Source organism: Pseudomonas sp. DCB_AW (genome assembly GCF_026240895.1).
GTDB classification, from domain to species: domain Bacteria; phylum Pseudomonadota; class Gammaproteobacteria; order Pseudomonadales; family Pseudomonadaceae; genus Aquipseudomonas; species Aquipseudomonas kermanshahensis.
Genome location: NZ_JAPFCE010000028.1, coordinates 1 through 57,421, shown reverse-complemented (window position 1 = coordinate 57,421; position 57,421 = coordinate 1). Strand labels below are relative to the sequence as shown.

General features: G+C 63.6%; 49 protein-coding genes, 2 pseudogenes and 1 riboswitch (1 of these 52 cut by a window edge). Of the genes and pseudogenes, 36 read left to right on the top strand and 15 right to left on the bottom strand.

Features of this window, described 5'->3' with window-relative positions; all coding sequences use genetic code 11:
- The 11 genes from OO306_RS16525 to OO306_RS16475 form a co-directional block, all read left to right on the top strand.
- Window positions 1-1,638 carry the 3' portion of a type VI secretion system Vgr family protein gene (locus tag OO306_RS16525; protein WP_265969366.1) on the top strand. It extends 522 nt beyond the left edge of the window, so 1,638 of the gene's 2,160 nt are visible here — the last part of the coding sequence; its start codon lies beyond the left edge, outside the window; its stop codon occupies window positions 1,636-1,638.
- Window positions 1,638-2,516 (top strand): DUF4123 domain-containing protein, encoded by an 879-nt coding sequence (locus OO306_RS16520; RefSeq protein ID WP_265969365.1) that lies wholly within the window; start codon window positions 1,638-1,640, stop codon window positions 2,514-2,516. The genes OO306_RS16525 and OO306_RS16520 overlap by 1 nt, the downstream gene beginning before the upstream one ends.
- A gap of 11 nt (window positions 2,517-2,527) precedes the next feature.
- Complete coding sequence (locus OO306_RS16515) at window positions 2,528-5,200, top strand: T6SS effector BTH_I2691 family protein (protein ID WP_265969364.1); 2,673 nt, start codon at window positions 2,528-2,530, stop codon at window positions 5,198-5,200.
- Window positions 5,200-6,336, top strand: coding sequence for a DUF6708 domain-containing protein (locus OO306_RS16510; RefSeq protein ID WP_265969363.1), 1,137 nt, complete (start codon window positions 5,200-5,202; stop codon window positions 6,334-6,336). The genes OO306_RS16515 and OO306_RS16510 overlap by 1 nt, the downstream gene beginning before the upstream one ends.
- A 224-nt stretch (window positions 6,337-6,560) precedes the next feature.
- Window positions 6,561-7,889, top strand: a complete 1,329-nt coding sequence (locus OO306_RS16505) for a hypothetical protein (protein WP_265969362.1) — start codon at window positions 6,561-6,563, stop codon at window positions 7,887-7,889.
- Between the two features lie 32 nt (window positions 7,890-7,921).
- Window positions 7,922-10,153, top strand: a complete 2,232-nt coding sequence (locus OO306_RS16500) for an Ig-like domain-containing protein (protein ID WP_265969361.1) — start codon at window positions 7,922-7,924, stop codon at window positions 10,151-10,153.
- Window positions 10,154-10,169: 16 nt separating this feature from the next.
- Entirely contained in the window at window positions 10,170-10,643 is a 474-nt protein-coding gene (locus tag OO306_RS16495; protein ID WP_027593362.1) for a curlin, read from the top strand.
- Window positions 10,644-10,659: 16 nt separating this feature from the next.
- Window positions 10,660-12,105, top strand: a complete 1,446-nt coding sequence (locus OO306_RS16490) for a curlin (RefSeq protein ID WP_238213878.1) — start codon at window positions 10,660-10,662, stop codon at window positions 12,103-12,105.
- 236 nt (window positions 12,106-12,341) lie between these two features.
- Complete coding sequence (gene alkB, locus OO306_RS16485; RefSeq protein WP_265969360.1) at window positions 12,342-12,986, top strand: DNA oxidative demethylase AlkB; 645 nt, start codon at window positions 12,342-12,344, stop codon at window positions 12,984-12,986.
- A 79-nt stretch (window positions 12,987-13,065) separates the two neighbouring features.
- A complete protein-coding gene (locus OO306_RS16480; protein ID WP_027593365.1) occupies window positions 13,066-13,353 on the top strand; it encodes a hypothetical protein in 288 nt (95 codons plus the stop codon).
- 85 nt (window positions 13,354-13,438) lie between these two features.
- Window positions 13,439-14,053 (top strand): Yip1 family protein, encoded by a 615-nt coding sequence (locus OO306_RS16475; RefSeq protein ID WP_027593366.1) that lies wholly within the window; start codon window positions 13,439-13,441, stop codon window positions 14,051-14,053.
- A gap of 20 nt (window positions 14,054-14,073) precedes the next feature.
- On the opposite strand, the gene OO306_RS16470 is transcribed toward OO306_RS16475, so the two are convergent.
- The 4 genes from OO306_RS16470 to OO306_RS16455 form a co-directional block, all read right to left on the bottom strand.
- Window positions 14,074-14,334 carry a DUF1652 domain-containing protein gene (locus tag OO306_RS16470; protein ID WP_027593367.1) on the bottom strand — a complete coding sequence of 87 codons (261 nt, stop codon included), beginning with the start codon at window positions 14,332-14,334 and terminating at the stop codon, window positions 14,074-14,076.
- Window positions 14,335-14,536: 202 nt separating this feature from the next.
- Complete coding sequence (locus tag OO306_RS16465; protein ID WP_265969359.1) at window positions 14,537-15,412, bottom strand: pirin family protein; 876 nt, start codon at window positions 15,410-15,412, stop codon at window positions 14,537-14,539.
- Between the two features lie 101 nt (window positions 15,413-15,513).
- Window positions 15,514-16,386: an alpha/beta fold hydrolase gene (locus tag OO306_RS16460; protein ID WP_265969358.1), complete on the bottom strand. Its 873-nt coding sequence runs from the start codon at window positions 16,384-16,386 to the stop codon at window positions 15,514-15,516.
- Between the two features lie 21 nt (window positions 16,387-16,407).
- Entirely contained in the window at window positions 16,408-17,037 is a 630-nt protein-coding gene (locus tag OO306_RS16455; protein ID WP_172960357.1) for a LysE family translocator, read from the bottom strand.
- A gap of 125 nt (window positions 17,038-17,162) precedes the next feature.
- Between OO306_RS16455 and OO306_RS16450 the strand changes: the two genes are divergently transcribed.
- Window positions 17,163-17,642 carry a GNAT family N-acetyltransferase gene (locus OO306_RS16450; RefSeq protein WP_099429240.1) on the top strand — a complete coding sequence of 160 codons (480 nt, stop codon included), beginning with the start codon at window positions 17,163-17,165 and terminating at the stop codon, window positions 17,640-17,642.
- Window positions 17,643-17,791: 149 nt separating this feature from the next.
- On the opposite strand, the gene OO306_RS16445 is transcribed toward OO306_RS16450, so the two are convergent.
- The 4 genes from OO306_RS16445 to OO306_RS16430 form a co-directional block, all read right to left on the bottom strand.
- Window positions 17,792-18,721 carry an aliphatic sulfonate ABC transporter substrate-binding protein gene (locus OO306_RS16445; protein WP_265969357.1) on the bottom strand — a complete coding sequence of 310 codons (930 nt, stop codon included), beginning with the start codon at window positions 18,719-18,721 and terminating at the stop codon, window positions 17,792-17,794.
- Window positions 18,722-18,724: 3 nt separating this feature from the next.
- Entirely contained in the window at window positions 18,725-19,768 is a 1,044-nt protein-coding gene (gene mgrA / locus OO306_RS16440) for an L-glyceraldehyde 3-phosphate reductase (RefSeq protein WP_265969356.1), read from the bottom strand.
- Window positions 19,765-21,099: an LLM class flavin-dependent oxidoreductase gene (locus OO306_RS16435; protein ID WP_265969355.1), complete on the bottom strand. Its 1,335-nt coding sequence runs from the start codon at window positions 21,097-21,099 to the stop codon at window positions 19,765-19,767. The genes mgrA and OO306_RS16435 overlap by 4 nt, the downstream gene beginning before the upstream one ends.
- Before the next feature lie 154 nt (window positions 21,100-21,253).
- Window positions 21,254-23,461: a TonB-dependent receptor gene (locus OO306_RS16430; RefSeq protein WP_265969353.1), complete on the bottom strand. Its 2,208-nt coding sequence runs from the start codon at window positions 23,459-23,461 to the stop codon at window positions 21,254-21,256.
- Between the two features lie 260 nt (window positions 23,462-23,721).
- On the opposite strand from OO306_RS16430, the gene OO306_RS16425 reads away from it, so the two are divergent.
- The 18 genes from OO306_RS16425 (at window position 23,722) to OO306_RS16340 (ending at window position 43,882) form a co-directional block, all read left to right on the top strand.
- Window positions 23,722-24,768: a LacI family DNA-binding transcriptional regulator gene (locus OO306_RS16425; RefSeq protein WP_265969352.1), complete on the top strand. Its 1,047-nt coding sequence runs from the start codon at window positions 23,722-23,724 to the stop codon at window positions 24,766-24,768.
- 97 nt (window positions 24,769-24,865) lie between these two features.
- Window positions 24,866-25,780: a LysR family transcriptional regulator gene (locus tag OO306_RS16420; protein WP_027593377.1), complete on the top strand. Its 915-nt coding sequence runs from the start codon at window positions 24,866-24,868 to the stop codon at window positions 25,778-25,780.
- 134 nt (window positions 25,781-25,914) lie between these two features.
- Window positions 25,915-27,051 (top strand): acyl-CoA dehydrogenase family protein, encoded by a 1,137-nt coding sequence (locus OO306_RS16415; RefSeq protein ID WP_265969351.1) that lies wholly within the window; start codon window positions 25,915-25,917, stop codon window positions 27,049-27,051.
- Window positions 27,048-27,992 carry a D-isomer specific 2-hydroxyacid dehydrogenase family protein gene (locus OO306_RS16410; protein ID WP_265969349.1) on the top strand — a complete coding sequence of 315 codons (945 nt, stop codon included), beginning with the start codon at window positions 27,048-27,050 and terminating at the stop codon, window positions 27,990-27,992. Before OO306_RS16415 ends, OO306_RS16410 begins: the two co-directional genes overlap by 4 nt.
- A 21-nt stretch (window positions 27,993-28,013) precedes the next feature.
- Window positions 28,014-28,808, top strand: coding sequence for a class II aldolase/adducin family protein (locus tag OO306_RS16405; RefSeq protein ID WP_027593380.1), 795 nt, complete (start codon window positions 28,014-28,016; stop codon window positions 28,806-28,808).
- 145 nt (window positions 28,809-28,953) lie between these two features.
- Complete coding sequence (locus tag OO306_RS16400; RefSeq protein WP_265969347.1) at window positions 28,954-30,579, top strand: ABC transporter substrate-binding protein; 1,626 nt, start codon at window positions 28,954-28,956, stop codon at window positions 30,577-30,579.
- Window positions 30,576-31,526: an ABC transporter permease gene (locus OO306_RS16395; protein ID WP_027593382.1), complete on the top strand. Its 951-nt coding sequence runs from the start codon at window positions 30,576-30,578 to the stop codon at window positions 31,524-31,526. Before OO306_RS16400 ends, OO306_RS16395 begins: the two co-directional genes overlap by 4 nt.
- A 2-nt stretch (window positions 31,527-31,528) precedes the next feature.
- Window positions 31,529-32,419 (top strand): ABC transporter permease, encoded by an 891-nt coding sequence (locus tag OO306_RS16390; protein ID WP_265969344.1) that lies wholly within the window; start codon window positions 31,529-31,531, stop codon window positions 32,417-32,419.
- Entirely contained in the window at window positions 32,416-34,032 is a 1,617-nt protein-coding gene (locus tag OO306_RS16385) for an ABC transporter ATP-binding protein (protein WP_265969343.1), read from the top strand. The genes OO306_RS16390 and OO306_RS16385 overlap by 4 nt, the downstream gene beginning before the upstream one ends.
- 281 nt (window positions 34,033-34,313) lie before the next feature.
- Window positions 34,314-35,648 (top strand): LLM class flavin-dependent oxidoreductase, encoded by a 1,335-nt coding sequence (locus OO306_RS16380; RefSeq protein WP_265969342.1) that lies wholly within the window; start codon window positions 34,314-34,316, stop codon window positions 35,646-35,648.
- 27 nt (window positions 35,649-35,675) lie between these two features.
- A complete protein-coding gene (locus tag OO306_RS16375) occupies window positions 35,676-36,776 on the top strand; it encodes an LLM class flavin-dependent oxidoreductase (RefSeq protein WP_265969340.1) in 1,101 nt (366 codons plus the stop codon).
- A 279-nt stretch (window positions 36,777-37,055) separates the two neighbouring features.
- A riboswitch (cobalamin riboswitch) is annotated at window positions 37,056-37,278 on the top strand.
- Window positions 37,279-37,371: 93 nt separating this feature from the next.
- Entirely contained in the window at window positions 37,372-37,557 is a 186-nt protein-coding gene (locus OO306_RS16370; RefSeq protein WP_027593390.1) for a CbtB-domain containing protein, read from the top strand.
- 9 nt (window positions 37,558-37,566) lie between these two features.
- Window positions 37,567-38,259: a CbtA family protein gene (locus tag OO306_RS16365; protein ID WP_027593391.1), complete on the top strand. Its 693-nt coding sequence runs from the start codon at window positions 37,567-37,569 to the stop codon at window positions 38,257-38,259.
- 17 nt (window positions 38,260-38,276) lie between these two features.
- Window positions 38,277-38,669: a cobalamin biosynthesis protein gene (locus OO306_RS16360; RefSeq protein ID WP_265969375.1), complete on the top strand. Its 393-nt coding sequence runs from the start codon at window positions 38,277-38,279 to the stop codon at window positions 38,667-38,669.
- Between the two features lie 32 nt (window positions 38,670-38,701).
- Window positions 38,702-39,454: a precorrin-4 C(11)-methyltransferase gene (cobM, locus tag OO306_RS16355; RefSeq protein ID WP_099429225.1), complete on the top strand. Its 753-nt coding sequence runs from the start codon at window positions 38,702-38,704 to the stop codon at window positions 39,452-39,454.
- Window positions 39,455-39,519: 65 nt separating this feature from the next.
- Entirely contained in the window at window positions 39,520-39,762 is a 243-nt protein-coding gene (locus OO306_RS16350; protein ID WP_027593394.1) for a DUF1272 domain-containing protein, read from the top strand.
- Window positions 39,763-39,983: 221 nt separating this feature from the next.
- Window positions 39,984-40,598, top strand: a complete 615-nt coding sequence (locus tag OO306_RS16345) for a response regulator transcription factor (protein WP_099454269.1) — start codon at window positions 39,984-39,986, stop codon at window positions 40,596-40,598.
- Between the two features lie 11 nt (window positions 40,599-40,609).
- Entirely contained in the window at window positions 40,610-43,882 is a 3,273-nt protein-coding gene (locus tag OO306_RS16340) for a transporter substrate-binding domain-containing protein (protein ID WP_265969335.1), read from the top strand.
- Here the strand turns inward: OO306_RS16340 and OO306_RS16335 are convergent.
- Window positions 43,857-45,176: a PAS domain-containing methyl-accepting chemotaxis protein gene (locus OO306_RS16335; RefSeq protein WP_099429223.1), complete on the bottom strand. Its 1,320-nt coding sequence runs from the start codon at window positions 45,174-45,176 to the stop codon at window positions 43,857-43,859. The two genes, OO306_RS16340 and OO306_RS16335, sit on opposite strands and share 26 nt — an antisense overlap.
- Before the next feature lie 115 nt (window positions 45,177-45,291).
- Window positions 45,292-46,311: a LacI family DNA-binding transcriptional regulator gene (locus OO306_RS16330; protein WP_027593398.1), complete on the bottom strand. Its 1,020-nt coding sequence runs from the start codon at window positions 46,309-46,311 to the stop codon at window positions 45,292-45,294.
- A 207-nt stretch (window positions 46,312-46,518) separates the two neighbouring features.
- Here OO306_RS16330 and OO306_RS16325 point away from each other — a divergent pair, with 207 nt between their 5' ends.
- From OO306_RS16325 to OO306_RS16315, 3 genes are all read left to right on the top strand, one after another.
- Window positions 46,519-47,058: a gluconokinase gene (locus OO306_RS16325; RefSeq protein WP_265969333.1), complete on the top strand. Its 540-nt coding sequence runs from the start codon at window positions 46,519-46,521 to the stop codon at window positions 47,056-47,058.
- Window positions 47,059-47,170: 112 nt separating this feature from the next.
- Window positions 47,171-48,523, top strand: a complete 1,353-nt coding sequence (locus OO306_RS16320; RefSeq protein ID WP_027593400.1) for a GntP family permease — start codon at window positions 47,171-47,173, stop codon at window positions 48,521-48,523.
- Window positions 48,524-48,615: 92 nt separating this feature from the next.
- Complete coding sequence (locus OO306_RS16315; protein ID WP_099429221.1) at window positions 48,616-48,906, top strand: hypothetical protein; 291 nt, start codon at window positions 48,616-48,618, stop codon at window positions 48,904-48,906.
- Between the two features lie 140 nt (window positions 48,907-49,046).
- Here OO306_RS16315 and OO306_RS16310 read toward each other — a convergent pair whose 3' ends face one another.
- From OO306_RS16310 to OO306_RS16295, 4 genes are all read right to left on the bottom strand, one after another.
- Complete coding sequence (locus tag OO306_RS16310; protein ID WP_099429220.1) at window positions 49,047-50,474, bottom strand: sigma-54 dependent transcriptional regulator; 1,428 nt, start codon at window positions 50,472-50,474, stop codon at window positions 49,047-49,049.
- On the bottom strand, window positions 50,443-51,936 hold the full coding sequence (locus OO306_RS16305) for a sensor histidine kinase (protein WP_238213730.1): 1,494 nt from the start codon (window positions 51,934-51,936) through the stop codon (window positions 50,443-50,445). The genes OO306_RS16310 and OO306_RS16305 overlap by 32 nt, the downstream gene beginning before the upstream one ends.
- Before the next feature lie 284 nt (window positions 51,937-52,220).
- The gene (locus tag OO306_RS16300) at window positions 52,221-53,681 is read right to left on the bottom strand and encodes a sensor histidine kinase (protein ID WP_027593404.1); all 1,461 of its coding nucleotides are present in this window, start codon (window positions 53,679-53,681) and stop codon (window positions 52,221-52,223) included.
- Between the two features lie 119 nt (window positions 53,682-53,800).
- On the bottom strand, window positions 53,801-54,394 hold the full coding sequence (locus OO306_RS16295; RefSeq protein ID WP_027593405.1) for a transglycosylase SLT domain-containing protein: 594 nt from the start codon (window positions 54,392-54,394) through the stop codon (window positions 53,801-53,803).
- A 185-nt stretch (window positions 54,395-54,579) separates the two neighbouring features.
- On the opposite strand from OO306_RS16295, the gene gspG reads away from it, so the two are divergent.
- Both gspG and OO306_RS16285 read left to right on the top strand, forming a co-directional pair.
- On the top strand, window positions 54,580-55,005 hold the full coding sequence (gene gspG / locus OO306_RS16290; RefSeq protein WP_027593406.1) for a type II secretion system major pseudopilin GspG: 426 nt from the start codon (window positions 54,580-54,582) through the stop codon (window positions 55,003-55,005).
- 11 nt (window positions 55,006-55,016) lie between these two features.
- Window positions 55,017-56,207: a type II secretion system F family protein gene (locus tag OO306_RS16285; RefSeq protein ID WP_099429219.1), complete on the top strand. Its 1,191-nt coding sequence runs from the start codon at window positions 55,017-55,019 to the stop codon at window positions 56,205-56,207.
- Here the strand turns inward: OO306_RS16285 and OO306_RS16280 are convergent.
- A pseudogene (locus OO306_RS16280) lies at window positions 56,201-57,301 on the bottom strand (NtaA/DmoA family FMN-dependent monooxygenase); the annotation flags it as partial. The gene OO306_RS16285 and the pseudogene OO306_RS16280 overlap by 7 nt on opposite strands.
- On the opposite strand from OO306_RS16280, the pseudogene OO306_RS28350 reads away from it, so the two are divergent.
- A pseudogene (locus tag OO306_RS28350) lies at window positions 57,295-57,421 on the top strand (ABC transporter permease); the annotation flags it as partial. The pseudogenes OO306_RS16280 and OO306_RS28350 overlap by 7 nt on opposite strands.

The following is a 57,421-nucleotide window of genomic DNA, read 5'->3' as shown; positions in this document are numbered from 1 at the left end:
AAACACCACATGCTGGTCATTACTGATCGGTTGCTTTCGCTGGGTCAGATCAGCCGGGGGGGCATCAAGACCGGTGATGACGATGACATCGACCCCAACTTAGTGCTGTACCACGCCAATAGCGGCGGCGCTCAGGCAAAGCCTTGCCTACGCCGCCTACGCTATAGCGAGCAGGTGCGCACTGCACGACAGGTGCAACGCGACTATACCTTCACCAAACCGGAATACCGCCAAGAACACCGCGCAGAAGCGAGTGGCGTGACGCACCAATCCACCGCGTACGAGCGCTTCGACTACCCCGGCCGCTACAAGCGTGATGCGGTCGGCGTGCCCTTCACCGCCACCCGGATCACCGCGCTGCGCCATGATGCCCGCATTGCCGAAGTGCAAGGCGATGACATGCGCCTGCAACCGGGGCTGAGCTTCACCCTGATCGGGCACCCGCGGCCAGACTTGAACGATCACTGGCGTGTGGTCAACGTGCACCACGAAGGTACCCAGTTCACCAGCCTGCAGGAAGAAGCCGCCAGCGCCAGGCAAGGCACGCGCTACACGCAAGACGCCGTGCTGGTGCCAGGCAAAACCGAGTGGCGCCCGGCGCCGTTGGCCAAGCCACGCATCGACGGCCCGCACATGGCCACCGTCGTCGGTCCAATTGGCGAGGAGATTTATTGCGACCAATGGGGCCGGGTCAAGGTCAGCTTCCCTTGGGACAGGGAGAGCGAAAACAATGAATTCAGCTCCTGCTGGGTGCGGGTGTCGCAAGGCTGGGCCGGTGGCAGCTGGGGCTCGATGGCCATCCCGCGTATTGGCCAGGACGTGATCATCCAGTACGTCAACGCCGACCCGGACCAGCCGATGATCACCGGCCGCACCTACTGCGGCAATCAGCTGCCCCCGTACGACCTGCCCGAGCACAAGACGCGCATGACCATCAAGAGCCAGACCCACAAGGGCGATGGCTTCAACGAACTGCGTTTCGAGGACGAACTGGGTCGCCAGGAGGTGTTCATCCATGCAGAAAGGGACCAGAACAACGTTGTAAAGCATAACGAAACGACGCAGGTCGGCAACGATCGCGCCGAACGGGTCGGACGTGACGAAACGGTTTCGATTGGCCAGGACCGCCGGGAAGACGTCGGCCGGGACGAGTCCGTCAGCATCGGCCAAAATCGGATTCACGACATCGGCAATGACAACAGCTTGAAGATTGGCCGGACGCACACGATCGTCACCGGCCAGGACCGCATCGAGACGGTTGGCAACCAGCGCCAGGACATTACCAAAGCCAACCACACGGTAGAAATTGGTGGCCACCTCGAACAGGTGGTGGGCGGTCATCACCTATTGCAGAGCGGCGAAGCCATCCGGCACACCACCAAGGTTTATGACATACAGGTCAGCGAGAGCCTCACGATCCGGAGCCCAGGCGGGCTGCTGCGAATCGATGGGGCCGGTGTCACGCTGGACGGTGTGGCAGTGGCCTTCAAAGGGCCGATCCACCAGCAGGCAAAGGGCAGCCAACGCACAACCTCGACCGCTGGCATTCCTGAACCCGGCGAGCCCGTTTGCCTAAGTTGTTTGCGGAAAGCGATCACAAACGGCCACACCATGATCCGTATGGCGGGAGCACACTGATGCCCAGCCCATTCGTCAGAGCACTGGTCAAGGTCCTGCGAGTATCCGACCGGTACCGCCTGAGCGCGGTTGTGGAAATGGCCGATCTCTCACCCAAGGCTCGGGAAAACCTGCTCGAGTATTACTCGCAGCGCTGCTGGCCACTGTTGCAGCAAGCCCAGTTCAGCAATTTGCGAGCAGTGGGCCCCTGGCTGTTCGGCTCGCGTCCCGGCTCCGATGTTTCAGCCCAGTACGACTTTAAATGGCAGCTCGAACAAGGTGCAGAGGGCGCGGTATGTGGTTGGATAATCAGCGCATTGCCACCTGCCGAACTCGCCCTGCACTTGAGCCAGGCCAACATCGTCACAGGCGCAGATGGCCATTCGTACCTTATGCGCTACCACACCGCCGCTGCACTGCAAGCGCTCGATAGCCACCGTCACTTGCCTGGGGTGAGCGAATGGTTGGCACCCATCCATCACTGGTGGGCACCTGAAGCACATCCGCACAAGACGCTGTGGTTGCAAATAGCGGGCGGCGACCAACCTCACGCTGCGTACGTCAAGCCGATCACACTGGACGAAGATTGCTGGGCAGCATTGGCCGGCGACCCACTGAGCTACCAACTTGCCGAGGTACTGAAGGACGGTCAGCACTGCCCAGCCTTGGCGGGTGCCTGCCACGGCACGCGCGTCGGCCTGATCCAGCATTACCTCGACCAGGCACGCGAGCAAGGCCTGGCCCGTGAGGAGGATCTCATCACCTATGTACTGATTATGGCTCGCGACGGTGATCAGCTCAACACCTCACCGGCCTGGCAGGAGGCAATCATCGCCACCCGCGAACAGCACACCGCCCTTATCGACAACGTGCAGCGACGCCTGCGCACAAAGGACTAAAACACACGCCCATGGATTCGCTTACTGACACGCTCGACCTGTGCAGACGTATCACATCTGGCTACCGCCCTGCGCTACGCAACAGCCCCGTCGCCGACTGCACCCGCCGCTTCGAACTGCTGCCCTTGCGCTATGCCGCCGTTGGCGGCAATCCGGCACAACGCGCCCGCTTGCCCAAGTTGCCGGGCTACCTCAGCCCCTTTCAGGAGGTGGCTGCGCTGACCCACTCCAGCTACGCCATCCGCCCGCTGCGCGAAGGCTTTCTTTACCTGCTGATCAAACGCCACAGCGCACCGGCGCACGAATGGCACAGCCAGTACCGCGTGGCGCCGAATGGCTCACTGTTGTACATCAGCGCCGACGCCCCATGGGAGCCTGCCCCTAGCGCAGGCAACCTGGAGGACATCATCCGCGACTTCGGCTGGACCATCACGCTCTACGACCTGGACGACATCCAGGAGCTGCGCCCGTTGTTCAGCCCCTCCCCGCTCACGCCGCGCATGCTCGACAACTACCGCCTGCTCGAAGACGAGTACCGCAGCAGCCTGCCCGCGATCGATATCGCAGGGTTCATTCAACCCTCTGACGCGCCGCCACAGCCCCACGTGCTCAAGCACGACCAACTGAACTGGGTAGCCGACTTCAAGGCCCAGGACGACGCAGACCTGCAGGCCCTGCTCGACCTGCAGCCGTTCAACAACGCTCAGATCGTATCCCCGCACGCTTCACGGCAAGCCCTGGCACCGCCCATGAATCAAACCAAGCCGCGCGGCGCCGCTATCGTGATCGAGGATGCCCTCGGCATTACCCAAGAGCTCAATGCCTGGCGCAACGCAGCCGTCGACGAGGTGAAGACCCACTGGCTTCAGCGCGTTGTGGAACCCGGCGTGGACAATGAGCGCAAACTGCTTGTTGCGCAGTCGTTTCTGGAGATCGAAAAGCTCTACCCGCAGATGATGGCCGAGCGCATCGTCAAGCGCGAGGTCATGGCCGAGGCCGTGCGCAAGCAGCCGGTGACGCCTGTGGACTTCTATGGGTTCACCAACCACGCTCGCCAGCAGGCCGATGCACATGACGCACGGATGAAACCTCATCTGGCGCAGTACGAACGCGAAGTCCGGGCCAAGGTTCAGGCCCGCCAGGATGCTGGCGAATTCAGCAAGAAGTTCGACCAGAAGTACGGCCATCTGGTCGACCGCCAAGCCATGCACGATCAGCTCGCAGGCTTCGAGCAAGCGATGCAACAAGCCCAGCAAGCTGCAGAAGACCGCGCCAAAGACCATACCCGATGGCTCCTCAGCGAACGCCTGCTGCAGGCCCTGGACCGTTACGACAATGCCGACCTGATCAATGGCTTGGCCTTTGCTGAGCAAACCGGCCAGTGCGTAATCGGCATGGAGCTCAGCGAGTGGGGCGCGACGGTACTGGACCACTGGTGGCGCAGCGATGTGGCGCATCGGAGCAATCTGGCAATGCGCGGCATCAGCTACAACCAGGATGACATCCGCGAAGCGCTTGCCGCGCTTCTGGAAGCGGCCAAGGCCGAGCCGGCCTCAGAGACATCCTTCACATTGCGTGAGTCGCTCGCCCGGCAGGCGCACATCGCGGCGAATGCCTTCGGGCGCATCAACACGCTATACGAGGAGCTACAAAGCAGAAACAGTACCGCCAGCATCGGCTTGTATGCCTGGTACGTCGCGCTGGGGCGCCAAGTGCTGCGTACCGGGGCACCCAGCAGTGTGGACCGCGCGCTGCACCATGGCCTGCGCCTGACATTGTTCGCCTCGGTACATGAAACGGCCGTCGACATACGCCTGGGCGAAGTGACTCGCAGTGGGCATCCCTTTAACCCACAGCGCAGTGGTGCCCGGGTTGCACGCTATCTGGACCAGGCCTGGGCCGAAGGCCTGATGCAGGCCAAAAACAGCGACTTCTACAAGGTGCGTGCTGCAGGCCTGGTGTGTTTGCTCGAAGGCATGCTGATGGCCTTCAAGGCGCGCGAACTGCCTGACAGTGATGCACGGGTGAAGACCGAACTCTTGGCTGCCGCGATGACTACAGCGGCGGCGGGCTTCGAGATTGGAGCCAGTTATGTGGACCAGGTGGTGACGCGGTATGGCGCGAATAGTGTGACCGGGAGAGGGGCGGCGGCGAGCTTGGGGAGGTTGAAGCTTTGGGGGGGTAGTTTGGCCAGTATCGGCGGGGGGATGCTGGCGTGGTGGGATTTTGTAGATGCGGTTGAGCATTTTAAGAGCAGTCTGGATGGACCTAGGGGACAGATCAGAAAAAAGTCCAGACTCTTGGCTGCTACTTACTTTGTACGAGCAGCGGCGACTGTCACACTTTCACTGGCGGAATTGGGAACGGCAATTGCAATAGCAAAACCACTCTTTGACCATTTATCCCTTAACGCCAAAACTAAGGTCTCAAGGATGCTAGCCAGATCCGCAGGAACGCTTGCCAACCACCTCGGAACGCAAGCCGCCCGCCTAATACTCGCCCGTTTAGTTCTGGGCACCTTTTGGATAGGCTTAGCCCTAACGATATTGATCTATATATTTGAAGATGACAGTTTGGAAAAGTGGTGCAAGCGCAGTAGTTTTCGCATGGGAAAAAGCGCAAATCGATATGACGAACAAGAAGAACTGAAAGCTTTATACTCTGCATTCAGCGAGGCCTCATAATGTATTTGATCGAATGGGGATTCTGGCGGATGGCAACCCAATCAGAATCGGCACGCAAATCGCTCGAACTAGAGATGACTCCGGCAGAGATCCACGCCAATAAAGACTTCTATCAGAGTGACTTAGAGGAAGAGTTACACTTCCAAACCGTCAGCGAAAGGCCTCAAGCAAGAGGCCCAGTTTTTGCTTTTAACGAAATATTTCTAGAAATGCGCTGTGGAGGATCTGAAGAAAAGCGCGGCCTCATTACGCTCGCAACTCTCGGCGGGATTGCTCCGGCCGCCCTTATCTCAATAATCATCACCATTGGTTTCATATGGTTAGACATAACCGACCATGAAACCCGCTCCCCAATTACGATACTCACCACCCTTATAATGTTATCCGCTTCTGTGACCATAATTTACTTATATTCGAAGTATGGCGTTCGTCTAACCAGACTGGAAATGTTGACCAGTCGCCATTTGCTTATTCGCTTCAATCGAAAAACCCAGCAAGTCCACCTCCATCGGCCAAGTTATTGCGGCGGCATCGTAACGTTCCCTTGGAAAACAACCGGAAGCACAGGCATCTACCCTGAGGACGACTCACTCAGCGTAGGCATGAGACTAGGCCTGGTCTGGCACCCCAGCCGTACCGGCCTGCCCCACATGGAAATGGCCCTACTCGGTAAGCAAGGCCAAGGCGGCAGCGAGCTCCGCGACGAATGGGAATTCATCCGCCGCTACATGGAAGAAGGCCCACACGCCGTCCCCCGCCCCCGGCTGAGTACCCAGTTACCCTCCCCAATCCAGGCGTTCAGCGCCCAATTCGAAGGCCTCGGCCGTTTCTTCCGCAAAAGCAGCTGGCTGTTCAAACTCGCCCTGCTCATGGTCTGGCCCGCTTTCGTCATTGTCGGCACCGCGCACTGGGTCAGCCTGCTGCTGTGCTGGCGACCACGCTGGCCGAAGGTGATCCGCGAGGCCGGCTTGCCCGGCAAACCAGTGCCTCCACCCACCACCTTGAGTGACTACCCACCCGACATCCAGGAACGCCTACTCGCCAATGCCGACCGTTGGCAGCTAAAACCCGGCAAGCGCCCTGAGAAAAAACCACGGAAACCGCGCACCTCCAAATTGCCAAAAACACCGACATAAAAGCGGGCTGCACAGGCAAGCGAGTGGGTCGCAACCACCGACCCAATTCCCCAATGCTGGGGGTACCGGGCCCATTGGCAAGCACCGTAAAAGAAACCCACGAAACGGCCGTATCCCCCGTTGTACAAAGCCTGCGAGTCATTTATTTCGGTTTGGCACGCCTATTGCCGATCTCCTCCCAGACGCCCCAAGTCCATGGGCCCGTTTGCAGGAGGAATTGACTCATGCTCCGACCGATACCCCACCCGCTGGCAGTGGCGATTTTCGCCGGCATGCTCCAGATCCCGGCACAGGCTGCATTGAACGCTGTCGACCCCGGCCCCTACAACCTTGCCAATGGCAACTTTGCAGGCTGGTACCAGGACAGTCATGGTCGCACCCTCGACCTGTGCTTGACCAAAGCGGTGAGTTCAAGGGTCGCCGGTGCTCCCGGCGCGCCGGCGTACATGTGCACACTGCTACCCACCCCCGGCGTGTTCGACGACACCCAACCCATCGCCTTCCCCACCAACTTCCCTGACGAAGCCTTCTGGTTCACCGCCGACGCCGCCATCGTCGACGCTGCACGGGGCATCGACTTGAGCTACGGCACGGCCATCGAGGCAGCATTTGCCGCCGAAGAGCCGGTCGAAGGCGACCAGGTCAGCTTCGCCCGGGTGCGTATTCGCGTCGATGTGCCGACCGCAGGCACCTACGTGGTCACCCACCCTTACGGGGTCGAAGTCTTTGACGTACCGGCCGGTGGGCGCCGGGCGATCAACATGACCCGCGACATCGGCATCGCTGGCGCTGGCGACTTCAGCGGCGCGCTCAAAGGCGATGTCGGGCCGTTCCTGCGCAGCGTCAATGGCCCCTACACCGAAGGCAGCGAGCGCTTCATCGGCGACCCGAACCTGGATGAGCGTGTGACCGGCAGCCCGTTCAACACCAACTTCGTGCGCATCGAAGGCCCGGGGGGCATCGACCTGCGGACCGAGCTGTTCTCGATCTCGGGCAAGCTCTCCAATGTCGCCCTGCCCACGCCGCTGATGCCGCAGCGCACCACCTACTCGCGGCGCACCGAGAATGGCGACTTGCACGCCCAGCAAGATGTCTTCGTCATGGCCCCGCCGCCACCGGCCGCCGTCACCCTGACCAGCCAGACGCCAAACCTGAACCTGACCGAAGCCAACGGCACCGGTGCCTGGTACGCCCAGTCGGTACTCAACCCGAATGTGCCCACCACGCTGGTACTGACCGCCGACAACAGCGTGGCCATCCCGACCAGCAGCCTGACCACGGCCAACCTGCCACTGACCGACCTGGTGACCATCACTCAGGCTGAATACCACCTGTCCACCGGGCAACTTACGTTGGTCGCCAGCACCAGTGACGAAACCAGCCCGCCCGCCCTCACCGCCCACACCGGCAACGGCACGTTGCTGGGCAACCTCAGTGGCAACGGCGCGGTGAAGACATTGAGCACATCCCTTTCGCCCATCCCACCGGCCAAGGTGCAAGTCACCAGCGCCAATGGCGGTAGCGACAGCGAAGACGTGGTGCTGGTGCCATGAACAGACAAAGGCTCAGCCCTCAAGGAGGCAGCATGAACACTTGGCCACGCCGTGCGCTGTTCGCCGCCGGTTTCTCCCTCACTGTCACCAGCGCTGCCTTCGCCGCGCTGTCCGATGTCGACCCCGGGCCCTACACCTTCGCCACCGGCGGTTACCCGATGTGGTACAAGGACGGCAACGATCTGTCGCTTGAACTGTGCCAGTCACGCGCCACCAGTTCGCGGGTTGTCGGCGCGCCGGGTGCACCATCCTACATGTGTACCTTGTTGCCGGAGCCGGGCATCTACGACGACGCCTTGCCCCTGGTGTTCCCCGACAACTGGCCACCCGAGATGTTCTGGTTCCTGGCCGAAGCCACCATCCCGGCAGTGGGCAACAGCGGTTATGAGCTGGACGCCTATGTCGCCGGCCTTGAGGCCGCCTTTGCCGCTGAAAACCCGGTGGATGGCGACCAGCAGAGCTTTGCCCGCATCCGCATCCGCGTCTCGGTACCCCGGGCCGGTGTCTACACCATTACTCACCCCTACGGTGTCGAGACGGTCAACGTCACCACCCCTGGCCGGCGCGCGATCAACATCACCCGTGACATCGGCATCGGTGCCCCCGGTAACTTCACCGGTGCGCTCAACGGCGCGCTGGGCCCATGGCTAAGAGGCGCTGGCGGGCCGTACCTGGAGGTCAACCCAGACACCGGCGCCACCGACACCTTCATTGGTGACCCGAACAGGCCCGAGACCGTGGTCGGCAGCCCGTTCAACACCAACTTCATCCGTATCGACGGCCCGCCCGGGCGCATCGAAACGTCGCTGTTCACGTTGTCTGGCAAGGTGCTCGACCAACGTGCGCAAACGCCAGTGACCCTGGAGCGCGCCACCTACTCGCGCAACGGCTCCGGCACCCGTGTGGAGGTGTTCGCCAAGGCCCCGCATGACGCTAGTCTGTGCATGCGCAATGGCCTGGCACTGATCGGCACGCCGCCTTCGCCTTGCCAGTTCAACCTGCTGACAGACAACAACGGGCTGTTCTTCAGCCAGCAGTTCGGCCAGGCCGTGCCGCCCGCCGTGGTGGTGGTGACTGCCAGCAACAGCACTGCAGGCACCCAGCCGACCGCACTGTCGAGCAAGCTGACTGACGTGGTCAAGGTCAGCACCGCACGCTACGACTGGGCCAACAAGCGCCTGTTCATCGAGGCCCGCTCCAGCGACGAAGTGGCCATCCCCGACATGCTCGCCCAAGGCTATGGCCGGATGTCCAAATCGGGCACGTTGCAGAGCCTGACCGTGAATGACCTGGCACAGCCGCCGGCCACTGTCACAGTCAAGTCGGCCCATGGCGGCAGCGATGTGGAACCGGTGATCGTGGTCGGCAATGCGCCGGTCGAGGCGGCCAACCAACCGCCGCTGGCCCAGGCCGATGTCGGCAGCACCAGTGTCGGCATCCCGCTGACTCTCAACCTGCTGCTGAACGACAGCGACCCGGACGGCAACGTACCGCTGGCCATCAGCGACCTGACCCAACCCGGTACCGGCCTTGGCGGCGTCGTGCTCAATGGCACCACCTCGGTCACCTACACCCCACCCGCCGGTGCCACGCAACCGCTGGTGGCCACCTTCAACTACCGGGCGGTGGATGCCAAAGGCCTGAAGTCGGAACCGGCCACGGTGACCATCAACGTTGCGCCCAACCAGGCGCCAACGGCCAACCCGGAAACGGTCGCCACCCTGGGCGTGCCGCTGACCATCAACGTGCTGGCCAACGACACCGACCCGGAAGGCAACCTGCCGTTGACCGTTGCCGCCGTCACACAACCCGCTGCCGGCCGAGGCACCGTCAGCACCGATGGCACGACGGTGACCTACACCCCACCGGCCACGGTGACGGCGGCCTTTACCACCACCTTCACCTACCAGGTGCGTGACTCGCTGGGGGCGCTGTCCAACGCCGGCACCGTCACGGTCAACGTGTCGCCACGCCCAGCCGCCGAGACCTTTGCGGTCACCGCAGCCACGGTCACGGCACGCTCCAACAACCGGTACAACTGGGACATCAGCGGCACCTCGTCGGTGACCACCGGCAACGTTGTGACCGTACGTGTCACCACCACCACCGGCGTGCAAACCCTGGGCACCACTACCGTACCGGTCACCGGGCGCTGGCGCCTGGCGGTCAGCAACAGCACCACGGTGATCCCGACCGCCGCGCCGACGGCGACCATCACCACCAGCCCAGGGACCACACGCACCGTCAACGTCGTCGTGCAGTAGAAGGCGGGAGAACGCCATGAAATGCCTGTATCCACTGTTGCTCTGCCTGGCCCTGGCGGGCCAGGCCAGCTGGGCCGAGGACCTGATGGACAACGCCGACCTTGCGGCCGGCAATGACCTCGGTGACCCGGTGATCATCCGCCTGTTACCGGTCGGCGCCGGCCAGGCAGCGGTGATCGAGCAGCAAGGCACGGGCAACCGCGCCGCCCTCGACCAGAACGGCCAGGCCCTGCTGGGCCGCATCGTCCAGGCCGGGGGCGCGCAAGAGGCGTACATCCTGCAAGAAGGTAGTGACCTGATGGCCAGCATCAGCCAGCAGGGATATGGCAACAGCGCGTCGATCCGCCAGAGCGGCAGCAGCAACAGCGCTGCCATCGACCAGATCGGCAACAACAACAGCGCCAACATCGTGCAGTCCGGCACGGGCCTCAACAGCTCCGTGACCCAAGCCGGCAATGGCCAGCATGTTCAGATCACCCAATACCGATAGACCTGGAGGCACCACCATGTTCAAGCTCGCTCCCCTCAGTGCCGCTATCGTCCTTGCCCTTGCAGGCCAGGTCATGGCTGCCGACAGCACCTCGACCCAGACCCAAGACGGCAAGGAAAACATTGCCGAAGTGACCCAGACCCTCGCGCCGTTCGCCTCGGCCACCCAGTCGCAGACCGGCAAGGGCCACAATCACCTGGCGGTGCAGGCCAACAGCACCAGCGATATCCAACAAAGCGCCACCGGCTCATACAACGCAGGCTACGCCGAGCAGTTGTTCGAAAATGGCAGCCAGATCACCCAGCAGGCCGGAGGTAGCTATAACGATGCCTTCGCCAGCCAGTCGCTGGGCGAGAACAACCAGTCGCTGCAGACCCAGCAAGGCACTGAAAACCGCTCGACCGTGTGGCAGGACAGCCAGCTGGGCAGCCAGGCCACCACCCAGCAGTCCGGCCAGCGCAACGAAGCCTTCGTCGAGCAGACCTTCGGCGGCAGCAATAACCAGAGCATGATCATCCAGGCAGGCGCCGACAACTACGCCGCCGCCGAGCACCTGACGCATAACGACGGCAACATCCAGATCTACCAGGACGGCAAGGAAAACTGGGCTTACGGCGACCAGCGCGACGGCGAGGGTGGCACCATCGGCCTCAGCCAGACCGGTACCGGCAACTCGGTGGAGGTCTGGCAAGACACGCAAGTCGGCAGCCAGGCCAACGTCACCCAGACCGGCCAGCTCAACGAAGGCTACATCGACCAAAGCTTCGGCGACGCTAACAAGGCCACCCTCACGCAAAAAGGCAAGGCCAACGCCAGCTGGTCGGACCAGTTCGAGAGCAACAACTCGACCACCACCATTTCGCAGACCGGTAACAACAACCTGCACTACACCTACCAGAACGGCGAAAACCTGAACTTGACCGTGACCACCCAAGGCAACGGCAACAAGATCACCGCCAGCAACTGGAAAGGCGACAAGATGGGCGGCCAGTTCGGCGTCAACCAGACGGCCGTGATCAACCAGTACGGTAACGGCAACGGCGTCAACCTGACGCAGAACGGCGACAACCACCTGGCCACGCTGAACCAGACCGGCAACAACAACGCGATGCAGACCAAGCAGGCCGACAGCAACAACGAACTGTTCTTCGAGCAGAACGGCACCGACAACATCCTGGTCGCCGACCAGCGCGGTACCGACAACTATGCCTTCGGCAGCAGCGAGGGCACCGGCAACGTCATCAACCTGGACCAGTCCGGCTATAGCAACCAGAGCTACACCAACCAGCTCTACGGCAGTGGCAACGAGGCCACCATCAAGCAGGCCGACAGCATCAACGTCGCCTACGTGACCCAGGGTGGCCAGGGCAACAAGGCGTTCGTCGACCAGAGCGGCATGGCGCAAACCGCCACCATCAGCCAGCTGGGCAGCGCGAACATGGCCACTGTGACCCAAAAATAACCTGCTCCCCCCTTGAACCGCGGTGCTCACTCTCCCTGGTGCCGCGGTTCCTTTTTTATTGTTTCCCTGCTACCTCACCGCCCTTTGTAGGAGCAGCCTTGTGCTGCGAAGAGGCCGGTGAAAACACAGTAAATTTGCGCTGCTATCACCGGCCTCTTCGCAGCACAAGGCTGCTCCTACACGGGGAGCGCATGAGCCGGGGTAGAATGGAACACCGTAAGCCTGGTGCTGCTTCCATGATCCAGTCCGACCTCGACCTGTTCGGCCCCCAGCCGCAACGCCTGGCGAGCCATACCGTGCTGCTGCCCGGCTTCGCCCTGGCCGAGCTCGAGGCCTTGCTAGACGCTTTGCGCACGGTGCTGCGCGCCGCGCCGTTCCGGCACATGCACACGCCCGGTGGCCTGCACATGGCTGTCGCACTGACCAATTGCGGGGCACTGGGCTGGGTCAGTGACGAGCACGGCTACCGCTACACCCTGACCGACCCGCAGAGTGGCCAACCCTGGCCTGCGCTACCGCCGGTGCTGCTCGGCTTGGCAAACCGCGCTGCGGCCGTCGCCGGTTTCGACGACTTCGTGCCCGACGCTTGCCTAGTCAACCACTACTTGCCAGGCACCCGTTTGAGCTTGCACCAGGACCGTAACGAGCAGGACTTCAGCCAGCCGATCGTGTCGATTTCACTGGGCTTGCCCGCAGTGTTCCTGCTGGGCGGGCTGCAGCGTTCGGACAAGACCCAGCGTGTGCCGTTGAGCCATGGCGATGTGCTGGTGTGGGGCGGTGAGGATCGCTTGCGCTTTCATGGCGTGCTGCCCATCAAACCCGGCGTGCATCCGCGCATGGGCGAACGGCGGATCAACCTGACCCTGCGCAAAGCGGGCTGATCAGGTAAAAACTTGAACATCCGGGCCTGAAAGGCTTCTAAAGAGGAGCCGCGTCAGCTTTCACAAGGAGCCCATGCCCATGAAAATGCCCGGCCGCGCACCCAATACCTTTGTGCAGCTGGATTACGTACGCGATACGTTGTTCGGCCCGGTCGCCCAGAGCGTGGAATGCCAATGCCAACTCGCCGCCCTCAACCTGCAGGGCCGCCCTGCCCTGCGCTTGCACATCTGCCCGCCGCTGCCCGACAAGGTCGATCGCGCCCACAGCGTGGCGTTCGTCTGGGATGGCCGCACCTACCGCGGGGTGGTGCGTGACCAGGGCAAATGTGGCGATGGCGGGCTGAACCTCCTGCTGGAGCTGCAATAAGGTGATCAACGGCGATCAAATGCGCTGAACCTGCCCGCAACGGCGCGTCTCCATAGAAAAGAGCCCACGCCTTCTGGAGACCGTCATGAACAGTCCACTGCTCAAGCTCTTCACCCGCCCGTCCGATGCCTGGATGGAGATACGCCGCGCCGAAGAGGACCATCCGCAGCAATACCTGCCTCGGCTGCTAGCCCTGGCGCTGATCCCTGCCATTTGCCTGTTTGTCGGCACCACCACGTTCGGCTGGAGCCTGGCCGCCGAAGAACGCGTGCGCCTGAGCATTGGCAGCGCGGCGCAGTTGGCAGGCCTGCTGTACGCAGCCACAGTGGTCGGGGTCATGATCATGGGCGTGATGATCCGCTGGATGTCACGCGGCTTCGATGCGCAACCCAGCCTGCAGCAATGCATCGGCTTTGCCGCTTACTGCGCCACGCCGTGGTTTTTCGCGGGGGTGGTCGGGTTGCTGCCGATTCGCTGGCTGGCGCTGACTGCGCTATTGGCTGCTTCGGCTTATGCCAGCGTGCTGCTGTTTGGCGGGCTGCAGACGTTTCTGCGGTTACGCAAGGAGCAGGCCATGCTGTTCGCCGCCTGTGTGTGGGGGGTTGGACTATTGGTGCTGGTGACCATCCTGGTGTCGATGATCCTGTTCTGGTTCAACGGCCTGATGCCGGAATATGTGCGCCCGGCCAGCCTCGGCTGACCGGGACACAAGGTGCAGGCTCAGGCAATCGCCCTTATTGGCGTGGTCGGCTTGTCACGCAGCGCATGCAGCTGCGAAACCAGGTTCACCACGTCGCGGCAACTGTTGAGGTCCTGCAGCGCAACGCCTGTCAGGGTAACGCCCGCTTCGAGGCGCTGCCCCTGGCCCAGGCGGATGGTCAGGTGGGCGCCATCCGCGCAACTGACCTCGCAGCGATCAGGCAGGCAGGCTTGCTCGATCATTTGCCGCATCTCTAGCATTGAAACGCCTATCAACGACATTGTACGACCCTCTCTGTACTGGATGGCCTGTTGTTTAGGTACGCCTTTGCCAGGCATGGTGCCAATTGATATTGCGCATGCTCAGGCGGCCGTCCATGCGCCGGAGCAATGATGGTGCGCGGGATCATCTAGCACCTTAGTGGAAGATCGCAGGCCAGCCAGGGCTGTTCGATCGGCTGCACAGAGTTGACGACGAGCGGTCTCAGCTGCCCTCGGCCTGCATCTGCCCGAACCGGCCGGCATGGAAGTCGTCGAACGACTCAGCGATTTCTGCCTGGCTGTTCATCACGAATGGGCCATAGCCAACGATCGGCTCATCGATCGGCTCACCGCTGAGCAGCAGCACACTGGCGCCTTCCAGCGCCTCGAGCACAATGTCCTCACCCCCACGCTCGAGCAATACCAGGCTGGTTGGCCCGGCTTCCCGTTCACCGTTGACCCGCACAGTCCCGCGCAGCACCACCAAGGCGGCGTTGCGCCCTGCGGCTACGGGCAGTTGCAAAGTCGCTTGAGCATTCAGGCGCAAATCCCAGACATCCATCGCGGTGAAAGTCCGCGCAGGGCCTTGGTGGCCTTGGAATTCACCCGCGATCACCCGCAGGCTGCCACGCTGGTCATCCAGCGCCACCACCGGGATATCCGTGGCAAGCAACGTCTGGTAACCCGCCGCGGCGCGCTTGTCACGTGCGGGCAGGTTGACCCACAGCTGGACCATTTCGAGTGTGCCACCCGTGCGGGCGAATGCCGGCGAATGGAATTCTTCATGGACAATGCCATTGGCCGCCGTCATCCATTGCACGTCGCCGGGGCCGATCAAGCCACCGGCCCCCGTGGAATCGCGGTGTTCGAGCTCGCCTTGGTAGACGATGGTCACCGTTTCGAAACCACGGTGCGGGTGCTGGCCGACGCCGCGTCGGTCACGTGTACGGGTGAAGTCGTGCGGGCCGGCGTAGTCCAGCAGCAAGAACGGGCTGATCTGGCGGGCCAGGTCGTCGTAGGTGAACAGGCTGCGCACCGGGAAGCCATCGCCTACCCAGTGGGCGTGGGGGCTGCGGTGAATACCCAGAATCTTTTTCATGAGAAGTCTCCTCTCTTGGCTGGGATCACCTTACCAATGATGCCAATAAGCCGGTAGGCAGCTTAAATAGCATGCATCGTCTCACCTATGGAACGACAACGTCACGGTTGCAGGAAGGCCAACACCTGCTCGGCGGCCATGGCCGGGTCCTCCTGCATGAAGCAGTGCCCACCGGCGACCTGCCGCGCGCTCACGTTGGGGTTCAGCGCCGCCAGGCGTTTGACCGAATGCGGCACGAAGGGATAGGTCTGTTCGCCATACAGCACCCGCGTCGGTGTGTGGATCGCGGCCAGGTTTGCCCACATGCGCTTGGGGAACGAACTGAAAATTTCCACCTCGCGGCTGGGCCGGCACTTGAGCACTACCGCCTCGCCACAATCGCCAATGGCATGCTCCACATAGGCCATCATTGCCGCATCGGTCCAGCCTTTGAAAATGCCGCGCCCCTGCAGCGAGGCCAGTGCCGCCTCACGATCAGGCCAATGGCTGCGGCGGTTGGCCGCCTTGCGCGCCAAGGCATGGCGCTGATGCAGGCCGACCAGCGCAGCCGCGCCCATCACACCGATCATACGGCGGCTGAACAGCACCGGGTCAAGTAGTATGGCCCGCTCGAACAGCGTGGGTGCGCTGGCCAGGATCAGCCCCGTGAGCACGCCACCAAAGCTGTGCCCGAGGGCAAAGCGTGGCACCTCGCCATACTCGCCACGCCCGCTTTCGAACGCCTCCACCGCCAATTCAGCGGTGCGGTTCCACCCGCGAAACACGCCGCCATGGTCGCTGTCGCCGTGGCCTTGCACATCGCACAGCCACAGGTCGAAATGCTCGCCCAGGCGCATCAGCAACGGCTGGTACGCCAGGCAGCAGAAGCCGTTGCCGTGCAGAAAATGCAGCAAAGGCTTGCCACTGGCGGGTGTGCGCCACCCGCGCAAGGTGAAGCCTTCGGGGCATAGGTGTGACCAGGGGATCAACTGCATCGGCTTGCTGTACTCATCGGTCTATGAAAACGCCGATTCTACAAACAGCAGCGGGTAGAGTGAAATCACCAGCAGCAAGGCCATCAGGACATTGAACAGCATCAGCCAGCGCGGGTTCTGCAACAGGTTGCGCAAAGCGCTGCCAAACATGACCCAAACCCCGACGCTGGGCAGGTTGACCAGGGCGAACAGCGCGGCGATGACAACCACGTTCATCACGTAGCCCTGGGCCGGTGTATAGGTAGTGATGGCCCCCACCGCCATCACCCAGGCCTTGGGGTTGACCCACTGGAACGCGGCGGCGCCCCAGAACCCCAGCGGCTTGCGGGCCTTGGCCGAATCCGTGCCGATTGGCCCCGAGGTCGCGATTTTCCACGCCAGGTACAGCAAGTAGGCCGCGCCGGTGTAACGCAGCACGGTGTACAACGGCGGCCAGGCCTTGAACACCTCGCCCAGGCCCAAACCGACGGCCAGCACCATGACCATGAAGCCAAGGCTGATGCCCATGGCGTGCGGGATCGAGCGACGCACGCCGAAGTTCACACCCGAGGCCAGCAGCATGGTGTTGTTCGGCCCCGGGGTGATGGAGGATACGAAGGCAAACAGCACGAACGCTGTAAGCAGGTCGGCAGAGGCAAGCATGGCAGGCATTCCACAATCATTATTGGTGCTGTCACACTAACGGAGTCGCCCTGCCTTGCGACCGGTACAGTTTTGCTAAATTAAATAGATACAAATACTGTACCGATCTCATCCCGTTCAAGGAAGCCCGCCCCATGAGCCTCACTATCCGCCCCGCGGTGCGTACCGACGCCGCGCAGATTCTTGCCTTCATCACTGAGCTTGCCGACTACGAACGTGCGCGCCACGAGGTGATCGCCTCGGTTGCCGATATCGAGCGCAGCCTGTTCGACGAGGGCAGTACAGTGCACAGCCTGATCTGCGAGCGGGATGGCCAGGCGATCGGTTTTGCCGTGTATTTCTACAGTTACTCGACGTGGCTGGGGCGTAACGGGATTTATTTGGAAGACTTGTACGTCACGCCCGAGCAGCGCGGCGATGGTGCCGGGCGCACATTGCTGCGGCACATTGCCCGCGAGGCTGTGGAGAACGGCTGCGGGCGCCTGGAATGGAGTGTGCTGGACTGGAACGAACCCGCGATCGGGTTCTACCAGTCGCTGGGGGCCGAAGCGCAGGCTGAGTGGGTTAAATATCGACTGGATGGCAAGAAGCTGTTGGCGTTTGCCCAGGGTTGACCCCAAATACCGCCGAAATCCCCCCTGTAGGAGCAGCCTCGTGCTGCGAAGAGGCCCGTCTCGCCACAATAATTCTATGGACCTTACCGGCCTCTTCGTAGCACAAGGCTGCTCCTACAGGTCAATGAAAGCCGAACGTTGCGTTTGGCTCAGTTCCGTCGCCACACCGCCCCGGCAATATCCACCCGCTTGGGCAGTACCTTGTTCTGGAAAAACAGCTCCGCCGTGCGCTGCTGCGCTGCCACGATCTCATCGCTCACCGGTATCACCGGCGACGCCGGCCGATGGCTGAAGCTGCGCCGCACCACCGCCTCCGGCAAGCCCATGAACTGTGCAAGCAACTGGATGCTCCCGGCTTCGTCACTGCGCGTGAGCGCCTCGGCCTGGCTGATCACATCGAGTAGCTGACCGACAAACGCCCCGTTGGCCTCGACGTACTCACGCGCCCCCAGCATGAAAGGCCCGATCAAGCCCAGCCCTTGGCCATCGGCCAACAGCCGCGCTTTGCCCTCCAGGTCGATGGCCGAATAGAACGGGTCCCAGATCGCCCAGGCGTCCACGCTGCCGCGCTCGAACGCCGCACGCGCATCGGCAGGTGCCAGGTACACCGGCTGCACATCGCGGATGCTCAACCCGGCCTTGGCCAGGCTGCGCAGCAACAGGTTGTGCGCACTCGAACCTTTCTGCAGGGCAACCCGCTTACCCTTGAGGTCGCCGATGGTGCCCACCGGGCTGTCTTTCGGTACCAGAATCACCTCAGCCTGCGGCTTGGGCGGTTCAGCGCCGATGTACAGCAGGTCGGCGCCGGCCGCCTGGGCGAAGATCGGCGGAATATCACCGGTCGAACCGATGTCGAGGCTGCCAATGTTCAAGGCTTCTAGCATTTGCGGGCCGGCCGGAAACTCGATCCACTCAACCTGGGTGTGAGTAAAGCGCTGCTCCAGAAGGCGATGCTGCTTGGCCAGGACCAGGCTGATCGAGCCCTTCTGGTAGCCAATGCGCAACGTCGCAGGGTCTGCCGCCTGGGCAGCACCGGCCAAGCTCAGCAGTAACAGGACGGCAAGGCGTAGCACACGCATGGGTCACTCCTTCCAGTCGGTCGAGGTTTTTTCCCAGAGGTTGATTCCGCCTTCCACGGCGTACTGGTCGATGGCCGCCAACTCCTCGGGGCTGAACACCAGGTTATCGAGTGCGGCCACGTTCTCGATGATTTGCTCGGGGCGGCTTGCACCAATCAGTGCCGAACTCACGCGCGGGTCGCGCAGGGTCCAGGCCAGGGCCAGTTGCGCCAGGCTCTGGCCTCGCCCCCGGGCGATTTCATTGAGGGCGCGGGCGCGGGCAATGTTGTCTGGCGACAGGTGCTGGGGCAGCAACGAGCCACCGCCGGCGCGGTTGACGCGGGCATCGGCGGGAATGCCGTTCAGGTACTTGTCGCTGAGCAGGCCTTGGGCCAGCGCCGTGAACACGATCACCCCGGCCCCGAGCGCATCAGTGGTGGCCAGCAGGTCACGCTCGATCCAACGGTTGAACAGGTTGTACGAAGGCTGGTGGATCAGCAGCGGCACCTTCACCTCGGCCAGCAGCGCCGCAATCTCAGCCGTCTTGCCCGCCGAATAGGACGAAATGCCGACATACAGCGCCTTGCCCTGACGCACGATGTCGGCCAGGGCAATGGCGGTTTCCTCCAGCGGCGTGTCGGCATCGAAACGGTGCGAATAGAAGATGTCGACGTAGTCCAGGCCCAGGCGCTGCAGGCTCTGGTCGAGGCTGCTGATCAGGTACTTGCGCGAACTGCCGCCCTGCCCGTATGGCCCTGGCCACATGTCCCAGCCCGCCTTGCTCGAGATAATCAGTTCGTCGCGGTAGCTGCGCAGGTCTTCACGCAGCAGCCGGCCGAAGTTGGTCTCGGCGCTGCCATAGGGCGGGCCGTAGTTGTTGGCCAGGTCGAAGTGGTTGATGCCCGCATCGAATGCGGTGCGCAGCAACGCGCGTTGGGTATCGATAGGCGTCGCATCACCAAAGTTGTGCCACAGGCCCAGGGACAGGGCCGGCAGCACCAGGCCACTGCGGCCGACACGGCGATAAGGCATGCGCGCGTAGCGCTCGGGGTGGGCGGCGTAGCTCATGGTTGACCTCGTTCGGTAAAGAAAGGATTGGCAGGGCGCTGCAGCCCCAAGTGTTCACGCAGGGTGCGGCCTTGGTACTGGCGGCGGAACAGCCCGCGGCGCTGCAGCTCGGGCACGACCAGGTTGGCGAAATCCTCCAGCCCCAGGGGCAGGTGCGGCACCAGCACATTGAAGCCATCGGCGGCACGGCCCTCGAACCAGGCCTGCAGTTCATCGGCGATGTGGGCCGGGGTGCCGACCAGGCTGTAGTGCCCTCGCCCGCCGGCGATGCGCCGGCCAAGCTGGGCGAGTGTCAATTGCTCGTTGCCGGCAAGTTCGGTGAGCAGTTGCTGGCGGCTGCGCTGACCATCTTCGGTGGGCGGCAGTTCGGGCAGCGGGCCGTCGAATGGGTAACCGGAAAGGTCGAAATTGCCGAGCATGCGCCCGAGCAAACCAACCCCGACGCGCGGGTCGACCAGTTCCTGAAACTGCTGGTACTTTTCTTCGGCTTCAGCCTGGCTATGCCCAACCACCACAAACACGCCAGGCATGATCTTCAGCGAATCCTCGCCCCGCCCGTAAGCGGCCAGCCGGCCCTTGAGGTCGGCGTAGAACGCCTGGGCGCGGGCCAGGCTCGGTTGCGCGGTAAACACCACCTCGGCACTGAACGCGGCCAGCTCGCGGCCGGTTTCCGAGGAGCCCGCCTGAACCAGCACCGGCCGCCCCTGGGGCGAGCGGGCGACGTTCAGCGGGCCTTTCACGCGAAAGTGCTCGCCTGCGTGATTCAGGGCACGCACCCCATCAGGACGGTGGAACAGCCCACCGGCCTTGTCGTGCACGAAGGCGTCGTCAGCCCAGCTGTCCCACAGGCCCTGTACCACCTGCTGAAACTCCCGGGCTCTGGCGTAACGCTCGGCATGGGGGATATGCACCTGGCGGCCGAAGTTGCCCGCTTCGGCGGCCGCGTCCGAGGTGACCAGGTTCCAGCCTGCGCGGCCGCCGGACAGGTGATCGAGCGAGGCGAACTTGCGTGCTACGTGGTACGGCTCGTTGTAGCTGGTGGTGGCGGTGGCGATCAGGCCGATGCGCTCGGTAACGGCACTTAACGCCGACAGCAGGGTAAGCGGTTCGAAATAGGTGGAGCGTGCGCTGTGGCTGGCCAGGGCGTCGGTGGGCGCGGCGACGCTGTCGGCAACGAACAACGCGTCGAAACAGGCCGCTTCGGCGATCTGCGCGGCGCGGCGGTAGCTGCTGAAGTCCATGGGGTCGGCCGGTACGTCCGGGTGGCGCCAGGCGGCCACGTGGTGCCCGGTGGCCATGAGGAAGGCGCCCAGGCTCAGTTGACGGCTCATGTCGATCTCCTTGATGGGGTTGTCGCTGCGCTTTTGTAGGAGCAGCCTTGTGCTGCGAAGAGGCCTGTAACGCCACAGCCTCTGTATAAGCCGTACCGGCCTCTTCGCAGCACAAGGCTGCTCCTACACAGGTCATGCGCAGGATTCGAGTGACTCAAAAATCCTTGCGCAACTGCACGCCGAAGTAGCGCCCGTCGTCGCGTGGTACGGAGCGGTAGATGTAATCGCCGCCGCTGGCCAGCATCTGCGCATACGACTTGTCACCCAGGTTTTTGCCCAGCAGTGCCACACGCCAGCCGTCGTTGTAGTCGGCCAGGGCAATGCTGGCGTTCCAGATGCCGTAGGCGCCCTGCACGGTGTCCGGGTTCTGGTCCAGGCTGAACTGCACCGAATCCTGCCAGCTGTAGTCGCTGGAAAGCTCGACATCCAGGCCGTTGTCCAGCGGGATCACGTAGTCGGCACGCACGTAGGTCTTCCAGTCCGGGGTAAACGGCAGGTGGCCACCGTCGATGTTGCAGTTGGCCGCGGCCCCTGCCGGGCAGTTGAAGTGGTCGACACGGGCCTTGGTGTAGGCCACGGCAGTAGTCAACTTCAGCTGCGACGTCGCCTGGAAACTGGCATCCAGCTCCACACCCTGGGTCTTGACCTTGCCGGCGTTGACCAAGCGCGTTACCACCTGATTGGCCACCGTGTCGAAGAAGTTGGCCTGGTAGTCGTCGTAGTCGGTGTGGAACACCGCCAGGTTGGCGGTCAGCCGGTTGTCCAGCGCCGTGCTCTTCAGGCCGACTTCATAAGCGTCGGAGGTTTCCGGCTTGAGGGCGCCGGTGTCGCGCGGCTGCATGTTGAAGAACACGTTGTAGGCCGGGCCTTTGTAGCCACGCGAATAGGTGACGTAGCCGGTGAGGTTGTCGTTGAAGTCGTATTGCAGGCCGGTGCGCCCGCTCCAACCGTCCTCGTCCACCGAGCCGGAACTGGCGGTCGAAGGCTGGATGCCGGTGACCGCGGTGGCCGAGCTGGAGACCCGGCGGTGGTCGTACTCCAGGTCGTCGTGTGTCCAGCGCAGGCCGAAGATGGCGCGCAAGTCGTCGGTGAAGTTGAAGGTGTTCTCACCGAACAGCGCGACGCTGTCGTTGGTCGTTGAGTAATCTGCCCGCCCCGTGTTGGCCACGCCGCCGTTGACCGACAGGCGCTGGTAGGTTTCGTTGGACGTGCCGTGCATGTAGAAGGCGCCGAGCACGTACTCGTTGAACTGCCCTTTGGGCGAGGTCAGGCGAAACTCCTGGCTGTATTGGTCGTAGTCCACCGTGCCCTTGTCATGGGACGCGGTCACGGGGAGCAACGCACGGCGGTCGCCGTCCTGGTACTGGGTGTTGTCCCAGCCGCGCCAGGCGCTGATCGAGGTCAGGGTGTAGTCACCCAGTTGCCAGTCGAGCTGGGCCGACAAGCCTTGGTTCTCGTCTTCGACGTGGGTCTTGAAGTCACTGTTGATATCGCGGTTGTGCGCGCTAGGGGTGACCGGGCGCAGTTGGTTGGCAAACGCTGTACTGGCGCTTGTGATCACACCGCTGGGGAGTGTGTCTTCACCTTTCATGTAGTCAGCGATCAAGGTCAGGCGCAGGTCTTCGTTGGGTTCGAATTCCAGCTTGCCGCGGGCACCTTTGCGCTGGTAACCATTGACGTCGTGGCCATTGGCAACGTTTTCGACATTGCCGTCGTAATCGCCCCACAAGGTGCTCAGCGAGCCCTTGAACTGTTCGCTGAGCCGCCCGCCGATGCCGAAGCGCAGGCGGTTTTCATCGCCACCGCCAAAGTGCGAGTAATCCACGTAGCCGCGGGTTGGCTCGGGGATGGCCTTGCTGACCACGTTCAGCACGCCGGCCGACGCGTTCTTGCCGAACAGCGTGCCCTGCGGGCCACGCAGCACTTCGATGCGCTCCAGGTCGAGCAGGTCGAGGGTAGATTGGCCCGGCCGCCCGAACACCACGCCATCGACCACGGTAGCCACGGTGGGCTCGACGCCTGGGGAGGTCGAAATGGTGCCGACGCCCCGGATGAACAGCGAGGTGTCCTTGTTCGAGGCGCCTGCCCGGTAGTTGAGTGTCGGCACCTGCTGGACAATGCTGGCCACGTTGTTGCGGTTGTCACGTTCGAGCTGCTCGCCATCTATCACCGAAACCGCCACCGGGACTTCCTGCAGGCTGGCTTCACGGCGTGTGGCCGTGACCGTCACCGCGCCGAGGGCCGTCGCTTGCGGCGCGCTCTCGGCAGGTTCGGCAGCCTGGGCGCCCTGGCCGAACGCGGCCAACAAAATGGCCGCTGCCAGCGGCCGGCGTTGTGTAGTAGGAAATGGAGTTGTCTGCATGCTGCTCACTGCCTTATGGGACCAGACCAGGCCCACGTTCACGGGCCGACACGGAGGGTGCTGTGGGTGTCTGGTCTCGCTCGTGCGAGTGGCAGGCGCTTGCCAACAGCAGCGCTTGTTAGCGCTAACATGAGCAAGTATCAGAGGGCGCTGCTTAGCACGTCAAATACTTAAAAGTCAGATTGATATGCAATAAAGCTATTTGCCAGGCGCCATTGCGTTAGCGCTACCATCGCGCCATTTCCCGATGAGGCGACCCTGTGAGCCAAGCCAAGGATTCCCCCCGAAAGCGCCGTGGTGCAGGCCGCGCCACCCTGGCCGACGTGGCGCGCGCGGCAGACGTATCGGCGATCAGCGTGTCGCGTTTCTTCAACCAGCCTGAGCAGGTTTCACCGCCTCTGCGTGAGCGCATAGAGGCCGCTGTGCAGGCGCTGGGCTACGTTCCCAACCTGGTCGCCGGGGGCCTCGCCTCGGCGCGCGGGCGTATTGTCGGCATGGTGATCCCAAACATCTCGGGGCCGATCTTTGCCCAAACCATCCAGGCCTTCAGCGACACCCTCAGCCGCCATGGCTATCAGTTGCTGCTGGCGTCCAGCTACTTCAGCGAAGAACAGGAAGAGAGTGCGGTGCGTGCGTTCCTCGGCTGGTCGCCGGCGGCGTTGGTGGTCACCAGCCATTTCCACAGCCCGGCGACTGAAAAGATGCTGGCCGAAGCTGACGTGCCCGTGGTCGAGATCTGGGATTACCGCCCCGAGCGGGCGCCGTTGCAGGTCGGTTTTCTGCATCACCAGGTCGGCGTGCAGGCGTGCCGCTACTTGCTGGCAAAAGGGCATCGACGCATCGCCTTCGTGCAGAACAGCGCAGCCGGCGACTTGAGCGCGTTGGAGCGGCGTGACGGGTACATCGAGGCCTTGGCCGAGGCCGGTCTTGAACCCTGGGTGTTCGTGCCCTCCGCCGATTGCGCGCCGTTCGAGGCAGGCAAACAGGCAATGGAGGCGCTGATCCGCCGCACGCCACGCCCCGAGGCGATCATCTTTGCCAATGACAACCTGGCTGCCGGCGCCGTGTTGGCTGGCCAACGTGCGGGGCTGCGGCTACCGGATGACGTGGCGATCGTCGGCTTTGGCGACTACCCCTTCGCCGACATGCTGCTGCCCAGCCTGACCACGTTGCGGCCGCCCTCGCGGGAGATTGGCGAGGTGGCGGCCTTGCGCGTCCTGCAACACCTGGGCGCCATCGCGCATGAGGGTGAGGTGCAACGGTTGAACCTGCTCGCCTGCGAACTGGTGGCCCGCGAAAGCGCCTGACGGCAAGGCACTGATGCATCGGGCGCTGTGACAATCCGCACAATGAGGATTATTCTTCCAAGGTATGTCCCACAGCCCCAATATGTGAGCGCCGAATATGAAAATCGATGACATGGACGCCTTCGTGGCGGTCATCCGTTGCCAGTCGACCAACCTCGCCGCCGAGGCCCTGCAACTGACCCAGCCGGCCATCACCCGTCGCGTGCAGAACTTCGAGGAAGACCTCGGCGCCACCCTGCTTGACCGCAACACCAAACCGCTGAAGCCAACGCCAATGGGCCTGCGGGTGTATGAGCAGTGCAAGGCGATCCTGCGGGAGATCGACTCACTGCGTGAATTGGTCGCCAATGACGGCGCCCCGTCAGGCACGTTGCGCCTGGGCGTGCCGCAAACCCTGGGGGACGTGGTGCTGCTCGACGCCCTGGCGCAGATTCGCGACACCTACCCGGTGTTGCGCACCCAAGTCACCAGTGGTTGGGGCAGCAGCCTGATCGCACGCATGGAAAACGGCGAACTCGACGCCGCTGCGGCGCTGTTCCCGCCTGGCAAAATCTTCCCTGAGGGCATCACCAGCCGCTCCATCGCGCGTATGCCACTGCGCGTGGTGGCCGCCAAGGGCAGCGCCAGCAAGCGCAGTTACAAGCTCAAGGATTGTTACACCCGCGGTTGGGTGCTCAACCCCGACGGCTGCGGTTTTCGTGCGGGGCTGCAGCGGGCCTTGAGCGAACAAGGGCTAAGCCTGTCGATCAACCTGGAAACCTTTGGCACCGACCTGCAACTGGGCCTGGTCGCCAACGGGCAAGGGCTGGGTTTGGTACCCGAGCCGCTGCTGCAAAGCAGCCGCCATCGGGATGCACTGGATGTGGTCAACGTGACGGATTTCAAACCGCAGGTGGACTTGTGGCTGTTCCATCCACGGTATCTGGGCAACCTGCAGGAGCCGGTGGAGCTGTTTGGTGAGATTGCCGGGAACAGGCTGCAGGCCGCGCCCACAGCAGGAGACCACACATAATAAAAAATTTGCATAGTAGGTATTTTTTAAATTCTACAAACAAATAATTAGCATAGAACCAAAAAGACTTTTACAGCGCTCATCCAGACGAATACGGTCTTAGAAACCCACCGTGTTCCAGGGATGAATACTCCATGAGTCACCCCCCATCCACCGCTGCTCTTGCCGAGCTGACCCAGGCCCTTGCCGCCAACGCCGAGCGCTATGACCGCAGCGGTCAGTTCCCCGCCGACAACTTCAGCTTGCTTCACCGCCACGGCCTGCTCAGCCTGACCGTGCCCCGCGCCTTGGGTGGCGGCGGGGCCGACCTGGCCACTGCGCGTCAGGTAGTTGCCGCCGTTGGCAAGGGCGACCCCTCCACGGCGCTGATCCTGGTCATGCAGTACCTGCAGCACTTTCGCCTGCAGGACGAAGCCCGCTGGCCCGAGCAGTTGCGCATGCAGGTTGCCCGTGACGCGGTGGCCAACGGTGCGCTGATCAACGCCTTTCGTGTCGAACCCGAACTGGGCACGCCGGCCCGTGGCGGCCTGCCGGCCACCGTGGCGCGGCGCACCGCTGAAGGCTGGCGGCTGTCTGGGCGCAAAATCTACTCCACCGGCAGCTACGGCCTGACCTGGTACCTGGTGTGGGCGCGCAGCGACGATAAAGACCCGCTGGTCGGTGGTTTTCTGGTGCACAAGGACACGCCCGGCATCAGCATCGTCGAAGACTGGGACCACCTGGGCATGCGCGCCACCTGCAGCCACGAGGTGCGCTTTGACGACGTGCTGATCCCGCTGGACCACGCCGTCAGTGTCAGCCCTGCCAGCGCGCCGCGGCCCGAACTCGATGGCACCAGCCTGCTGTGGATGTCAGTGCTGCTGCCGGCACTTTACGACGGCGTCGCCCAGGCCGCGCGTGACTGGCTGGTGCAGTTTCTCAACAACCGCGCACCCTCCAACCTGGGTGCATCGCTGGCGAGCTTGCCGCGCTTCCAGGATGTGGTCGGGCGCATCGATACCCTGCTGTTCGCCAACCGCAGCCTGCTGGACTCGGCGGTCGCCGGCCACATTGACCCGCGCCATGCCGGGCAGATCAAACACCTGGTCAGCCGCAACGCCATCCAGGCGGTCGAGCTGTCCATCGAGGCTGCCGGCAACCCTGGCCTGTCCCGCCGCAACCCGCTGGAGCGGCACTACCGTGACGTGCTGTGCAGCCGCATCCACACGCCCCAGGACGATGTGGTGCTGGCCCAGGTCGGGCGCAGCGCACTGGCGGAGGTGGCAGCATGAGCCACTCGATCATTGCCAGCCAGCTTGACCCCCAGGCCAACCAATACCTGCGCGAGCACCTGCCCGACCACGAAGTCATCGACCTCGCCCCCGGCCAGTTGCACGTGGATGTGCCTGCCGATGTGTTCATCGTGCGCCCGATCAATATTCGCGGTAACCGCGTAGATACCCCGCCGCCAGGCTGGCCCTGGTCGCTGCGCTGGGTGCAGGTGGTGTCGTCGGGCATCGACTTCTACCCCGACTGGGTATTCCAGGGGCCGCCGGTGACCAGCGGCAAGGGCGCCAACGCCGAGCAGGTCGCAGAGTTTGCCCTGGCCCTGGTGTTTGCCGCCGCCAAGCAACTGCCGGGGCTGTGGGTGAAGGACGCCGACTGGCGCCTGACGCCCTTGGCGCCGTTGCGCGGCCGCACGTTGGGCATCTTCGGTTTCGGCAGTATTGGCCAGAGCCTGGCGCGCAAGGCCACCGCGCTCGGCATGCGCGTGCTGGCGCTGAATCGCCCTGGGCAGCCGATTGCCGAGGTGCCCGGTGTCGAGCGCGTCGAGCGCCTGCAGCACCTGTTCGCAGGCAGCGATCACCTGGTCATCGCCGCACCGCTGACCCAGGCCACACGTGGCCTGATCGACCGCCAGGTGCTGGCCCAGGCCAAGCCCGGCCTGCACCTGATCAACATCGCCCGCGGCGCCCTACTGGACCAGCAGGCCTTGCTCGAAGCATTGAACAGCGGGCTGATCGGCCGCGCCAGCCTCGATGTCACCGACCCGGAACCGTTGCCGGCGGGCCACCCGCTGTACCACCACCCCCGCGTATTCCTGTCGCCGCACACGTCGGCGATTTCCGAGGACGGCTACCCCGCGCTGCTCGACGCCTTCCTCGACAACTTCGCCCGCTATCGCGAGCAGGCGCCGCTGCGCAACCTGGTCGATATCCAGCGTGGCTACTGACCCTCTCTTCTGGAGCACACCATGAGTTCATTGTCTGTCGTATCCCCACAAACAAACACCGTTCGCCAGCGGGTCAGTGCCGAGGAATGGGAGGTGCGGGTAAAACTGGCGGCCGCCTATCGCCTGGCGGCATTGTTCCGCTGGACCGACCACATCTACACGCACTTTTCGGCGCGGGTGCCCGGGCCAGACGAGCACTTCCTGATCAACGCCTTTGGCTTGCTGTTCGATGAAATCACCGCCTCTAACCTGGTCAAGGTGGATGTCGACGGCACGATCATCGACGACCCACTGGGGCTAGGCATCAACCAGGCCGGTTACGTCATCCACAGCGCCATCCACCGCGCGCGGCACGACCTCAAGGCGGTGCTGCACACCCACACCCGCGACGGCGCCGCCGTGTCGGCCCAGCGGGATGGCCTGCTACCGATCTCCCAGCACGCGCTGGCCTACTACAGCCGGGTGGTTTACCACGACTACGAAGGCGTCGCCCTGGACCTGGACGAGCAACAGCGCCTGGTTGCCAACCTGGGTGACAGCAACATCCTGATCCTGCGCAACCACGGCCTGCTGACCGGCGGGGTCAGCGTCGAGCATGCATTCCGCGAGCTGCATGGGCTGGAGCGGGCGTGCAACATCCAGGTGGCGGCGCAGGCCGGCGGCAATGACCAGCTGCTGCATGCGGCACCGGCGGCGATTGCCAAGGTGCACGAGCAGTCCAAACGGTTTTCCGACGGGCTTGGCGAAGGGATTCAGCGGCATTGGGATGCGCTGATCCGCCAATTGGACCGTGAGGGGCGTGACTACCAGGACTGACTGGCAGACCGCTGCTGCTTGGGCTGGCCTCTTCGCGGGCAAGCCCGCTCCCACATCCATCAGGTACACCACTGTACCTGTAGGAGCGGGCTTGCCCGCGAAGAGGCCAGCCCCGGCAACCCAATTACATCAGAAGGAACGCCCCATGCCGCCACTCCCCCGTGCCCGCCACTTGCTTAGCGCCTGCGCCCTGGTGCTGGCCCTCGCCGGCTGCTCCCCCGCCACCGAGGACACCAGCAAAACCCTCAACATCGCTTTCTGGGGCGACAACACCACCCTGGTCAGCGTCGACCCCTTCCAGGTCTACTGGCTCGAACACCGTGTGCTGCTGCGCAATGTCGCCGAGTCCCTCACCGACCAGGACCCGGACAGCGGCCGCATCATCCCGTGGCTGGCGAAAAGCTGGGAAGTCAGCGATGACGCCCTCACCTACACCTTCCACCTGCGCCAGGACGTCAGCTTCAGCAACGGCGAGCGCTTCGACGCCCACGCCGTGAAGACGGCCTTCGACACCAACAAAGCCTTCGCCACGCAGTTGCCCGCCACCTTCGGCGCGACCTACCTCGCGGGCTACGACCACGCCGACGTGGTCGACGACTTCACCGTGCGCCTGGTGCTTGCCCGCCCCAATGCCGGTTTCCTGCAGGCCACCTCGACCACCAACCTGGCCATCCTGGCGCCCGCGTCCTACGCGCTCAGCGCCCAAGAGCGTTCGCTGGGCAAGATCATCGGCACTGGCCCATTCATACTCGAGCACTACACCCCGGAAGTCGGCGCACGCCTGGTGAAACGCCCTGACTACGCCTGGGCCTCGGCCAACGTGAAAAACCCCGGCGCGGCCCACCTGGATGCCGTGGACATCAGCTACATCCCCGAAGAAAGCGTGCGCAACGGCCTGTTCCTGCAGGGCAAGGCCGACATCCTCTGGCCGCGCAACCCGTTCTCCGAAGTCGACCTGAAGCTGTTCCAGGCCAAAGGCGCGACCATCCAAAGCCGCTCGCTGCCAGGCCCGGCGCTGAACCTTTACCCCAACACCCGCAACGACCGGCTGCTGGGTGATCGCCAGGTACGCCTGGCCTTGCAGAAAGCCATCGACCGCACCAGCTACGCCCACACCGTCTACAACGCCGAGTTCCCGGTGGTGACCGGGGTTTATGACATCACCACCCCGTATTTCAAGGCCCAGGCCGACAAGCTCGCCTACGACCCACAAGGCGCAGAGCGCTTGCTCGACGCCGCCGGCTGGAGCAAGGGCGATGATGGCTATCGGCACAAGAATGGCAAGCGCCTGACCTTGCGCTACAACCTAACGCCGGCCGAAAGCGCTGGCGACGTGCTGATCCAGGACCAACTGCGCAAGGTGGGCATCGACCTCAAGCTCAATGTACTGACCCGCGCCGAATGGGTCGCAGGCAATGCGTCGGGTAACTATGACCTCACCTCCACCTACATGACCCGCGCCGACCCGATCATCCTCCAGACCATCCTCGACCCGCGCGCCGCCAACAGTGCCACCCTCGCCACCAATACCTACGAGCCCCAGACCCTGACCCAGGCCCAGGCGCTGTTCGACGATGGCATTACCGCCACCCACGACGCTCAGCGTGCCCAGGCCTACGGCCAACTGCAGGACCTGCTCATCGACCAGGCCTCGGCGTTCCCGTTGTACGAGCGTGTCTGGCAGGCCGCCACCGCGCCCAGGGTCAAGGACTTCCGCTGGACCGCCGAGGGCTTTGCGTTCCTCAGCGATATCCAGGTCGCCCAGCCATGAACCGCTACCTGATCGGGCGCATCGGCCAGGCGCTGCTGGTGCTGTGGGGGGCCTACACCATTACCTACTTCATCCTCTACCTGCTGCCAGGGGACACCTTGGCGATCATGCTCAGCGCCTCGGGCATGGAGGCCGACGGCCTGTCACCCGAAGACCTGGCCAAGGCGCGCGCCTACTACGGGCTGGACCAGGGGATTTTCGAGCAGTACTTCGACTTGCTGTGGCGCGCTCTGCAAGGCGACTTGGGGCGTTCGCTGTCGCTGAACAGGCCGGTGACTGAGCTACTTGCCGAGCGCCTGCCGCAGACCTTGTCACTGGCCGGCCTGGCCATCGTGCTGTCGTTGCTGGCGGGTATTGGCCTGGCCTACCTTACCGCGTACCTGCAATGGCGGCCGCTGAAGGTGGCGCTGTCGCGCGTGCCTTCACTGGGGTTCTCGGTGCCGGTGTTCTGGATGGGGCTGCTGCTGATCCAGGTCTTCGCCTTCGGCCTGGGCTGGTTCCCGGCCACCGGCAGCCAAGGCTTCGCCAGCCTGGTGCTGCCGGCCGTGACCCTGGCCATCCCCAGCGCCGCAGTCTATGCCCAGGTGCTGCAACGCGGTTTCCAAGGCGTGTGGCACGAGCCCTACATCGCCACGGCGTTCGCCAAGGGGCTGAGCCGTGCCCAGGTGCAGGCCCGGCACGCGTTGCGCAACGCGGCGCTGCCGATTCTTACCCTGGTGGGCCTGCAAGTGGGCAATACCGTGTCCGGCGCCGTGCTGGTCGAGACCATCTTCTCGCGCAACGGTGTCGGTCGGCTGGCCCAGGAAGCGGTGTTGCGCCAGGACATCCCGGTGGTGCTGGCGATCGTCGCGGTATCGGCAGCGGCCTTCGTGCTGGTCAACCTGATCGTCGACCTGCTCTACCCCTACCTTGACCCCCGCATCACGCATGCCACGAAGGTGACCTGACCATGACCACCGATACCCGCCCGTTCCGTGCCGCCGCACCCGCCACGCCCTGGAAGCGCCGCACCCGCGTGCAGCGCTTGGGCCAGGCAGTGGCACCGTTGATATCGCGCCCAGGTTTCGCCGTGGCGCTGCTGGTGGTGCTGTTTGCGCTGGCCGCCGCCGTGGTGCCGCAGTGGCTGACCCATTTCGACCCCTATGCCACCTCGCCTGCGGCCAAGCTGACCGCGCCCGGTGCCGCGCACTGGTTCGGTACCGACGAACTGGGCCGCGACTTGTATACACGCGTGGTGTACGGCGCCAGCCTGTCGGTGCAAGCGGCACTGCTGGCGGTGGGCATCGCCCTGGCCGGTGGCCTTGGTTTGGGTGTGTTGGCGGGGTTTGCCGGAGGGCGAGTCGACGCGGCGCTCATGCGTGTGATCGATGTGCTGCTGGCCCTGCCTGGCCTGCTGCTGGCCCTGGCGATTGTCACCGCCATCGGCTTCGGTACGGTGCCTGTGGCAATCGCCGTCGGCGTGGGCATCATTCCGGGCTTTGCCCGCACCACCCGCGCCGAGGTACTGCGGGTCAAGACCTTGCCCTATGTCGAAGCCGCGCGCCTGGGGGGCGCCAGTTGGTGCCGCACCTTGCTGCGGCACATCCTGCCCAACGCCTGGGGGCCGGTCGCGGTGCTTGCCACGTTGGACTTCGGCGCCGCGATCCTGGCCACTGCCGGCCTGAGCTTCCTCGGCTTTGGCGCGGCGCCCCCGGCAGCAGAATGGGGCACGCTGATCGCCAACGGCCGCCACTTTCTGATCACTGCCCCGTGGGTGTCGCTGCTACCGGGCCTGTTCGTGGTCGCCGTGGTGTTCAGCCTCAACCATCTCGCCCGTACCTTCGAGGAGCACCATCGATGAGCCAACACCCCCTGATCGCCGTGCGCGACCTCAGCGTCAGCTACAACGCTGGCGGCCATACCACCCAGGCAGTCAAACACCTGTCGTTCTCCATGGCCCAGGGCGAGACCGTGGCCATCGTCGGTGAGTCCGGTTCGGGCAAGTCGACCCTGGCCAACGCGCTGCTTGGCTTGCTGCCGGGCACTGCCCGAGTCGATGGCGGCCAGTTGTGGGTCGATGGCATCGACGTGGCGCACGCCAGCGAACGGCAGAAGCGCCACCTGCGCGGCCGTACCCTCGGCCTGGTGCCCCAGGACCCGATGGTCAGCCTCAACCCGACACTGCGCGTTGGCCAGCAGATCGGCGAAGCACTGGCCCTGGCCCACGGCCGCCGCTACCGCAGCCTCGACGCCGATGTGCTGGCGCTGCTGGGCCAGGTCGGCCTGGACCAGCCGGCCCTGCGCGCCCGCCAATACCCGCACGAACTGTCGGGCGGCATGCGCCAACGGGTACTGATCGCCATTGCCCTGGCCGGCAACCCGCGCCTGATCATCGCTGACGAACCCACCAGCGCGCTGGACGTGACGGTGCAACGCAAGATCCTCGATCACCTGCAACGGCTGGTGGCCGAACGGGGCATCTCGCTGCTGATCATCACCCATGACCTTGGCGTGGCCACCGACCGCGCCGACCGCTTGCTGGTGATGAAACAGGGTGAACTGGTCGAGCAAGGCCCGCCTCGCCTCGTCGTTCAGGCACCACAGCACTCCTATACGCGTGACTTGCTTGCGGCAGCGCCCGCCTTTAGCCATCGCCGGCGACCAGGGCCATTGACGCCAGGTACGCAACCGATCCTGAGCCTGGAGGGTATCGGCAAGACATTCGAGTTGCCGAAGACAAAGGGCCAGCACAACCGCTTCGTCGCCCTGCAGGGCCTCAGCCTGCAGGTGCACCCAGGCCAGACCTTGGCCATCGTCGGCGAGTCCGGCTCTGGCAAGAGCACCGCCCTGCGCATCGCGCTCGGCCTGGAGGCGCCCAGCCAAGGCCGCATTCTGTTCGACCAGGTAGACGTTACCGGCCATGGCTGGCGGGCGTTTCGGCCCTTGCGCCGGCGCATGCAGTTGGTCCAGCAAAACCCGTTCGCGGCCCTTGACCCCCGTTTCACGGTGTTCGACAGCATCGTCGAGCCCCTGGTGTCGTTCGGCCTGCTCAGAGGCCCAGCGCTGGAACAGGCGGCCCGTGAGCTGATCGAACGCGTGCACCTGCCCGTCAGCTACCTAGACCGCCTGCCCCGCGAGCTGTCCGGTGGCCAGCGCCAGCGCGTGGCCATTGCCCGGGCATTGGCCCTGCAACCCGATCTGCTGTTGCTCGACGAGCCGGTCAGTGCACTGGATGTCTCGGTGCAGGCGCAGATCCTGGCGCTGCTGGATGAATTGCAACGCGAATTGGGGATCGCCTATGTGCTGGTGTCCCATGACCTGGCAGTGGTGGCGAGCATGGCGGACCACGTACTGGTGCTGCGCCAAGGCCAGGTGGTGGAGCAAGGTACGGTAGACGCGGTGTTCGATCGGCCAACGAGTGACTATACCCGTGAACTGATCGCGGCCATCCCGGGGCACAAAGCTGCCGCATAAGTCATGACACAATATTATTTATTTGCATTTAAATAAGATCAGTAAATACCCTAAAAACATAATTAGCATAGAACCACAAAGCCTTTCACAACCTCACCCCATACCCGCTAAGGTCACTCCAGACCGACCCCATTCCTGGCGGAGGCCGTCCACCACGACCATGCCAGGAGCCTTGCACGCATGACCCTTCCCTATCACCCACCCTGCTTCACCGGCGCCCCCGCGCGCGGTGACGCATGGCGGTATCGCTTCCATTTGCAGCACAACCCACAGGTATTCCCATGAGCAAACGACAGATCCGCCTGGGCGCCATGATCCATGGCGTCGGCCACGGCTGGGGCGAATGGCGCCACCCTCAGGCGCTTGCCGATGCGAGCGTCAATTTTGGTTTCTACAAACAGCAGGCGAAGTTGGCCGAGGCGGCGAAGTTCGACTTCGCCTTCATCGCCGACAGCCTGCACATTCACGCCCGCTCCAGCCCTCACTACCTCAACCGTTTCGAGCCGCTGACCATCCTCTCGGCGTTGGCTGCAGTGACCGAGCACATCGGCCTGGTGGCCACGGTCACCGTCAGCTACACCGAGCCGTTCCAGGTGGCGCGCCAGTTCGCCTCGCTGGACCTGATCAGCGGCGGGCGCGCCGGCTGGAACGTGGTCACTTCGTGGCTTTCCGGTACAGCCGACAATTTCGGCAAGGCCGAACACCCGCCCCATGCTGTGCGCTACAGAATCGCTCGCGAGCACGTGGATGTGGTCAAGGGGTTGTGGGACTCGTGGGAAGACGACGCCTTCACCCGTGACAAACAAAGCGGGCAGTTCTTCGACCCGGCCAAGCTGCACACCTTGGGCCACCAGGGCGAGTTCTTCAAGGTCAAGGGCCCGCTGAACATCCAACGTTCACCGCAGGGCCAACCGCTGATCTTCCAGGCTGGCGTGTCAGAAGAAGGTCGCAATTTCGCGGCACAGAACGCCGACGCCCTCTTCGTCAGCCCCGAGTCGTTCGACGACGCCCATGCCTATTACCAAGACCTCAAGCAACGCGCCTCACGCCATGGTCGCAACCCCGACGCGCTGTTCATCCTGCCCGGCATCCGCCCTATCGTTGGCCGTGACGCCGAGGAAGTCGAGCAGCGCTACCAGCAGGCTGTGGACCTGGTGAGCATCGAGGACGCACTGGTCGCCCTTGGCCGCCCGTTCAACGACTACGACTTCAGCCAGCATGACCTGGACGCGCCCTTCCCCGACCTCGGCACTTTAGGCAACGACAGCCACAAGGGCACCTCGGACCAGCTCAAACAACTGGCCCGCGACGAAGGCCTGACCCTTCGCCAATTGGCGCTGCGCTTCTCGCGCCCCCGCCGCGACTTCGTCGGCACCCCGGCACAGGTGGCCGATGCCCTGCAGCACTGGTTCGAACAGGGCGCCGCCGACGGTTTCATCATCAACGCGCTGCTCCCCGACGGCCTGCAGTCCTTCACTGAGCAGGTGGTGCCGCTGCTGCAGGCCCGTGGCCTGGTGCGCAGTGCGTACACCGGCACCACCCTGCGTGACAACTTCGGCCTCAGCGTGCCGGAAAACCGCAACACCCAGCGCCGCACCCAGCCGGCCGTTGCCTGAGCCCACCCCAACAAGGAGTTCTGTTCCATGAGCCTCGAATTCATTGGCCTCATCGGCCCCCAGGAAGGTAGCGAATCACAGGCACCACGCGGCCCGCTGGTCGACCTTGACTTCATCAAGGCATTTTCCCAAGCCCAGGAGTACGGCGGCTTCGACAAGGCGCTGCTGGCGGTCAACACCAGCGCACCCGACTCGCTGATCCTGGCCAGCTACGTCGCTGCGTTGACCGAGCGCATCGGCTTGCTGGTCGCGCACCGCCCGGGCTTTCAGGCCCCGACCTTCGCCGCTCGCCAGTTCGCCACGCTTGACCAGTTGAGCCGTGGTCGCGCCTCGATCAACGTCATCACCGGCGGCGACAGCGGCGACCTGCAGCGCGACGGCGACTTCCTCGACAAGGACGCCCGCTATGCCCGTACCGACGAGTACCTGCAGGTGCTGCGCGACACCTGGACCCGCACCGAACCGTTCGACCATAACGGCACGCACTACCGCGTCGAAGACAACCTGACCCTGGTCAAGCCCGTGCAGCAGCTGCCCATCTACTTCTCCGGTGCTTCGGATGCAGCCGTCGAAGTGGCCGCCAAGCATGCCGATGTGTACATGATGTGGGGCGAACCGCTGGAGCAGGTGCGCGAGCGTATTGCCAAGGTGCGCAAGGCTGCAGCCCGTTATGGGCGTGAAAAGCACATCCGCTTCAGCCTGTCGCTGCGGCCGATCCTGGGGGCTACCGAAGAGCAAGCCTGGGCCCGTGCCGAGCGCATTCTGGCCGATGCCCAGACGCGCATCGGCATCCGCCAGGGCAACCGCCGCGAAAAGAACTTCGGCAAGAGCAACGCCGGCTCAGAGCGCCTGGTGCAGCTGGCCAGCCAGCGCAAGGTGCATGACACCCGGCTGTGGACCGAGATTGCCGCGTTGGGCGGCGGTGCGGGCAACTCGACGTCGCTGGTAGGGACGGCGGACCAAGTGGCTGAGGCGGCGCTGGCGTACTACGAGCTGGGGGTTAGCACCTTCCTGTTCCGCGGGTTCGATCAGTTGCGCGATGCGGTGGAGTATGGGCAGGAACTGATTCCGCGGATTCGTGGGTTGGTGGCGCAGCGGGAGGCTGGGCGTAGCGCGCGGACGGCTTAGTGCATGGCTGGATTTTTTTGGCGCCTATGAGACCGAGCGCCGCCCGCGCGGCGCTTCGCAGCACAAGGCTGCTCCCACATCTGTTTCGGGCCAATTATTCCTGTGACATGGCTTGGCGCCCGCTTCGATGTAGGAGCAGCCTTGTGCTGCGAAGCGCCGCGCAGGCGGCGCTCGACCTCCCAGGCACTGCAAAACCCGAAAATTGCTGGCCTACAACTTCTGAAATACTTTTCACGCGCACACCGCTGTGCAATTGACGGAAAACCTGCCTCGTGGTCTCCTAATGCCTCGCGTTCAGGTGCCCCTCAGGGGGTGAAACGGGAAACCGGTGCGTCGCAAGCCCTCGACCAGGGCCCGACCAAGCCGGTGCTGCCCCCGCAACGGTAAGCGAGCGAAGCGTCTAGACCACTGTGCCGCGTCATCTGGCATGGGAAGGGGCGCTTTTCAGGAGCCCTGCTCCTCCTCGTGAGCCCGGAGACCGGCCTGACGTTCATGAACACCCCGCGGTGGGCGGGCGCTGTCGCATTCCCCTGGGCGGATCACGTTCGGGGCTGCCGCGCTTGCCCGTTGCCCACAAAAAGCAGAGGAACGCGTCATGCCCGTCACCAGCGCCAAACACAGCATTGCCACCCCCGTCACCCTCAGTCAGCGTGTCGTCATCGCCGTCGGCGCCAGCCTGCTGGGCCTGTGCCTGGTGTACTTTGCCGGCTTCTCGCACATCGAAGCCGTGCACAACGCGGCGCACGATACCCGCCACAGCGCCGCCTTCCCCTGCCACTGAGTACGCCCCATGATCATGCGCATTGCCCGTACCGCGGGCTTCAGCGGGCTGCTCGCGGCCTTGCTGCTGACCCTGCTGCAAAGCTTCTGGGTTGCCCCGTTGATCCTTGAAGCAGAAACCTACGAATCCGCAGCCCCTGTTGCCGAGCATCACGAACACGGCGCCGAAGGGGCCGCGGCCCATGAACACAGCGCCGAAGCCTGGTCGCCTGAAGATGGCTGGCAACGCGTGCTATCCACCACCGGGGGCAACCTGGTGGTAGCGGTAGGCTTCGCGCTGATACTGGTCGCCCTGTACAGCCTGCGTGAACCGAAGCGCGCGGGCACCGGCGCCCTGTGGGGCCTGGCGGGGTTCGCCGTGTTCTGCCTGGCCCCTACCCTGGGCCTGCCGCCAGAGCTGCCAGGCACCGCTGCCGCTGACCTGGGGCAACGCCAGGCCTGGTGGATCGGCACCGCAAGCGCTACCGCACTGGGCCTGGCCCTGTTGGTATTTGCCCGCCACTGGCTGGTTAAAGCGCTAGGCGCCGTGCTGCTGGTACTGCCGCATGTCATCGGTGCACCGCAACCCGAGGTGCATCAAAGCCTCGCGCCTGAAGCCCTGGAAGCCCAGTTCAAGGTCGCCAGCTGGCTGACCAACGCCGCCTTCTGGCTGGCCCTGGGCCTGCTCAGCGCGTGGCTGTACCGCCGCTCCAGCCAGGCCTGATGGTTTTAGACGCTACCCTGCCGGCGCTGTACGCCGGCGTTGGCTGCCGCCGGGGTTGCCCGGCGGACACCCTCGAAAACCTGCTGCGCCAAGCCTTGGCTGACCATGGCTTGGCGCTTTCAGCACTGCGCGGTATCGCCAGCATCGCCCTCAAGGTCGACGAACCTGGCCTGCAGCAACTGGCCAAACGCCTTGGCCTGCCCTTGCTGCTGTACGATGCCGAGCAACTTCAGCCTTACGAACCCCTGCTCAGCCATCGCTCGGCCATCGCCCATGCGCACAGCGGTTGTTGGGGCGTCGCAGAAAGCGCGGCGCTGGCCATGGCCAGCCAGCACCTCGGCACGGCCCGGCTGCGGGTCACACGCCAAGTGCTCGGGCCGGCTACCCTCGCCCTGGCCTGCGGGCGATAATTGCAGCATCCCTTTCATCGCAAGGACTTTCCATGACGGTCTACTTCATCGGCGCCGGCCCCGGCGACCCGGAACTGATCACGGTCAAGGGCCAGCGCCTGATCCGCCAGTGCCCAGTGATCATCTATGCCGGCTCGCTGGTACCTGCGGCTGTGCTCGAAGGCCACCAGGCCGTGACCGTGATCAACAGCGCCGAGCTGCACTTGGAACAGATCATCAGTGCCATGCGCACGGCACACGCGCAAGGCCAGGACGTGGCCCGCGTGCACAGCGGTGACCCGAGCCTGTATGGCGCAATTGGCGAGCAGATCCGCCACCTGCGTGAGCTGGGCATCGATTACCAGATCATCCCAGGCGTCACCGCCACTGCCGCCAGTGCGGCCCTGCTGGGCTGCGAGCTGACCCTGCCACAGGTGTCGCAAACGGTGATTCTCACGCGCTTTGGCGACACTTCGCCGATGCCGCCCGGCGAGCAACTGGCCGACCTGGCGCGCCATGGCAGCACCTTGGCCATCCACCTGGGCGTAAAAAACTTGCCGCGTATTGTCAGCGAACTGTTGCCGCACTACGGCCCGCAATGCCCAGTTGCCGTGGTCCATCGCGCCACCTGGCCGGACCAGGACTGGGTGCGGGGCACCCTTGACGACATCGTCGAGCGCGTGGCGCTTAAGGATTTTCGCCGCACGGCGCTGATTCTTGTCGGCCATGTGCTGGGTGACACGCCTTTCGCCGAGTCGGCCTTGTACCGAGCCGGGCACGCGCACCTCTATCGCCCTGGCGACTGAGCATTGCCAGCGTTAGCGCAGGCGTAGCAGACTCAAGGTTCCCCCTGCCACCTGGAGCTACGCCAATGCTGGAATTACGACCCAATTGCGAGTGCTGCGACGCTGACCTGCCGGGTGATAGCCCAGACGCCTTGATCTGCTCCTTCGAATGCACCTTCTGCCGTGCCTGCGCCGACACCCGCCTGCACGGCCGCTGCCCCAACTGCTCCGGCCAGTTGCTGGCACGCCCGCCACGGGTCGGCCAAGCACTGGCCAACAACCCCGCCTCGACCCAGCGCGTGCGCAAACCTCACACCGCTTGCGCCTAACGGCCTTGTGCAAATAGGCATCGCCACGCCACGCGGGCGGTGCCTATCCCTGTTTTTGTAGGAATTTTCAACAACACCTACAGGGTTATTCAACAACTCTATACTCGGCATTACCAAACGTAGGGAATGGCCGTATCTTGCAGCGCTTCCGATAAACCCCCTTGCAGACGTATTCCTGAGTGTTCCAGGAAGCGGACCACAGCCCTACAGGAGTTTTCTTCATGACTACCGTCCTGATCGTCGACGACCACCCTATTGTCCGGCTCTCCCTGCGCCTGCTGCTCGAGCGGGAGCGCTTTCACGTCGTGGGTGAAGTTGCCAATGGCAGCGAAGTGGCTCAGGCAGCACGCGAATTGCGGCCGGACGTGGTGCTGCTGGACATCGGTTTGCCCGGCCTGGACGGCATGGAGGTCATCAAACGGCTTCAGTGCCTGGAGCCAGTGCCCAAGATCATGGTGCTGACCGGGCAGGCCACCGACCTGTACGTGAGGCGCTGCCTGGATGCCGGCATCGGCGCCTTCGTCACCAAGGACGAAGACCACGAGGCCCTGCTGTTCGCGCTCAAGGCCTTGGTAAAAGGCTATTCGACCTTCCCGCAGATGTCGGTCAACAGCAATTCGCTGGAGAGTGAGTCGATACGCCTGGGTAGCTTGTCCAACCGCGAAATGGAAGTGCTACGGCGCCTGGCACGCGGTGAAAACAACAAGAATATAGGCACCTGCATGAACCTCAGCGCCAAAACCATCAGCACCTACCGAGGCCGCATCATGGACAAGCTCAAGACCGAGTCTTTGGTAGAAATGGTCGATCTGGCCAAACGCAATAGCGTCAACTGAGCCCAGTCGCCATGAAGCGCCTGCTGGCGATCACCCTATTGGCCATCGGCATGGCCAGTTCGCCCGGGCTGTTCGCCGACAGCGAGCCAAGGCAACTGCTGGCGCGCTCGATCAGCGCCGCGCCGCCCTTGCAACTGAGCGACCAGGACCGCGAATGGCTGCAGCAGCGCGGCCAGCTGGTACTGGGCAGCTCACGGCCTGACTACCCGCCGTTCGAAATCAACATCAGCGAACGTGATTACGAAGGCCTGAGCGCCGACTATGCAGGCATCATCGCCGAGCAGTTGGGGATCCCGGTCGTAGTACGACGCTTCGACAACCGCCACGCAGCCATCGCCGCGCTGCGCGAGGGCCGCATCGACCTGCTCGGCAGCTCCAACGCTTTCGAGGCGGCGGATGCCCAATTGGGCCTCAGTTCGCCCTACGCCGACGACCTGCCGGTCATCGTCACCCGCGAAGGCCGCACCCTGAAAAACGCCCTCGACCTCGACGGCCTGCGCCTGGCCATGGTCGACCACTACCTGCCCGCCAGCGCCGTGCGCTCGCTGTACCCCAAAGCGCAATTGAGCCTGTACCGCTCGACCCTGGCTGGCCTTGCCGCGGTCGATCTGGGTGAGGCCGACGCCTACCTGGGCGATGCCATCAGCACCGACTTCTTTATTGGCAAGAGTTACCAAGGCACCTTGAAGATCGACCATTTCTGCCAGGTGGCCCCGGGTGCCTTTGCGTTTGCCATGGCTGACGACAACGCCCGTTTGCGCGGGTTGGTCAACAAGGCCTTGGCCAGAATCACCGAGAGCGAGCGCCTGACCATCCTGCGCCGCTGGACCAGCGGTAACACCAGCCTGCTGCTGGAGCGCCACCTGACCGCCTTGACCGCCGAAGAGGCCGCCTGGATCGCCCACAACCCGACCGTCAAGGTACTGGTCAACACCTCACTGGCACCGCTGACGTTCAACGATGCGCAGCACCGTACCAACGGCATCACCTTGGAGCTGCTCAAGCAGATTTCCCTGCGCACGGGCCTGCACTTCAAACCGATCGAGAGCCAGTCGGCGCAGGCGATGATCGAGCGCCTGGCGCGCGGCGACGCGCAGATGATCGGAGCGCTGGGCTACGGCACCGAGCGTGCCAAACAGCTGCGCTTCACCCGCCCTTACCTGGTCAGCCCCAGGGTATTGGTGACCCGCAACGACGCCACCTCATCGGCGCAGGCCAAAGCCCTCGATGGCCAGCGTGTCGCCCTGGTACGTGGTTCGCCACAGCGCGCAGAACTGCAGCGCCGCTTCCCTCGCGCCAAGGTGGTCGAAGTGGACAACCCCCTCGGCCTGATGGAGGCGGTGGCCAGTGGCGCCGCCGACGTGGCCCTGAGCAACTACATCAACGCCACCTACTACATCAACCATGTGTTCAAGGACCAATTGCGCATTGCCAGCGTGCTGGACGACAGCCCAGCCATCGCGGCATTTGCCGTGGCCCCGGACCAACCTCAGCTGCAGGCCATACTCGACAAAGCGCTGCTGAGCATCCCCCCCGAAGAACTGGACCAACTGATCAACCGCTGGCGCACCAGCACGCTGGTCAGTGACAGCCCATGGCGCGACTACCGCACGCTGGCGCTACAAGTGCTGGTGCTGTCCGCCCTGCTGTTGGCCGGGGTGGTGTTCTGGAATACCTACCTGCGCAAACTCATCCATCAGCGCACCGACGCCCAGCACGCCCTGCAAGCCCAGCTAGCCTTGAGCCGCGGCCTGCTCGAACAGCTGCGCCAGGCCAAGGACGATGCCGAACAGGCCAGCCAGACCAAAAGCACCTTCCTGGCCACCATGAGCCATGAAATCCGCACACCGATGAATGCAGTGATCGGCCTGCTCGAGCTGGCCCTGGAAGACAGCCGCGCCGGCCGCTGTGATACCCAGACCCTGCAGACAGCCCACGACTCGGCCATTGGCCTGCTGGAGTTGATCGGCGACATCCTCGACATCTCGCGCATCGAGTCCGGGCACATGACCCTGCAGCCGGTGCCGACCAACCTGGTCGACCTGGTGCGCAACACGCTGCGGGTATTCGAAGGCAATGCGCGGATCAAAGGCCTGCACCTCCACAGCGCGCTGCCTACCTCACCTGGCTGGGTCATGGCAGACCCTTTGCGGCTCAAGCAGGTACTGTCCAACCTGATCAGCAACGCCATCAAGTTCACCGAGCGCGGCGAAGTGCACGTCAGCCTTACCCTGTCGCCTACCGACGCAAAGAGCGACCTGCAGGTCGAACTCTGTGTACGCGACACCGGCATTGGGATCAGCCCTAAAGACCAGGCCCGGTTGTTCAATGCCTTCGCCCAGGCCGATGGCCCGCGGGCACGCCAGGGCGCCGGGCTGGGTCTGGTGATCAGCCGCACCCTGGCCGAATTGATGGGCGGCACGCTGAGCCTGCACAGCGTCGAAGGCGTGGGCAGCAAGGTGCAAGTCTGCCTGCAGTTGCCCGCCAGCCAAGCCCCCGCGCCTGCCGAACAGCGCGCCCCAGTGCTGGAAGCCAGCAGCGGGCCGCTGAACATTCTGGTGGTCGACGACTACCCCGCCAACCTGCTGTTACTGGAGCGGCAACTGCACACATTGGGGCATCGCGTAACCCTGGCTGAAAACGGCGAAGCCGCGCTGGCCCGATGGCAGGCAGCGCGCTTCGACCTGGTGATTACCGACTGCAGCATGCCAATCATGGACGGCCACGAACTGACCCGCCGCATACGCAAGCTGGAACACGAGGGCGAGTTGATGGCCTGCAGGATCCTCGGCGTCACCGCCAACGCGCAGGCCGAGGAACGTGCCCGCTGCCTGGCCAGTGGCATGGACGAATGCCTGTTCAAGCCGATTGGCCTGCAAACCCTGAAAAACCACCTGCCCCAGGCCAGCACGCACACACCGCCTGTGCAGGCCCAAGGCAGCGGTTTCAACCTGAGCGAGTTGCGCCACCTGACTCAGGACGACGAACAGCTCACCCGGCACCTGCTCGAGCAGCTGTCACAAAGCGCCAGTGAAGACTTGGCCGCTCTGTGTGCACTCGGGCCAGAGGCGGATAGCGACGCCGTGCGCGCCTTGGCCCACCGCATCAAGGGTGGGGCAAAAATGCTCAAGATGCGCACGCTGGTCAAGCACTGCGAAGCCATCGAACAGGCGCAGGCCCAAGGGCTGCCAACGGCTGAACTGCGCCAGCAACTGCAAGCCAGCATGCAGGCCCTGTTGCACGAACTCAGTGCTGCCCTCAGTGCAATTGCAACGTCGAGTTGATCTGGCTGATCGCATCGACCACGTGGCGTGACCCTTGCTGGATTTCCATGATCACCGTGCCGGCCTCGTTGGCCAGTGCCACGCCATGGCCGGTACGGGTCAGGCTCGACTGCATGCTCGCCACGGCCAATAGCGACAGGTCATGGTTTTGCCGCACCACATCGACGATCTCCAAGGTGGCTTTGCTGGTACGCGCCGCCAGGTTGCGCACTTCATCGGCGACCACGGCAAAACCGCGCCCATGTTCGCCAGCGCGCGCCGCCTCGATAGCCGCGTTCAATGCCAGCAGGTTGGTCTGGTCGGCGATGCCACGAATGGTCAACACGATCTGCCCGATCACGTCCGACTGCTTGCTGACTGCATCGATACTGCGTGCGGCGTCATTGAGCTCCTGGGAAATCTGTTCGATCACCTGCACCGCCTGCTGTACCACCTCGGTGCCCTTGCGGGCGCAGGCATCGGTTTGCATGGAGCTGGCGTGGGCGGCATCGGCGGCACTTTGCTGGGTGCAGACCTGGCTGGTGATGTCGCTGGCGAACTTCACCACCTTGTACAGCCGGCCCTTGCTGTCGAAGATCGGGTTGTAGGAGGCTTCGAGAAAGACCGTCTGGCCTTGCTTGTTGATGCGCTCGAAGCGGTGCGAATGGTATTCCCCGCGGTTGAGCGAGGCCCAGAATTCACGGTACGCCGACGACTCCCGCTCCTGGGGCAGGCAGAACAGCCCGTGGTGGCGCCCGACCACCTCTTCCAGGCGGTAGCCCATGGTGGTGAGAAAGTTCTGGTTGGCCTTGATCACCCGCCCGGCAGGGGTGAACTCGATCACCGCCATGGAGCGGCCGATGGCCTTGAGCAGGCTCTCGCTCTCGTGCTCCTGCATAACGCGCTGGCTGATGTCCGACGCCACCTTGATCACGCTGGTGACCTGGCGCTGCTCATCCAGCACCGGCATGTAGCTGGCTTCGAGCCAAACCTCCCGCCCTGCCTTGTCGACGCGCTCGAAGGTCCCGCTGATGGCCTTGCCCTGCCCCAATTCACGCCAAAGCTGCTGATACTCGGCCGTCTTGACGTAGGCCGGGTCGCAAAACAACCGATGGTGCTTGCCGCGTAGCTCTTCGACGCTGTAACCCATGGCCTGGCAGAAACGCTCGTTGGCGTCGAGAATGGTGCCGTCGGGCGCGAACTCGATCATCGCCATCGAACGGCTGATTGCCGCCAGTTTCGCTTGCGCGCTGGCCAGTGCCTGGTGACTACGCTGAATCTCGACCAAGTCGGACTTGCGATGGAAATCGAACATGACGCCGGGCTCCTTTATGCGCGGGGTGTCCTGAGCATAGATGGGCAACTGCGCCGTGCAAGCACATTGATATCACTTTGTAATTAACACCTTGATCGCCACTCCGACGGGCGGATCACGAGCTTTCGCGCACCATCAACTCGAAACCAAGGTCTTGCTGCTCGGTGGCCACCCGCTTGCCGTCAAGCAACGCCAGCAGGGCCTGCGCGGCGCCCCGACCAACGGCAGCCCTTGGGGTGCGAATCGAGGTCAGCCGCGGGACCATGTGCGCAGAAGCGGGCAAGTCGTTGAAGCCAACCATCGCCACTTCGCGGGGTACTTCCACGCCTTGGCGCAGTGCCTGCAGGACCGCACCCTGGGCCAGGTCGTCGTTGCAGAAGAAGATACCGTCGACATCCGGCGCCTGTTGCATCAGCTGGCTGAACAACGCACTGCCCAGCGCGATCGAGGAAGGCTCCGGTGCAAGGATTTCCAGCTCCGTCGACTGCAGCCCTGCCTCGGCGAGGGCCTGGCGGAAGCCTTCGGCACGCTGCATCACCCGTGGGTCGAGCTGCGCGGCAATGAACGCCAGCCGGCGCCGCCCACGCTCGATCAAGTGCCTGGCCGCAGCGCGCCCTGCCTGTTGCTGCGAGAAGCCCACCGACAACGCACCCGCCTCGCCGCCCAGCTCCATCATGTGCACGCAGGGCACGCCACTGGCCGCCAGCATCTGCCGCGCGGCGTCACTGCGCTCGAAACCGGTCAGCAGCATGCCGCAAGGCTGGTAGGCCAAGTAGTTGCGGATCAGGTTTTCTTCTTCGGCAATGTCGTAGTGATAGTTACCGATCAACACCTCAAGCCCTCGCGGGCGCATCACCTCGTGAATGGCTTCGAGGGTGTCGATGAACAACTGGTTGGACAACGACGGGATCAGTACCACCACCGACTGGCTGCGCGCCGAAGCCAGTGCGCGGGCTGCCGGGTTGGCGACATAGCCCAGGCTGGCCGCAGCAGCGGCAACCTTTTCCACCAGCGCCGGGGCTACCGTGCTGACGCCGCGCAAGGCGCGGGATGCGGTGATCGGGGAAACCCCAGAAAGCCTGGCGACTTCTGCCAGGGTAGGACGACCGGTGGTGCGAGAGCCTGTGCGGGACATGGATGTTGTAATTTTACTACTTGCCAAGGGAGGGGAACGGCCACTAAGGTAGCGCTGTCTCAGGACGCAGGCAATGTAATCTTTGGTAGCGGTTCCACGTGCACTGTGCCAAGCGTCCATACTGCGTAAGGACAAGACCAATAACACCGGGGAGGTGGCTGTTCGTCAGCGACGAGACAGCGCTATCTCACCCCGCAGGAGGTACTGATGAATTCTCCCCTGTCCGCCATTGTGGTGATGGGCGTGGCTGGCTGCGGCAAAAGCTGCGTCGGCGCTGCCATTGCCGCCAGAAGCGGCGGCCGCCTGATCGAAGGCGACGCTTTCCACCCTGCCGAAAACATCCGCAAGATGAGCGCTGGCATCCCCCTGGACGATAACGACCGAGCCGGCTGGCTGGTGCGCCTGGGCCAGGAATTGCAAGCCACGGTGCAGTCGGGCGAACGCCCGATCCTGACCTGCTCGGCACTCAAGCGCCGTTACCGCGAAACGTTGCGCGCGTCCATGCCGGGCCTGGCGTTCGTGTTCCTGGAGCTGACCCCTGCCGAAGCCGAAAAGCGGGTCTTGGCGCGCCCTGGGCATTTCATGCCGGCGAGCCTCATCGACAGCCAGTTCGCGGCCCTCGAATCGCCGAATGGCGAGCCACGGACCTTGTCACTGGACGCCACCCAGGCCATCGATGCCTTGGCTAATACGGTAGACACCTGGCTAAAGCCTTGCGGTGAGCGGGACCTGGCGCAAACCGCCTGAACCTGGCGGTTTATCCGGCTCACCCAAGACAGCGCTGTCTCGACCAATGAAAGCGCCTGAAAGTTCCATAACGTTACGCCCAAAACAACGATAAGACCGAGGCATTAAAACCATGTTCGGACTGGCTACTGATACCTTCCTGCTGCTCGACGCACTGGTCACCATCGTCGGGCTGATCCTGCTGATCACCCATTTCAAAGTGCACCCCTTCGTCGCCCTCACCCTCGCGGCCGGCTTCCTCGGCCTCACCTCCGGCATGCCGGTGGCCAAGGTGATGAAATCGTTCCAGGACGGTTTTGGCGGCGTGCTGGGCTTCGTCGGTATCGTCCTCGCGCTGGGCACCATGCTCGGCAAGCTGATGGCCGACTCCGGCGGCGCCGACCAGATCGCCCAGACCCTGATCCGCGCCTTCGGCAAGAAGAACGTGCACTGGGCCATGATGTTCGCCGCCTTCCTGGTTGGTATTCCGCTGTTCTTCGAGATCGGCTTCGTGTTGCTGATCCCGTTGGTGTTCATCGTCGCCCGGCGCTCCGGCGTTTCGCTGGTAAAAATCGGCATACCGCTGCTGGCCGGCCTGTCCGTGGTTCACGGCCTGGTGCCGCCGCACCCGGGGCCGTTGCTGGCGATCGGCATCTTCCATGCCGACATCGGCAAGACCATCTTCTACGGCCTGATCGTCGCGCTGCCCACCGCGATCATTGCCGGCCCGCTGTTCGGTAACTTCATTTCACGCTACATCCCGGGCAACCCGTCCCAGGAGCTGATGGACCAGATCGCCAAGGAGTCCGACCAGGGCAACCTGCCGAGCTTCACCATCACGTTGGTCACGGTACTGCTGCCAGTGGCGTTGATGCTGCTCAAGACCTTCGCCGACGTCGTCCTGCCGGCCGAGCACATCGTGCGCCAATGGATGGACCTGATCGGCCACCCCATCACCGCCCTGCTCGCTGCGTTGCTGCTGGCCTTCTACACCTTCGGCGCGGCGCGTGGCTTCAACCGCCAGCAGATCATGAAGATGCTCGACCAGAGCCTGGCGCCCACCGCCGCCATCGTGCTGATCGTCGGTGCCGGTGGCGGCTTCAAGCAGATGCTGGTGGATACCGGTGTCGGCAACGTGATCGGGCAGATGGCCGTGCAGGCCGAAATCTCGCCGATCATGCTGGCCTGGCTGGTGGCGGCGGTGATCCGCATCGCCACGGGTTCGGCGACGGTCGCGACCATCACGGGCGCGGGCATCGTGGCACCGGTGATCGACCTGGTGCCGGGGGTCAACCGTGAGCTGCTGGTGCTGGCCACTGGCGCCGGCTCGCTGATCCTGTCACACGTCAACGATGCCGGGTTCTGGCTGGTGAAACAGTACTTCAACATGACCGTGGCCGAGACCTTCAAGACCTGGAGCATGATGGAGACCATCCTTTCGGTGGTCGGCATCATCTTCATCATGTTGCTGTCGATGGTGGTGTGACCGTTGATCGGGGTGGGGGCACCAGGTGCGGGCTTGATGGCCCAATCGAAATAGAAGCCTTGCCCCCATCCCGATGCAAAGGAGCCTGCCCCATGATCCGCCCCTTCCTGCTTGCAGCCGTACTGGTTTCACCGCTGGCCCTGGCGGTCGGCACTGGGCCCACCTACCCCGACGACCCACACAACCCAGCGCCGACACCGGGTGTAGACAGCACGCTCAACCCGATTGAAAAGCCGATGCCACGCGACACCGACCCGCGGATCGAGGGCAATGACCCCGAGAGCCCGCCGGCCACCCAGAATGATGGGCGGGATTTGCCAGGGATGGATGGCAGTGGCTCGGAAGGTACTGGGCGCCAAGGCACGAGCACGGGCAACCCTTGAGCCCCTGTAGGAGCAGCCTTGTGCTGCGAAGAGGCCGGCAATTACACAGTGAATCTTCGCTGCTAGTACCGGCCTCTTCGCAGCACAAGGCTGCTCCTACACAGATCGTACCCATATCGCGCATGGCCGAAGCCGTGAGGTCACCACTGCCGCTTGTCTGGCCTGGTCAACCCGAGCTTTTCGATCCGGTAACGCAGCATATCCCGCGACAGCCCCAGCATCCGCGCCGACTTGGTCACATTCCAGTCAGTCCGGTCCAGGGTCTTGCACACCAGATCCCGCTCCATGTCCGGCAGGCTGGTACCTGGTTCTGGCTCATGCCGTGGCATCTCGAATACTGCAGGCGCCTGCTGCTGTATCAACGGCTCGTCGATCAGCGTCATGCACAGGTTCAACTGATGCGATTGCACCACCTCATTGGGTGCCAGCAATACCGTCTGCTCCAGCATGTTGCGCAGTTCGCGCACGTTGCCAGGCCAGCTGTAGCCCAGCATCAGGGCCTCTGCCTCGGCGGAAAAACGCAGGTTCGGCTTACCATAGCGCCGCCCGTGGTGCGCTAAAAAGTGCCTGGCCAACAGCAGAATATCCTGCCCCCGGGCATACAGCCGCGGTACCTTCAAGGCGATGATGCGTAGCCGGAAGAACAGGTCGCGGCGGAACTTGCCTTGCTGCACCATCTGTTCGAGGTTGCAGTTGGTAGCGCTGATCACCCGCAAGTCGACCTTGCGCTCCTTCACCGCGCCAATGCGGCGGATGCTGCGATCCTCCAGCAGTTTGAGCAGCTTGGCCTGCAGCACAAGGTCCATCTCGCCGATTTCATCGAGGAACAGCGTGCCACCATCTGCGGCCTCGACCAGGCCTACGCGACGCTCCTTGGCATCGGTGAACGCGCCTTTTTCATGGCCAAACAACTCCGCCTCCAGCAAGTTGGCCGGGATCGATGCGCAGTTGAATTCGATGAATGGGCCCTTGCTGCGCGAGCCATCAAAATGCAGGGCCCGGGCCACCAGTTCCTTGCCAGTACCGGTCTCGCCCTCGACCAACACGGGCGGCAGGTCGTCGCTGGCCATGCGCCGCTCGGCGTCCAGCACCTGGCGCAGGGTGTGCTTGAGGCTGTGCATCACCGGCGACTCGCCAATCAGTGCCTGCAGCCCGGACTTCTGCGCCTCGCGCTCCTGGTAGAACGACAAGGTGCGCTCCATCCGTTCAGCCGCCAGGGCCTTGTCCAGGGTCAGTTTAAGCTCGGCCAGCACCACCGGCTTGGTCAGGTAATGAAAGGCGCCCTCCTTCATCGCCTGTACCGCGTCTTCGACATTGCCATAGCCCGTCATCATGATGACCTTAAGCGCCGGCGCCTGCGCCACCAGCACGCGCAACAGGTCATGCCCACTCATGCCTGGCAACGAGTTGTCGGTCAGCACCGCATCGGGCTGGGCCTGCTTGATCTGCTCCAGCGCAAGCTCCGCGCTGTGGCAGACCGTCACCTCGTAACCCTTGAGGCTCAGGTAGGTGCGTATGTTGTCAGCAAGGATTTCATCATCCTCGACTACCAGGATGCTGTGTTCCATGGTCCCCTCCCGCTGCGATATTGAAAGTAAGGCTTACGCGGGTTCCTTCCTCTTCGCGGCTGCTCAGGCTGACCGAGCCGCCAAAACGCTCCATGATGCGTTGCACCAGGGCCAGGCCTACACCGAGGCCGCCCTGCTTGGTGGTGAAGAACGGCTTGAACACCATCCGTTCCTGCTGTTGGCTCATGCCCTTGCCGGTATCGCTGAGCAGCAGCACGGCGCGTTGGCCGTCCTGCACGCTCACTTCTGCGCGCAGCACACCGCCTGCCGGCATGGCTTCAAGGGCATTGGAAAACAAGCTGTTGAGGATTTGCGTCAGCTGCAGCGGTTGGCTGGCCACACACTGCACGTCGGGGCCCTCGTAGCAGAACTGCACGCCGTTGCGCGCCATCTGCTGGGCGAAGGCCAGGTGGGTGTCCTCGATGGACGCGACCAGGTCCACGGCCTCGGGCTCGTCACTGGTCGGGCGCAACGACACCAGCAAGTCGCGCACCCAACGTGACATGCGGTCGACCTGGCTGATGATGTCGGTGATGTTCTTTTGTGCGGTGGGGTTGGCGATCTCCTGGGCCAGTTCGGCGCTGGAGCGGATGTTGGCCAACGGGTTGCGCAGGCTGTGGGCCACCGCAGAGGACATTTCGCCCAGTGCCACGTAGGTTTCACTGGCTACCAGGCGGTCTTGCTGCTGGTTGAGCATCAGCGCCGCCCGGCGCACGATCCAGAACAGGCCAAAGTAAATCAACGCGCCACCCACCAGGGTCGAGGCCCAGATCAGTACATAACCGCGCTGGATACGCCGGATCAGGTCCTGCGGCTCCTTGTAGATTTCCACCATCGACAGCACCTGCTCGCCTTGGCTGTCGAACAGCGGGATGTAGTTCTCGATGAACAGGTACTTGGGTTCGCGCAGAAACTTCTGTTCTTCACGGTCGTCCTCGGCCTGGTGGTAGCTGGCAGACACCGCTTTGCGCGAACGGAACGCGCGCTCCAGGTCGCCATCCTCCTCGATCCGCTCGCCAATCAACTGAGGGTTGGTGGACCAGACAATGGTCCGGTCGCGGGCGTAGACGTTGGCCAACAGGGTATCGGGCAGGTGTTCGACGTGGTCGAGGAATTCGACACGGGTCGATTCGGCCAACGCCGGGGTGAACTGCAGGTGCTGCAGGTCCAGGCGCGGATCGAGCAGTTCGCCCATGGTGGTGCCCGGCGGCAGTTGCGAATGGCGGACCTCGGCTTGGGCCATGGCCTGGATGAATTGGGCGGTGAGCATGGCATCGCGCTCCACGCTGTCGCGCACCACGAAGCGCGTCGACACATAGCCCAAGCCACCGGCCACCGAGGCGATGATCAGCAGGCTGATGATCGAAAACCAACGCAACAGGTTGAACTCGCGCAATGGCGCCGCAAAACCACTGGTGGCCGCAGACGCTTTGTCGGGCACTTCGTTTTCCAGCATCTGCATTGAGGGGTTCCCGCGCTGGGCGTCCGTTCTGAAGCGCACCCTTGCCACGATTAGTAGCAATTTAATGGCACTTCACCCAGGTCGCCAAGGCGACCCGTTGTTGCCATGCTCACATTGCAAAAAATCAGCCAGTCGACGAACGAAAAGACATATTCATATTTTTCAGTCACTTGAAAGAACTTATTAAAATCCGGTCAAGCTTCAGTCCCCACTTTTGGGTAACAATTACCCAAAAAAATCTATTTGTTATAAATCATGTAGTTACGATATGAACATAAAGCCCACTAAGAAGATTTGGCCAACCTGAAATTCAGCGAAACGCGGGTGCCATGCCCTAGGCTGCTACTCAACCTCACCGCGCCACCAAAGCGCTCCATGATGCGTTTGACCAAAACCAGGCCAACGCCCAGCCCGCCCTGCTTGGTGGTGAAGAACGGCCTGAAGGCCATGCGCTGCTGTTGCTCGGTCATGCCCTTGCCGCTATCGGACAGGCGCAGCGTCAGGCCGCGCCGGTCGTGGCGCACCACCTCGACACGCAACTTCCCGCCCTGCTCCATCGACTCCAATGCGTTGGCAATCAAACTGCTGAAAATCTGCCGCAGTAACGCCGGGTGCCCCAACACCTGAACCGCCGGTAACGGTTGCAGGTCGAGGGTGACGCCACTGCGCGCCAGCGGCACGGCAAAGGTCTGCAGGCTTTCCTGCAGCGCCTGCGGCAGGTCCACCGCCACCGCTTCGTCATTGAGCGGGCGCAGTGACTGCAACAGCTGCCGGATCCACTGCGACATGCGGTCGACTTGGCTGATGATGTCGTTGATGTTCCTTTGCGCTGGGCCCTCGTCGAACGCCTGCGCAAGCTCAGCACTGGAGCGGATGCTCGCCAGCGGGTTGCGCAAGCTGTGCGCCACCGCCGAAGACACCTCGCCCAGGGCCACGTAGGTTTCATTGTTGATCAGCCGTTTTTGTTGCACCGCCAGCAGCTTGGCCGCGCGGCGCATGATGCCGTACAGGCCGATATAGACCAGCCCGGCGCCGACGGTGATCGCCAGCCAGATGAGGATCAGGCCATGTTCGATGCGCACGATCAGGTCATGCGGTTCCTTGTAGATCTCCACCATGGCCGTGACGTGCTCGCCATCGGCGTCGAACAACGGAATGTAGTTTTCGATGAACAGCTGCTCAGGCGGGGTCACGAACTTTTGCTCTTCGCGTGCCCGCTCGAAGTCGTGGTAGCTGGCCGAAACCCGCATCTTGTACTCGAAGGCGCGGTCCAGGTCGTCGTCGCCTTCGATCAACTTGCCGATCAGCGCCGGGTTGGTCGACCAGATCACCGTGCGGTCCGGCGCATAGATATTGGCCAGCAGCATGTCCGGCAGGTGGGCGATGTGGTCGAGAAACTCGCCCCTAGCCTTGCGCCGGGCATCGGGGTCGACATCCGGCAGCGCCGTGCGATCGGTACGCGGGTCCAGCAATTCGCCCATGGTGCGCACATTGGGGATCGACACATGGCGCACTTCAGCATCAGCGATAGAGGTGATGAACTGAGCGGACAGCAGCGCATCGCGCTCGACGCTTTCATCGATGATGAAACGGCTGGAGATCAGCCCCAGCCCGACCGCCACCGAGAGGATGATGGCCAGGCTGACCCAGGCATACCAGCGCAGCAGGTTGAACGGTTTGCGTGGGGCTGTCGCCTCGGTACCGGCAGGCACTCCAAGGGCGTCGGAACGAGGGGCGATGTCCATGGCGGACTCCACAGCTGGGCACCTTTGAAGGTTATAGCCCAGAGTTGGGGGAACCATGGTTCTAAATTGATGTCATCCGCCGAAGGGTGGCCGCCGCGCTGCTCGGCCACGTCGCGCGCCTACAGCGGCGAGTCGTCCGCCAGCCCTTGCAGCTTGCGGTAATCGCGCAGCACGTTGGGCACGTAGCGGCGGGTTTCGGCGTACGGTGGCACTGCGCCCCGGCGCAACACCGCGTCGGGGCCGGCGTTATAGGCGGCCACGGCCAGGGTGATGTCATTGTCAAACAAGGTCAGCATGCGTTTCAGGTAGCGTGCCCCACCCTGCACATTGTCCTCAGGGTCCAGGGCGTTCTCCACGCCCATCTCCCGCGCGGTATCGGGCATCAGTTGCATCAGCCCCACCGCGCCCGCCGGCGAGCGGGCCTTGGGGTTGTAGCCGGACTCTGCCTTGATCAGCGCATGCAGCAGTGCTTGCGGCACGTTGTGGGCCAACGCTGCAGCGGCCACCAGCTCGGCATAGGGCCGCCCGGTGATCATTTGCGCACCGGCAGCCCCCGCCTGGGCCAGCGGTTCGCTGATAACCCGCTGATACTGGCGCCCGGGCCGATGGACGTTGGTCAGTACGTAGCCGCCCTTGGCATCGATGGAGATGTACACATCGGCCTGGGCGGCACCCGCCGCCAGCCAGATCAAACCCAGGATAAGTCCACGCATGTCGGTCGCCTCTTCGTCGTGGCCCCCGATGTGGGGGAAATGCCCCGGAAAACCCGAGGTTGCAGACCACGACGCAAGCACTGTGCCGCTTCCTGCACCGCATGGCGCAAGGCCCCGAGGCAGACGTGCACGGCTGTTGCATGGTGCCTGCCACAGCATGTTCCTACGCAGCGGAGGGCATCACCATGCAGCGCAGATCCAACCCCCAACGTGGCTTCACCCTGCTCGAACTCCTCGTGGTGCTGGTTGTGCTCGGCCTGCTGGCCGGTATCGTCGCGCCCAAGTACTTCAGCCAGCTTGGCCGCTCGGAGGTCAAGGTGGCGCGGGCGCAGATCGAGGGTTTGAGCAAAGCCCTGGACCTCTATCGCCTGGAAGTCGGGCATTACCCCAACAGTGAACAAGGCTTGCAGGCACTGGTCATCGCCCCTAGCGGCGAGGCCCGCTGGACCGGCCCGTACCTGCAGAAGGCCGTGCCGCAAGACCCGTGGGGCCGCGCCTACATCTACCGGCAACCCGGTGAGAACGGCGGCGAGTACGATCTGCTGTCGATGGGCAAGGACGGCCAGCCCGGTGGCGACGGTGAGAACGCCGAAATCACCAGCTGGCAATAAGGAGCTCGGCCATGCGCTACAGCCTCAAGGCCCTGGGCAGACAGGGCGTGGTGCAATTGCAGATCGACGCCGAAGATGCCGACCAGGCGCGCCGCCAAGTCGAGGACCAAGGCTTGCGGGTGGTCAGCGTGAAGGGCCAGGGCAGTGCCTTGCGCGGCATGGCCTGGCGCCGCGAGGCGAGCTTTGACCTGGTGTTGTTCAGCCAGGAGCTGTCGACCCTGCTCAACGCTGGCTTGCCATTGATCGATGCCCTGGAAAGCCTGGCGGAAAAAGCCCCCGCTGCGGCCTCGCGCAAGGTGCTCGGCGAACTGGTACGCCAGCTGTACGAGGGGCACTCGCTGTCTCAGGCGCTGGGCCGCCAGCCCAGGATATTCCCGGCCCTGTACGTGGCGCTGGTGCAGTCCAGCGAGCGCACCGGCGCCCTCGGCGACGCCCTCGGCCGCTATATCGCCTACCGGCAACGCTTGGACCTGGTGCGGCAGAAACTGGTGGGGGCGTCGGTTTACCCACTGCTGTTGTTGCTGGTCGGTGGTGGCGTGGTGCTGTTTTTGCTCGGCTACGTGGTGCCGCGCTTCAGCCAGGTGTTCGAAGGCATGGGTACCGAGCTGCCGTGGCTGTCACGCCTGCTGATGCAGATCGGGTTGTTCTTGCATGCCCAGCAACTGCCGCTGGCGCTGGGCAGCGTGGCGGGCATCACCGCCCTGGTGCTGCTGCGCCGCCACCCGCGGGTACGGCGCTGGGCAGCGCGCCAGCTCAGGCGCATGCCAGCGCTGCACCAGCGGCTGATGATGTACGAACTGGCGCGCTTCTACCGCTCGCTGGGCATCCTCCTGCAAGGCGGTATTCCTATCCTCACGGCCATGGGCATGGCCCGCGGGCTGCTGGGTAGCGCCGCCGCGCAGGGCCTTGAACAGGCCAGCCAGCGCGTGGCCGAGGGGTTGCCGCTGTCCGACGCGCTGGAAGTTGGGCAACTGGTGACGCCGGTGTCGCTGCGGCTGCTGCGCGCCGGTGAGCAGTCGGGCAACCTTGGCGAGATGCTGGAGCGTTGCGCCGACTTTCACGACCAGGAGATTGGCCGCTGGGTGGAATGGTTCGTGAAGCTGTTCGAGCCGCTGCTGATGACGTTCATTGGCCTGTTGATCGGCTTTATCGTGATCCTGATGTACATGCCGATCTTCGAACTGGCCTCAAGCATTCACTGAAGGCTCAGGCCGAGGCTTTCGCGCAAAGTCGTGCCTTCATACGCGGTGCGGTAGACGCCACGTGCCTGCAGCAATGGCACCACTTCTTCGGTGAAACGGCGGAACTGGCCTGGATGGCCAATGTAGATATTGAAGCCATCCAGCGCCCGCGCCTCGAACCACTCGGTCATTTTTGCCCCCACCGTTTCGGCGGAGCCGACGAATGCCCCCGGGCGTAGCTGGCGGCCGAACTCCACCGCCTGGCGCAAGCTGAAGCCCTGCGCCCGCGCCTGGTCGGCAATGCGCTTGGCATTGGTGAAGAAGCTGCTGCGGGCATGCTCCAGGCTCTCTTGAGGGAACGGCGCATCGAGGTCGTACTGGGTGAAATCGTGCCACCCGAAATTGCGCCCGAACTCCTTGAGTGCCAGTTCGAAGCTGTGGTCCTGCTGGTGGTAATGGCGCTCGATCTCACGGGCGTGAGCATCGGTGTCGCCCACATAGATTTCTGCACCTGGCAGTACCAGCAACTGCTCCGGGTCTCGCCCCAGGCGCGCGGCACGTTCCTTGACGTCACGATAGAAGGCCTGGCCCTGCTCGATGCTGGCCGCGTGCGTGAAGATCACATCGGCGGTGGCGGCCCCCAAGTCGCGGCCCTGCTGCGAGTCGCCAGCTTGGAAGATTACCGGTTGGCCCTGGGGCGAACGCTGGATGTTCAAGGGCCCCACCACCGAGAAGTGTTCGCCCTTGTGGTTGAGCGCATGCAGCTTCGAAGGGTCGAGAAACTGGCCCGTGGCGCGATCGCGCGGGAAGGCGCCGTTCTCATAGGAATGCCACAAGCCCTGCACCACCTGCACGTGTTCCTCGGCGCGGGCGTAGCGGGTGTCGTAGTCGTAATGCTCGTCACGGCCATAGTTACCCGCGGTGCCGGCATCGCCGCTGGTCACCACGTTCCAGCCGGCGCGGCCTTTGCTGATCAGGTCCAGCGAAGCAAGGCGACGGGCGACGTTATAGGGCTCGTTGTAGGAGGTGGTCAGGGTACCGACCAGCCCGATATGCCGGGTGGTGACGGCCAGGGCCGAGAGCAGGGTCAGCGGCTCCAGGCGGTTGAGGTAATGCCGAAGACAGCTATAAAACCGCTGTAGCTGCGCTCGACAATGCACGAATAGAAACCAGCAAAAAAATTCGCACTCTTGTAACAGTGGTAAGCCCCAATACACCTCAATTGGCAGTCTATC

Excerpts from the sequence above, each read along its gene's own strand:
- OO306_RS16520 (WP_265969365.1), top strand. The coding sequence starts at position 1,638 with ATGCCCAGCCCATTCGTCAGAGCACTGGTCAAGGTCCTGCGAGTATCC.
- OO306_RS16515 (WP_265969364.1), top strand. The coding sequence starts at position 2,528 with ATGGATTCGCTTACTGACACGCTCGACCTGTGCAGACGTATCACATCT.
- OO306_RS16510 (WP_265969363.1), top strand. The coding sequence starts at position 5,200 with ATGTATTTGATCGAATGGGGATTCTGGCGGATGGCAACCCAATCAGAA.
- OO306_RS16505 (WP_265969362.1), top strand. The coding sequence starts at position 6,561 with ATGCTCCGACCGATACCCCACCCGCTGGCAGTGGCGATTTTCGCCGGC.
- OO306_RS16500 (WP_265969361.1), top strand. The coding sequence starts at position 7,922 with ATGAACACTTGGCCACGCCGTGCGCTGTTCGCCGCCGGTTTCTCCCTC.
- OO306_RS16495 (WP_027593362.1), top strand. The coding sequence starts at position 10,170 with ATGAAATGCCTGTATCCACTGTTGCTCTGCCTGGCCCTGGCGGGCCAG.
- OO306_RS16490 (WP_238213878.1), top strand. The coding sequence starts at position 10,660 with ATGTTCAAGCTCGCTCCCCTCAGTGCCGCTATCGTCCTTGCCCTTGCA.
- alkB (WP_265969360.1), top strand. The coding sequence starts at position 12,342 with ATGATCCAGTCCGACCTCGACCTGTTCGGCCCCCAGCCGCAACGCCTG.
- OO306_RS16480 (WP_027593365.1), top strand. The coding sequence starts at position 13,066 with ATGAAAATGCCCGGCCGCGCACCCAATACCTTTGTGCAGCTGGATTAC.
- OO306_RS16475 (WP_027593366.1), top strand. The coding sequence starts at position 13,439 with ATGAACAGTCCACTGCTCAAGCTCTTCACCCGCCCGTCCGATGCCTGG.
- OO306_RS16470 (WP_027593367.1), bottom strand. The coding sequence starts at position 14,334 with ATGTCGTTGATAGGCGTTTCAATGCTAGAGATGCGGCAAATGATCGAG.
- OO306_RS16465 (WP_265969359.1), bottom strand. The coding sequence starts at position 15,412 with ATGAAAAAGATTCTGGGTATTCACCGCAGCCCCCACGCCCACTGGGTA.
- OO306_RS16460 (WP_265969358.1), bottom strand. The coding sequence starts at position 16,386 with ATGCAGTTGATCCCCTGGTCACACCTATGCCCCGAAGGCTTCACCTTG.
- OO306_RS16455 (WP_172960357.1), bottom strand. The coding sequence starts at position 17,037 with ATGCCTGCCATGCTTGCCTCTGCCGACCTGCTTACAGCGTTCGTGCTG.
- OO306_RS16450 (WP_099429240.1), top strand. The coding sequence starts at position 17,163 with ATGAGCCTCACTATCCGCCCCGCGGTGCGTACCGACGCCGCGCAGATT.
- OO306_RS16445 (WP_265969357.1), bottom strand. The coding sequence starts at position 18,721 with ATGCGTGTGCTACGCCTTGCCGTCCTGTTACTGCTGAGCTTGGCCGGT.
- mgrA (WP_265969356.1), bottom strand. The coding sequence starts at position 19,768 with ATGAGCTACGCCGCCCACCCCGAGCGCTACGCGCGCATGCCTTATCGC.
- OO306_RS16435 (WP_265969355.1), bottom strand. The coding sequence starts at position 21,099 with ATGAGCCGTCAACTGAGCCTGGGCGCCTTCCTCATGGCCACCGGGCAC.
- OO306_RS16430 (WP_265969353.1), bottom strand. The coding sequence starts at position 23,461 with ATGCAGACAACTCCATTTCCTACTACACAACGCCGGCCGCTGGCAGCG.
- OO306_RS16420 (WP_027593377.1), top strand. The coding sequence starts at position 24,866 with ATGAAAATCGATGACATGGACGCCTTCGTGGCGGTCATCCGTTGCCAG.
- OO306_RS16415 (WP_265969351.1), top strand. The coding sequence starts at position 25,915 with ATGAGTCACCCCCCATCCACCGCTGCTCTTGCCGAGCTGACCCAGGCC.
- OO306_RS16410 (WP_265969349.1), top strand. The coding sequence starts at position 27,048 with ATGAGCCACTCGATCATTGCCAGCCAGCTTGACCCCCAGGCCAACCAA.
- OO306_RS16405 (WP_027593380.1), top strand. The coding sequence starts at position 28,014 with ATGAGTTCATTGTCTGTCGTATCCCCACAAACAAACACCGTTCGCCAG.
- OO306_RS16400 (WP_265969347.1), top strand. The coding sequence starts at position 28,954 with ATGCCGCCACTCCCCCGTGCCCGCCACTTGCTTAGCGCCTGCGCCCTG.
- OO306_RS16395 (WP_027593382.1), top strand. The coding sequence starts at position 30,576 with ATGAACCGCTACCTGATCGGGCGCATCGGCCAGGCGCTGCTGGTGCTG.
- OO306_RS16390 (WP_265969344.1), top strand. The coding sequence starts at position 31,529 with ATGACCACCGATACCCGCCCGTTCCGTGCCGCCGCACCCGCCACGCCC.
- OO306_RS16385 (WP_265969343.1), top strand. The coding sequence starts at position 32,416 with ATGAGCCAACACCCCCTGATCGCCGTGCGCGACCTCAGCGTCAGCTAC.
- OO306_RS16380 (WP_265969342.1), top strand. The coding sequence starts at position 34,314 with ATGAGCAAACGACAGATCCGCCTGGGCGCCATGATCCATGGCGTCGGC.
- OO306_RS16375 (WP_265969340.1), top strand. The coding sequence starts at position 35,676 with ATGAGCCTCGAATTCATTGGCCTCATCGGCCCCCAGGAAGGTAGCGAA.
- OO306_RS16370 (WP_027593390.1), top strand. The coding sequence starts at position 37,372 with ATGCCCGTCACCAGCGCCAAACACAGCATTGCCACCCCCGTCACCCTC.
- OO306_RS16365 (WP_027593391.1), top strand. The coding sequence starts at position 37,567 with ATGATCATGCGCATTGCCCGTACCGCGGGCTTCAGCGGGCTGCTCGCG.
- cobM (WP_099429225.1), top strand. The coding sequence starts at position 38,702 with ATGACGGTCTACTTCATCGGCGCCGGCCCCGGCGACCCGGAACTGATC.
- OO306_RS16350 (WP_027593394.1), top strand. The coding sequence starts at position 39,520 with ATGCTGGAATTACGACCCAATTGCGAGTGCTGCGACGCTGACCTGCCG.
- OO306_RS16345 (WP_099454269.1), top strand. The coding sequence starts at position 39,984 with ATGACTACCGTCCTGATCGTCGACGACCACCCTATTGTCCGGCTCTCC.
- OO306_RS16340 (WP_265969335.1), top strand. The coding sequence starts at position 40,610 with ATGAAGCGCCTGCTGGCGATCACCCTATTGGCCATCGGCATGGCCAGT.
- OO306_RS16335 (WP_099429223.1), bottom strand. The coding sequence starts at position 45,176 with ATGTTCGATTTCCATCGCAAGTCCGACTTGGTCGAGATTCAGCGTAGT.
- OO306_RS16330 (WP_027593398.1), bottom strand. The coding sequence starts at position 46,311 with ATGTCCCGCACAGGCTCTCGCACCACCGGTCGTCCTACCCTGGCAGAA.
- OO306_RS16325 (WP_265969333.1), top strand. The coding sequence starts at position 46,519 with ATGAATTCTCCCCTGTCCGCCATTGTGGTGATGGGCGTGGCTGGCTGC.
- OO306_RS16320 (WP_027593400.1), top strand. The coding sequence starts at position 47,171 with ATGTTCGGACTGGCTACTGATACCTTCCTGCTGCTCGACGCACTGGTC.
- OO306_RS16315 (WP_099429221.1), top strand. The coding sequence starts at position 48,616 with ATGATCCGCCCCTTCCTGCTTGCAGCCGTACTGGTTTCACCGCTGGCC.
- OO306_RS16310 (WP_099429220.1), bottom strand. The coding sequence starts at position 50,474 with ATGGAACACAGCATCCTGGTAGTCGAGGATGATGAAATCCTTGCTGAC.
- OO306_RS16305 (WP_238213730.1), bottom strand. The coding sequence starts at position 51,936 with ATGCAGATGCTGGAAAACGAAGTGCCCGACAAAGCGTCTGCGGCCACC.
- OO306_RS16300 (WP_027593404.1), bottom strand. The coding sequence starts at position 53,681 with ATGGACATCGCCCCTCGTTCCGACGCCCTTGGAGTGCCTGCCGGTACC.
- OO306_RS16295 (WP_027593405.1), bottom strand. The coding sequence starts at position 54,394 with ATGCGTGGACTTATCCTGGGTTTGATCTGGCTGGCGGCGGGTGCCGCC.
- gspG (WP_027593406.1), top strand. The coding sequence starts at position 54,580 with ATGCAGCGCAGATCCAACCCCCAACGTGGCTTCACCCTGCTCGAACTC.
- OO306_RS16285 (WP_099429219.1), top strand. The coding sequence starts at position 55,017 with ATGCGCTACAGCCTCAAGGCCCTGGGCAGACAGGGCGTGGTGCAATTG.